Consider the following 57,375-nt stretch of genomic DNA (forward strand, 5'->3'; position numbering starts at 1 on the left):
TACAAGGACGACGAGGCCGTCTCCCAGGCGGACGTCCAGAAGACGGTGGACGGCTTCCACAGCACCGGCACCGACTACATCAACACCGTCCCGAGGCCCTGACCCCCCGCTGCACGGTCGTCCCCCTCGACGTGCAGCCACGACCCCCGGAGCGCGACTTGACCCAGTCAAAGTGCGCTCCGGTCAGTCAAGTGCGCTGGTCCCCGAATGGTCCCCAAAAACGATCGAGGGGCCGTTTCAGATTGCTCTGAAACGGCCCCTCGATATACGACTCTTTCGAGTCGGGACGACAGGATTTGAACCTGCGACCCCTTGACCCCCAGGAGTGAGCGTCAACGGTATTTTCTGGATATAGCGGACTTAGTCCGGGCGCAGGCTGTGCGTGCGAAGGTCCGCCGTGCACCGTCGCGCACACCGTGTGGTCCCCAAGTGGTCCCCAAATTGCAGTCACCAGTTGGAGGTGGGCCCGCCCCTAGCGCGGTGCAGGCCCTCACCGTCAAGACCATTTCAGTCGAGGTCCGATCGCGGTCGGAGAGCCAGAACCTAGCGCTGCCCGTCGCCGGAGCGCGGCCCAGCTGCTTTGCCGGTGACCGGTCCGAGAAAGGTGCTGCCCCGGAAGTCAATGTGGTCGCCGCCGTAGCTGGCTTCAGTCATGTGGCTTCGAGAAGGTCCCCTCTCAGGGTTGGAACTGCCTCCGCGGGGCTGCTGTTTACGCAGGATGGCCGCCGCCACCCCGGCTGCCTGCTCGGCGGCCCGCTGCTGGGATCCCGAGGCATCCGCCTCATGCTTGTCAGGGTTGGCACGGTCGCTGATGCCCCGGATCACGAGGGCGTCCTGGCCGTTGAGATGGGCGGCGTGGGCTGCGCCGGCGCCTTCCATCTCGATGGCGCAGGCATCGTTGTAATTCGCTCGGATGTACTCGGCGAACGCGGACTTGTCGTCAGCCAGGACAACGTCACCGCATGCGATCGGCTTGAAGTGGCCGCGGACGTCCTCCATGTCCCGCAGCGCCGCACGGGCCGTCTGCACCAGCCGGTGCGAACCATTCCACGCTTCGGGCCGGGCGAGGAATCCTTGCGGGGTCTGCTTGCCACCGTGGACGGCATACACCTTCGTCCCGATCACAACGTCACCGATCGCAACGTCATCCTTGAGGCCGCCCGCGACCCCGACGAACAGGAGCACCTGCGGGCGAAGCCAGCCGACAATCTGCGTGGTGAGTGCGGCGGCGTTGATGGCTCCCACACCCAGCTCGGCGATCACCACGCTCCAGAGCGCGCCCTCGAGCCGGCCTTGTTCTACCCGGGTCCCGTCATCGTGTACGACCTCCTTGGCATCCCTCAGGTGTTCTCGTACGGCGTCGTACTCCACCGGAAGCGCGGTAAGGATCACTGCGGTGGGCTGGGTGTCATGCACCGAACTATGATATTGCCGCAGCATCGCCATACGCGCGACGTTGGACAGGGAGGGTGGGGGTCTGTGTCGGATCCGGGAGTGGGCGTCAGTGTTGCGCAGCTGCTGCTCGTTGAGTACCAGAGCGTCAAGGACGAGCAGAAGGCGCGTATCGGGTTTCGCGACAACCTGCTCTACGTGACGCTCGCCGTCGCCGCCGCGATCATTGCGGCGGCTGCACAGGCCAAGCAGACAGCAATGCTGCTTGCCTTGGCGCCTGTGTGCATCGTTCTGGGATGGACGTATCTGGTCAACGACCAGAAGATCTCGGCGATCGGACGCTACGTCCACAAAGAGCTAGGCCCCCGGCTGACGCAACTATCAGGTTCTCACGGCGATTTTTCCGCCTTCGGGTGGGAGGAAGCCCATCGCGGCGATGCGCGCCGCCGTTCCCGCAAGACGTTCCAGTGCTTGGTGGACCTGACGGCGTTCTGCGTGCTGCCGCTGGCAGGGCTGCTCGTGTTCTGGACTGGCCGGCCGGGCGGCTTGCTGGTCATCGCCCTATCGGCGCTAGAGGCAATAGCGGTGGTCGGTCTCGGCGTGCAGATCGTGTTGTACGCCAGGGCAGCGCGCCGCTCGGCGTGAACCCCTACCGTTGACCTACGGCTCCAAGCGGACGGTTGTGCGGGAGAGAGAAGCGGTAGATGAATGAGGCGTTGCCGCCGGCGTTGCTGGCGGCTCTGGCCGACGGCGCCGCCGGGGAGGCCGGACGCCTGCTGGTGGACGAACTAGCGCGGGCGCTGGCACAGGACCCGTGTGCCAGCGCAGGTGTGCTGGCTGAGGCAGCAGCCCAGCCCGACCGGCAGGAGGCAGTGCGTGCCTGGGGCGGCCGTGTGGCAGACCTACTTGTCGCCGATCCGCATCTCCCGCACGCCGTCGGGGAGGCCATGCAGCGGCATTCGCCGGGCAGCGTGGGGACCTGGTATCGAGGGGATCACATCGATTTCCGGGGCTCTGTCTTTCTAGGCGATGTGGTCGGCACGCAGGTCGTGATCCAGCAGAACGGGAACGCTGGGCCGGGCCCCTGGATGAAGCCCGCCGACTACCTCCGCCAGGTGAACAAGGGCTCGGTCTACACCCACCGCTGGCGACTCGTCGGACGTACGCAGACGATAGAGAGCCTTGTACCGTTCGCCAGGAACGGGCAAGGAGACATCGCGCTCCTCGTCGGCCGGGGCGGGGTCGGGAAGACGAAAATCGTGACGGCCCTGTGCGAATCGCTGCGCGACGCAGAGCCCGCCCTCGAAGTACGAGTGCTCGGCACCGACTCCGACATCAGCTCCGGCGTGTTCAGGGAACTGCCGAGCGAGGGCAGTCTGCTGGTGATCGTCGACGACGCACACAACGACGCCCTTCCTTTGGAAAGGATCGTCTCCGGAGTCCGGAACGCCAACCGCTCGGCCAACGTGCTGCTCTGCCTACGGCCTTACGGTATGGCTCATGTCCGCCGCGCACTGGGCCGTGCTGGCACGCACGTGAGCGACGCCACCCTGGTTGAGATCGGGGACCTGGAGTTCGACGACGCCGTCTCCCTAGCTGGCGAGATTCTGAACGAAGAGGTAAGACTCCACGCTCCCAGACTTGCTGCATCGGCACGGGATTGCCCGCTGTTGATCGTCACGGGCGCGGCGCTGATCAACAGCGGAGAGCTGGATCCCCGAAGATTCGAAGGTGACGAGCAACTCCACCTGGAACTTACCGACCGGCTCGCCGAAGCGCTGACGACCAATCCGGCAGCCGGTCAGGTGCCCCGTGAACTGCTTCCCGCCCTCGCCGCGTTCCAGCCTGTCCGGCTCGCGGAACCAGAGGTCCAAAGCTCACTGGCGGCCCTGACCGGGTTGCCGTTCGACATCTCAGCCCAGCACTTGGAGACCCTGGAGCAGGCCGGGGTGATCCTGAGGCACGGCACCACCGTGCGTCTGGTCCCCGACCTGCTGGGTGACGCCCTGCTGGTCAAGGCAGCGCGTCACAGCAGCACAGGGCTTCCCACGGGCTACCTCGCCAAAGCCATGGAAGCCGGCCAAGGCAGCGCACTGGCCAACCTGGTGGTGAACACCGGCCGTGTGGAGTGGCAGCATCGACAGGACATCGACTCTGGCGGACTGATCGAGCCCCTGTGGGAGGGGATCACTGCAGCGTTCCGCTCTGCGGACGCACGAGGTCGGGTGAGCCTGCTGGAGATCGTAGCGAAGGTTGCCTTCTTCCAACCGCGGCGGGCTATCGACCTGACTACTTGGGCGGTGGACAACCCCTGTGGCCCCGCAACCGCGGACGTCGGATTCGGATTGACCCACACCTGGACCAACACAGATGTGCGCTACGCCCTCGTTGCTGTCCTCCAAGCCGCTGCCCGTTCGCTAGAGGCCCTGCCACAGGCGGCCTCGCTTCTTTGGCGCCTGGGACGCGACGACCAACGCCCCCTGCATCAAAACCCCTCGCACCCGTTGCGGGTTCTGGAGGAACTGGCCAGCTATACCCGCTGGGGCCCCACCAAGTACCAGCAGGTCCTCGTCAGCCAGGTCGAGCGCTGGCTGACCCGATCACCCGATACTCCGTACGTTCATCAGCCGCTGAGCGTCCTGACCCCCTTGCTGGCCGCTGAAGGCCACGACGAGTTGTGGGCACCGGCCACCTGGGCCCTGACCTTTCGCCCCTACGTGATGGCCCCCACCAGCGAGGTCCTGGACATGCGCGGCTTGGTGCTGGACCTGGCGTTCGAGGAGCTGCGACATCCGCAGCTCGAACGCGCCTCGGCAGCCCACTCCCTTATCGGCAACGCCTTCAGGCTGCCACATGGCAGTTTCGGATTGTCGGTGACGGACGCCATGCGTCAGCCATGGATCCTGCACCTCGCCAGCACCGTCGAACGTCTGCACCGGTTCATCCTTGAGCGCACCCTGCCACCAGCCATCCTGGTCGCTGTGCGCACCGAGTTGCGCTGGCTCGCGCGGCACGGCCCAGACGGCCTTCGGCGCCCCGCCATGGACCTCCTGAGCTCCATCCCCACCTCACCGGACAACGAACTCGCCCGAGCTCTGCATGGCGGACCGGCTGACCCGTCCGTCATTTCCGAGGTCTCGGACTGGCGCGCGGCGCAAGAGTCTCTGTTCCGAGATGTAATGGTCGCTCTGGCTGACTGGACAGACTATGAGATCGCCACGCGCATCGATGCTTTGCTGAGCGAGAACGAGAAGGTGTTCGGCCCGGATACCGGCCGGTCCCGGCCATTCATCTGGACTCTAGTCACCGATCGCCCGTCCGTCGGTGAAGCCATCTGTGAGCAGGCAATGGCTGCGCCCGAACGTCTGCCCGCATCGCTGGTGGCGGTTGCTCTCGCTGCTATGGGGCGCGCCGCTGGCGACCGCGCGGTCCACTGGGGTCGGACACTCATGAACTCAATGAACACCGAACTCACCCGGGAAGTGGCGCAGGCTTTTGGTAACCAGCGCGGTCGTGGCGATCTGCTAGGTGGCGAGGGTGAGCTGCTGCGGGCACTCGCCGCTCACGAGGACACCATCGTGCGCAGGGCCGCTCTCGGCGCCGTACACGCCATCGCCGCACAGCACAAGGACCTGGCCATCGAACTACTCACCACATCGCCTGCCGTCGAGACAGCGGACCTCGACACGTTCGCCATGGCCATTGCGGGCCCCCCGTTCAGCGCGCTGTCCTGGTCGGATCTCTCCCAGGACCAGCAGAAGGCATTCCTCACAGCCCTGGCCACGGCATCGGCCGTCGACAGCTACGAAATCGGACGCTTCCTTGCAGAACTCGTCAGCACCGAGCCCCTCACCGTCATCGAACTGCTCGAAGCCAGAGTCGAGTCCTCACCACGCCAAGCGACAGGCATGTACTCCCCTCTGCCCTTCCACTGGGATGTGACACCGCCGTTCCGCGAGCACGACGACTTCCCTGCCCTACTGCGGCAAATCCGCGACTGGATCGCCGCCGAACCGGAATCCACGCACCGGCGCTTCTGGGGAGCCAACCTCTTCGAGCTTGTCGCAGGGCCCTATGACGCCCGAGTCACCGAGGTAATCGACGAGTACTTCCACGACAGTGACCCCGTGAAGATCAGCATTGCCGCGGACATACTGTCCAAGGCCCACAGGACGATTGTCTGGGACGTTGACTTCGTACGTAGCTCCCTGCGTGCTGCGGACCGTCACGGAGACGCCAGCCTGGAGAGAGTGAGGGACGCTTTGCACGCCGCCACCATCAGCGGAATGCGCTCCGGGACACCTGGCCAGCCCTACCCCGAGGACGTCGAGCAGCACGCGAAGGCCACGGAGCTGGCCGACAAATGCGCCAGAGGCAGCGTCGAGGAACAGTTCTACCGCGGCCTCGCGGCCTCCGCCCAGCACCGTGTACAGCAGAAGACAGACGAGCTTCCTCCGGACGGCCGCGCCTGGTGAAGGCTAGGGAGTGCCTTTCCGATCATTGGACGCAACGGCTTCACCAAACCCGCCCGCGGCTTCGCCCAAAGAGAGGACGGCCTTCGTGATGCCGGTGACCAGGTAGGTAGCGGTAGACGGTCGCGATGCCGATTTGGCAGCCGGCAGCATGCTCGACGCAGGTGTAGCCAATCGGCCGTCGGCCACCAACTGACGCGGCAAGATGGCGGCGTGGGCAGGGCCGCCCCCGATGGCAGAATGAAGATCAGGACGCCACGAAGGTACGGGGGGTGGAGGGTGTCGGCACGGGCTGACCTGTACACGGAATTGCGGGGACTCCGGGAGCGAGCGGAGCATGCTCGGCGCGGTCACGGCGAACTGGTCGGCCTCGACTCTGTGGCCATCGAGGCCCTGGCCCGCGGACTCCCCGGGGCTCGGGACCTCAAGGCACACCGCATACAGGACTGGGCGCCTCCCCGGTATTCCGAGTGCCGCGTTCCCCCACGAACCCGCACGCGCGAAGCGCTCGCCGTGGTCACCATATGGAAGGAATGGGCGGGCGAGGAGCTGAACGAGGCGGAGTGGCTGAAGCTCCTGGACCAAGCTCAGAGCGAGAGCGCCGAAGAGGACGCCGCGATCAGGGCGACATCTCCGGTCGCCCCGCCGCCGGTATCCGAACGCAGCGTAGTCGCTCCCCCGCCCCCGTGGGCACCCAGGTACGCGGCAGCCCCGCCGCCGCGGGTGTCCGGGCGCCGCGTCGGGGGTCCTCCGCCCAGCCCGTCACCGGAACCAGGCGACCAGTTCGGGCCTTGGTTGGCACGGCAGTTGCGACGGTCCGGCATGACCCAATCGGATCTGGCCGAGCGGCTGGGCGTGACCAGGGCCGCAGTCAGCGCATGGATCACGGGCCGTGCGGTCCCACGGCAGGAGACCCTCCAGCACATCGTCCAGGTACTTGAAGGGGCGGCCCCTCGGGACCCGGCACTGGCAGTCGAGGAGGGTCGTACGGCTCCGGCGGGCCTGCGGCAATTCGACCCTCTGGAACGGTGGAGCACCGGTGCCGCGGTGCTGATCGGCGTTTCCGACTACACGCACCTGCCCTCCGTGCCCTCCATCAAGAACAATCTGTCGGCGCTCACCGAGGTGGCACTGACGGGGCTCGGGATCCCGCCCGACAACGTGCACACTCTGGAGAATCCCACGTCGGCGGCACAGGTACACGAGAGGATCGACCTCGCCATGGACGCCGCCGATCCTCTCTCCGGCGGTCTGTTCATCTACTACGCCGGGCATGGATGGACCGACCCCCGGAACGGACGCCTCTTGCTCGGTCTGGTCGACTCGAACCAGCACAAAGCATGGACCGCTATGGAGTTCGACCGGATCCGCGAGCAAGTGGCGGACTCCCCGGTCGGCTCGCGACTGCTGGTTCTCGACAGCTGCTACAGCGGGGCGGCGCTCGACACCCTTTCCGCGGGCCTGAGCAGCGCCTCACAGATCGAGGGCACGTACGTGATGACGTCCTCCGACGCCACCAACGCGTCACGCGCTCCACGCGGCGACCACTTCACGAGCTTCTCCGGAGAGATCATCCGCTCACTGACCGACGGAATCCAGGGCGGTCCGCCGGTGATCAACGCGGACGCCCTTTTCCGCCATGTGCGGGCCAGTTGCCAGGAGCGGGGCTGGCCCGTGCCGTCGCGACAAATCGGGCGGGACGGAGACCACATGGAACTCATGGTCAACAGATGGGGGCAGTCATGACCGACGTCCAACTCCGCATCGCCACGGAGGCCGGCGCGAAGGTTCCGGACGGGCTCCGGACCTTCCTCGCCCGGGACGCCGAACTGCGCGGCGTCGGTCGGGCCCGATGGACTTCGGAGGCACCCAAGGAAGACACGCTCGGGGACGCCCTCGACGTTCTGACGCTGGTGGTGACCAGCACGCTTGCCCTGCCGTCGGCGATCGAGGCGGTCAGACGATGGTGCGGAACCCGTGGCACTACGGAAGGTGTCGACATTCGCCTGGGATCCCAGAGGATCACCGTCACCGGGACGGAGGACCCCGCGGAAATCCGGCGCCTGGCTGATCTGCTAAAAGCGGCGTACCCCGAGAGCACACCCGGGGACGGTAGTAGGTAGCCCGCCTTGTGAACAGCGTGGCTGGATCCGGCTGAACAACCGAATCGGGCCGAGGGCCAGGTCGATTGACCTGACCCTCGGGCCGTTGGTGGCACTATCGGACTGAGCGCGACCGGGTGGGAACACCCCACCACCCGCTTCTCCCCTGGTCCTGCACTGGCCGCCGTCGCCGGAACGTCAAATCTGGACCGCGGACGAGGCCGCTCGTTCCCTGGCACAATGCCACCAGGCCGACGGCCTGCACCGGGACGACGTCCACCTCGACGAGGGCGTCCTCTACCTGGGTTCCACACCTCTACCGTCGACAACACCACACGCAAAGCCCGGTCGCGCATAAGCCCGGTCGCCATCTCGCCCCACGCCGCCGCGCTCCTCCGGCATCGGGGGCGATCCGCGCCATCTCCCCGTCGCGACCGCCACGATCCGTTTACCGGGCTCGCTTTCTGCCGACTTGAGGGCCGCCGCTCGGACCACACCTGGCACGCGCGCTCACATTCGCCGAACAGGCGTGGAAGCTGACCCACGCGCTAAAGAGGAGTCAGCTCCCACCCGTAGACCTGCCAGGTTTCGCCGGCGGAGAGTTTCACCCCGGCATCGATCCGCCTCCGATCCGGCAAGGGCCGCGCGCGAGCTGCGAACGCGGTGAAATCTCGGAGACGGGCCGGTCACCCATTAGGAAACCTGTCGCCGCCTGGGCTCTCTCAACACTTCCAGTCCTGAATCTACAGCTAACCGAATCGACGCTTCAGAGACGACAACCGTGCCATCAATCGCCACGTTCATCGCGGACTGAAATCGACCTAGCTCTAGATATCTAGTCGATCACAAACAATCCGAACGGCATCGCGCGCCGATTGAGGAAATCCAGGAACGCCCATGATGGAGAATTGAGCGCACCACAGGACTCCCTGAAGCCGAAGGAACCCACTTTTTGCGACCATTTGGAACGATTTTGCTGGATGGCTCCCGTGCGCCTTTTCCATCCGCTCGACAGCTACAACAACATCCTCGACACCACCGACAAACCCATCACCGTGATTTGCAATTCGCATCCTTCCCACATCAGCCGAAAAGACAGCTGCGCCCGCTTCAGGGTACCCAGCAAATCCAGGATGGAACCAACCCATATGGCAGTCAGATTTCAGTTCCGCCTTCCAAACATTCTCCACCCCTACCCAAATATCCCCTTCGGGCCACTTATTCACACTCGCGAGGCCAGCGATGCAGAGTTCCGGAATGGTATCGATCAGCGAGAACTCCGCTGCTGCCACAAGCAGCTGACTGGCCGACTGGTCGACTGACCTCTCCCCAGTCTTTACTGGCCTCGAAAATTCCTCCTCGCAGAACTGGTCAATTTCTTCACACGCCGCCGAATCAAATCGGAATCTGGTGAAGCTATCGAGCGCATATCGAACTTCCGATTCTGCGACGCCATCCATTTCTCCCAGCCCTACTTCCTGGCCAGCATGTCGGAAACGACACAGGCAAGCCCATATGTGAGAGACAAGAGGGAGGTGTTCAAAATGAACCCCGCGACCAGTTCAGCCCGACTTCCCACAACACCAGACGAGGTGACGATGAAGAGGATGATACCTACCACCATGCTCACACCAAGGGAGACCAGGCCGACTTTCATCGAAAGCGAAGGCTCTTCGGTTCTGAGCGACGTGAAGATTAGGCCGATCAATACGCCAACGACAGTAACGATGAAGCGAGCGCCGCCTGCCACGGTCTCGGGCGTGCCCTCGCTGCGCGGTGCCCCATCTGTTCGACCGGCAAGATAGATCCTGTGCCAACCGATGTATGCACCGTAATAAGCAAGGACGATCACGGCGAAGCATCCCGTAGCCCAGCGCAAGGAAGAAGCGAAATGGTTAGACATGATCATGCCGAACGCGATCCACGAAGCGCCGATCCAGATCGCCCAGAAGAGGTGCTGCAGAAACCCGAGCTTTTGATCCAGAAGGAGTTGGTCAACCGAGGTGCCCATAGCTCCGCTCGCATCAGGCGTCGGCTCGCTGGTCACGGTGGCCCCTCTCGACACTCGGCTCCCTCTCAGAAGCGTGTACCGGCAAAGGCCCGGCCGCGACCGATCCAAAGCGTCTGGGTGAAACACCACCCTTACCCGCTCCCACGCCCGCAGTCCCTCCCACAGGGACCGCAGCCCTGGCGCACAGACAAGGCAAATTCGCTGGTCACGACCTCTCTGACGGGCGTGGTGGTCACGTGTGGTCGCACGCTGAGGATGTCAGGACCTTCTCCGCCTCGTGGAGGCGATCACCATGCGTGCCAGCGTCGGCCGCGGCCGTGTCTACCGTCGCTGTGGTTGTAGGGACACCCACCGTCACCAGATAGGTGCCCGCTGTCCACACCTGGCCACCGACATCACTCACGGGACCTGGGGTTTCGCCGTCGACATCCCTGCCTCGGACCGTCACCGGACGACGGTGCGCCGGGGCGGCTTCACCAGCCAGGACTCGGCCGAAGAGGCATTGCGCCGGTTCCTCGAGGGTGAGGCCGGCGGATTCAACGCAGACCCGAACCAGACCGTCGCCGCCTACCTGAACGCATGGCTGGCGGCGAAGGCGCTCGTACTGAAGCCGACGACGATGGCCCGGTACCGCGACTACGTCCGCAACGACCTCGTCCCCGCGTTCGGCACCCTCAAGCTCGACCAGCTCGCCCACCGGCACATCTCGGCCTTCGTCACCGAACAGCTCACCGCCGGCCGCGGCCGCACCACCCTCTACCGGTGCCTGGCCACCCTTTCCAGCGCGCTCGGCGACGCCGTCCGCCAGCACCGCCTCCCCCACAACCCCGCCTCTCCCTCGGTCCTGCGCCGGCCGCCGTCGCCGGAACGGCGGATCTGGACGGCGCAGGAGGCGGCCCGCTTCCTCGGCCACTGCCACCAGGCCGACCCGGAGATGGCCGACCTGTTCGAGGTCCTCATCGGCACCGGCATGCGCAAGGGCGAGGCCCTCGGACTGCACTGGGACGACGTACACCTCGATGAGGGTGTGCTCTACGTGCGCTGCACGCTCTCCGCCATCGACAACAACCCCCTGGTCATCACGACACCGAAGACCCGGTCGAGCAGGGGCTGGGTCGCCATCTCACCCCGCGTCGCCACCGCACTCCGGCGCCGGGCGCGATCAGCGCCCCGAACCCGCGGCGACCCCAACGATCCCTTCGCGGGACTGGTCTTCTGCCGACCCGACGGCAGCCCGCTCGGACCGCACCTGGTACTCGACCGACTCCACCGACTGTCCGAGGAGGCCGGCGTCCCCCGGGTCACGGTCCACGACCTACGGCATCTCGCCGCCACCATCACCATCTCCGCCGGCGTCCCGCTCACCGTGGTCTCCAAGACACTGCGGCACTCCACCCTGTCGACCACCGCGAACCTCTACAGCCACCTCACCCAACAAGCCGCGCACCAAGCCGTCGACACCATCGACCACGTCCTCAGCGGCGCCCAGCAGACGGCGGTCCGTACGGACCGGCCCGTGTGGCTGCGACCACCGCGCGACCACCTCCATCGCCTCCGCGAAGCCCTCGGCCGGCTCCGCGCCCCCGCAGCACCCGCCACCAGCACCCTGGCGAACCAGCCCCGGCTCGGGCATGCGACCACACTGCGACCACCACGGCCCGGGACGCACGAAAGGCCGCCCTCTCATGGATGAGAGAACGGCCTCCGACCTGCGTTTCCGCGTGGTCGGGACGACAGGATTTGAACCTGCGACCCCTTGACCCCCAATCCCCAACTGGTCCCCACGAGACCTCTTCCCATCGTTCAGCCGACATCCCGTACGGGCGCCTCCAGCCGCCCCAAGACCGCAAGCCCTCCCGACGGCCTACGGAGGCATCAGACTTGCCCCGAGCCTCGGTCGTCTTGGAGGAGACCGCCGCCCGCTGCGCCAAGTCCTCGGCTGCCGTTCCCACACCAAGGGGCCTAGAGGACGCTCGGCCAGGCGGCAGTCCACGCCAAGCCGCGAGCTCGGCTCCTGCTTCGGCACGCACCCCGGCGCGCACGTGAGCCGGTGGCTCGACCCAGGCATTGCCCTGGACGAGCCCGCGGGACGTCCGCCAAGGACCGGAGCACCGTGCACTCCCACCTGGAGCGGGCGCCGAGGCTGGCGCGCAGTGGATTGGCGGCTGGACCTGACCGCCATCAACGCGTGGATACGCGTCACGATGTCGTCTCTCAGGACTCAGTGATACCGATAGGCGGTCGTGTCCACATCTCGCCGCTCGCGGCCGTCACGGAAGGGTGCACTGTCAGTGGCGGCTGGTACCGATAGTTCCATGGGATTGAAGGCTGAGGTTCCTGCCGCCGTCTACGCAATGCACCATGCCGAACTCGGCGCCGTTCAGATCGGTGCATGCATGCAGCCACAGGAGCGGCGAATCCGATCACACGAGCGCAAGGACTGGGTGCTGTTGCTGGCGCTGCCAGTACCAACGGGCAGGGACGCGGAAGCGATCGAGCGGATGGTTCTGGACAAACTGAAGACCAGGGCATGGGTGCCCGCAGGGATGGGGGCACGCAACCTGGCCGGGCTCCCGGGGCACGGCACCATCGCGGGGTGCCAGGCATGCGGAACGCCTCCCGCTACAGCCGTCCTGCGTGAGAGCTGGGTCCCGTTCCTGTCCAAAGCCCAGATGCCGCAGGGCGGATGGACGGAGACGTTCGACGCCCGGCTGGTCTCCCCCGAACGCGCCGGCCTGGCGCTGCACTTCGCCGAGAAAGGGTACCGGGCGCGGTACTACCCAGAAGCTGGGGAGGGTGTTGACGCATTCGCCCAGCGGCGAGCGGCAATCGAGCAGCGGGTCCGAGACGAGCGGTGGAGCCGCCCCGTCTACTAGCACGTATACACATCTCGTCTTGCGAGGAGAAGGACACATGCTCGTTGCCTTAGCCCCGGATGGCCACCGCACCGAAGCCCACCGCGATCTTATCCCCGACCCCAGCGGATACTGCTGCCCCTACTGCCGTCACCCTGTGCACCTCAAGCGCGGACGCGTCAAGGTCGCACACTTCGCTCACGCTGCCGGCGCCGACTGCCCGGCCGCGTCCGAGCCGGAATCGCCGGAGCACCTGGCCGCCAAGGCACTCCTGGCCGCAGAGTTCCGTGCTCTCGGCTACGACGTCATCCTCGAACGCCCCCACCCACAGCACCGTCGCCGAGTCGACGTCGCCGTCCGCGTCCCTGGCCGTGCGGGGTCCGTCCAAGTAGCTGTCGAAGTCCAGGCGTCAGCGATCAGCACCAAGGAGATCATCCGGCGCGAGCGTGCCGACCGTGCCGCCGGATACCTGTCGACCCTGTGGTGCTTCACCCACTCTCGAGCCCCTGAACTGCTGACCCTCCGCCCCGACGTCGAGGTCCGCGTCCCCGAGGAGATCAGGTTCATACATCGCACGCACACCACCGACGTCGCACTGCTAGATGTCAGCGCCCATGTACTTTGGCTCGCGCATTTCGCCGGGACATGGCGCGACGGCAACAGTTGGTTCGACGGCTCCGGCAATGAGCAGTCCAGCCGCGGGAGAAGGCCACGCACAATCCGCACCGTGGAACGGACACCAGCGACGTTCGGCCTTCGCCCCGTGTGGGTTTCCCCGCCAAAGCAGAGCCCGCGATGGGTCGCAACGTTTACGCCAGACACCGCTACCGATCGGACACCTGATGTTGCGTAGCTGGTGCTGCATCCCGACCAGGGACATCCGTGACGACTGCTCGGGGCGCGGGCCTCGCGAGGAAGGCATGGCGGCCGGCGCGATGCCGGGAAGGCCGTCGATTCCGTCGTAGGTGCAAGAGCCAAGAGCCGCGGGGCGTTCCACCGTGAGGTCAGCCCGTTCAAACACGGCTGCCGCACGGTCAAGGGCCCGCGGCCCGCAAACCTTGGTCGAGAAAGCAGCGCCGCTCGATCACCCTGGTGAACATGCAGGAAGCGATGTAACCCCCAGCTCCGTCAGGAGCCGGGGGTTACACCCTTGCCGCAGGGTGCCGTACGCGTCTGCTACCGACGCCGCAGGTCCACGATAGCTCCGGAGCCGTAAACGAGGAGTAGCACGCCCACTGCTGTGGCGGAGATGACGTAACCCTCGATCGCCTGAGGCAAGTCGAGCGATGCCGTGAAGAACACACCGCCGACGGTCAGCACTACCGCGAGCACATCTCTGAGCCGATCGCGAATCAGTGACCGTACCGGCTCGACCTCGGACAGGTCGTCGTCGAGCAGCGCGCCGACGCGCCCCTCCGCGTAGCGCTCGGCGATGGTCAGCCATTTGTCGGCCAACTCCACGAGCGTGGGGTCGGGGTCGCTGTAGAGCCCATGCTCCAGTTCGTGGATTCGCGCGACGACCTTGCGGGCGTGCTTCTGCAGATAGCCCCAGCGCATGGTGTGGAGTGGCACGATGCCACGCATGTAGTAGGCCCGGCGGATGCTCCTGAGCGCCGGGCTCGCCTTCGCGGGGATGTCGCCCGTCTTGTAGATCTTCTGCTCTCCGGTGGCTGTGGCCGCTTCGGCACAGCGCTTGATCACCTCGACGATCTGATAGATCGGGGTGTACACCTGGACGGGTGCACGGTCCCCCTTGGGCTCCATCTGGCGGTGAGCCAGAGGGCTGCCAGTGAACAGCTTTGGAGCACCGATCATCGCCGGGATCATGACGAATACGCTGCTCACGACGGAGAGCACCATCACCCCACCGGTGACGTATAGCCAGAAGACGACCGGCTCCGTGTGCCCGTAGAGGCCAGTGAGCTTCGCGATCACCATGTCTGCCTTGTCCGGCCCCTTGGTGATCAGCTTTTGCACGGCAACCGTCGCCATCCCAAGAATCCAGGAAGCCCAGAACCACACCCAGAGAATCCCCACGGAACCGCGCACCAAGAACCAGAAGCCGGTGTGCCGGTTGTAGCGACGCAGTGCGGTGTCGACGCCGGCGGAGATGGGGCGGTCGATGCCGAGGTCGTCCAAGGCTGAGCGCAGTTCGGCTATCACCTTGTCGTCCGATGCTTGCAGGCGTTGGCGCCACCACCTCCAGGGGCGGGCGAGGCGTGACTGCAGCAAGGTCGGCAAGGCCGTGTCCGTTGTGGGCCCGGGTGCAGGACTGTTGCCCGTTCCCGGCTCGGTAATGGTGGGTGCGGTCACGTGGTTCTCCTCATGCTGCGGGGCCGCGTGCGCATACCGTACGCAGCACCGCTGACATCCCTGGCGGTGTTACGAAAGGTCGGGGCGGGCCAGCGCTCCCGATGGTCCAGGCCGTAGCGCGACAGCCATCACAGGACGGCTTGCAGATCGACTTGGGCCCATGTGCGGCGGGCACGGATGAGGACGTCTGTGCGGCGGCCCTCCCAACAGTCGGCGTGGGATCGGTCCAGTGCGAGTGCAAGCCCAGGGCCCCGGGGAGAGTCCCGTTCGCCCGGCTTGATCACGCGTCGTCGGTGTGGCCGGGTCAGGCTCGGTTCAGGATCAGAGTTCAGCTGGTGGCAGGCCGAGATGGTCGTGCAGTGCCCGGCTGCCGGCGGGTGTCACGAGGAGGGCGCGGCTGGTGCCGATGCGCGTCATCCACCCGGTGGCGAGTGCGTGGGCGGACAGGGCGGCGCCCACAGCGCCGGCCAGGTGGGGACGGCGCTCGGTCCAGTCGAGGCATGCGCGCACCGGTGGCCGGCGTGAGCCGGCGGGCACCGTGATGCCGACCTCGGCAAGCCAGAGGGCGCCCTTGCCGGTCAGGCCCGGCTCGGATCCCCACTCCAGGAGTCCGCGTTCGACCATCGCGTCGGTGATGGCCAGAGCGGTGGTTCCGGCCAAATGGTCGTAGCACAGCCGGGCGCGGGCCAGTGCCTGCTGCCGGCCGGAGGCCGACAGCGAGCGTGGTGGGGCGCTGTGCTTCGGGGCCAGCGCGGCAAGGCTCTCGATTAGTTCGACCACTCTGCGGTCGGCCACCCGTACGTAGCGGTGGCGTCCGTGGCGCTCCTCGACGAGGAGTCCGCCGTTTACGAGCAGGTTCAGGTGCGAGGTCGCGGTGGACGGTGCGACTCCGGCGTAGCGTGCGAGCTCGTTCGCCGTCCATGCCCGGCCGTCGAGCAGCGCGAGGCAGAAGGCGGCCCGGGTGCCGTCGGCCAGCAGTTTGGCCACGCCCGCCAGGTCCACACCCACATCCTGGCCTGCACGCTGAATGTCCACAGTGCCCAGTGTCGCCGACGTCCCTTCGACGTCCGTCGAAGCGTCCCCGTCCTAGCGTCGGCCCGTGCGCCGGGCTCACCGGCCCCGCACCCGCATCCGCTCATGTACTGGAGCAATCATGACTGCGCCCGACACTGCCGTCACCGTTTCCCGCCAGCCCGACCCCCAGACGGACTTCGTGCTCACCGACGCCCCCAACCCGGAGGACGTTGCGGCAATCTCCGACGCGCTGGACCGCTTCAACATCGAACACACGGGAATCGCCGACCGCAGACCTCTGGCCGTCCTGGTCGGTGATCCCGAGACGCGCCAGGTGGTCGGCGGACTGACCGGGCGTACCTCGCTCGGGCTGTTCTTCCTCGACCTCTTCTACCTGCCGCCCCGGCTGCGTGGCAGCGGGCTGGGAACGGAGATCCTCCGGCAGGCCGAGGATGAGGCCCGTGCCCGTGGCTGCCGCACGGCCGTGCTCTACACGATCACCTTCCAGGCCCCCGGCTTCTACCAGAAACACGGGTGGAAGCGGCTGGGAGAGGTGCCCTGCGATCCGCCGGGCACCAGCCGCGTCTTCATGACCAAGGAACTCACCGCACCGGCCGGTGAACCAGTTCGGTCCCGGTAAGGGCGCCGTGCTCGTTTCACCATCATCTGTTCCGTCCGCTCTGCACCTGCCACAGGTCGGGGCCGGGGCGTCACGGTCCGAGGCGGTGGTGCCGTCCGGGCTGCTCGACGCACTGTCCCTGGTGCCCGATCCGAGGAATCCGCGCGGGGTGCGGTTCCAGCTGGCAACGCTGCTCGCGGTCGGCGTGTGTGCCCTCACCAGCGCCGGGCACAACTCCCTGACCGCCATTGCCGAGTGGGTACGCCGCTGCGACCAGGATGTCCTGGCCCGGCTGGGCTGCCCCTTCGATCCCTTTACCGGCCGGTTCAAGGCTCCGGGCGAGCGCACCCTGCGCGATGTATTCGCCCGCGTCGACCCCGCGCTACTCACCGCCGCCGGTTTCACCAGGCTCACCACACTCCAGGCCCGCCCGGTAACCGCGATTGGCCCGGACGGGACCGTCGAGCGCGAACAGCGCCGCGCCCACCGCACCGCCCAGCACGAGACGGACCAGCCGCAACCGCGTCGTGCGGCCTTCGCCGTGGACGGCAAATGCCTGCGCGGAGCGGTCCGGGCGGACGGCAGCCGCGTCTTCGTCCTGTCCGCAGTGCGCCACCACGATGCGTTGACTGCCGCTCTGCGCGAGATCGGTGCGAAGACGAACGAGATACCCGAGTTCGCTCCGCTGCTGGACACCCTCGATGATCAAGACCTGACCGGCTCCGTCGTCACCGTCGACGCCCTGCACGCCCAGGCGAGCCACGCTCGCTACCTTGTCGAGGACCGCCAGGCCCACTACCTGCTGTCGGTGAAGAACAACCAGCCCACCCTGGCCCGCCAGTTGACCAAACTGCCCTGGAAGCAGGTACCGGTCCTCGATCAGTCCCGCGACCGCGGACACGGCCGTGAGGAGGTCCGCGAGGTGAAGGTGGTGAGCGTGAACGGTCTGATGTTCCCCCATGCCCGCCAGGTTGTTCGCATCCATCGCAAACGCTGCCGAATCGGTACATCGAAGTGGCAGACCGAGACTGTCTACGCCGTCACCGATCTCGCGGCCCACCAGGCGTCTCCCGCTGAGATCGCCGCCTGGGCGCGCGGCCACTGGATCATCGAGAACACCGTCCACTGGACGAAAGACGTGACATTCGCCGAAGACGCCAGTCAAATCTGCCGGCATCGCACCCCCGCCGTCATGAGCGCCCTGCGCGACCTTGCCTGCGCCACCCTCCACCGCTCCGGATGGGCCAACATCGCCAGCGGCCGACGAGCCCACACGCACCCCGCAGCCACGCTCACCCTCCACGGGATTCCATGATCAAACCGGGCGAACGCGACTCTCCCCGGGGCCCTGAGTGCAAGCCAGCCAGTTCATTCTTCGGTACCGGAACGGACCGTTGCGGTTCGAAGTCAGAGGGTGATCTACTGCCTTCTCCGGATCGTCATGGGGGGAACCATGCGAATAGAACGTCTCACCCTTCCGGTGACGGGCATCGCCTGGCAGCGCGAATGGAGCGCCGGTGACTCTGGTCCCTGCTGACGGCGGTCGACGCAGTCGACGTGGCTTCCTCTACCAGGACGCTGTCACGTTGCTGGACTGCCTGGACATGTTGGACGGCCACTGGACGGCGGTCTCCTGGGAGGACCTGGAAGACATCCTTTGTCACCGCGAGGCCGTGCCGGTCTACCGGCAGGTCAAGACGGTCGAAGGGGCTGGGAAGCGACACAGCATCGCAGATGTCTGCAGACCGGATATGGCCAAGAAGCTCGAGAACAGAACCCCTGAGACGAGCTATCTCGGCAAGCTCTTCCTCGGAAAGCCGCTCCCCGAGGGAACGCGCTTCACTCTGATCGTGAACGAGACGCCGGCTCAGGATCTTTACGAGTTCGCCTGCGAGCGCAGTGGCACGCGGGAACCCGTAAGCGACAAGGCGCGAGTTGCGATCATCGAAAAGCTGAATGGCCTGCTCCTGCCCGAAGGCCGTGATGTGGGTTGGTGCGTTGACCGCCTGGATGTACTCATCACGGCACGCACCAGCGATCAGGTCGAAGACGAAGCCCGAAGGCGTCTGGCTCCTATGGTCAGGGCCTACCTGGGGGAGGATCCCCTGGTAACCGAGGTCGACGAGGTGCTCAAGTGGCTCGTCTCGGTACACATCGGGCGCTCTGCCACCGAGCTCAGTCCGCGGCGCCATACCGCGGAGGACTTCCGGGGCGCCTTCGAGGAGTCCATCCTGAGGGCCACTGGTCAGCGTCGCGACGGCGGTATGGAGCGGCTCTTGACCCTGCAAGAGAAGCTGCGACCGGCCGGCGTGCTTGAGGCCGAGGCGGAACGTCAACACGAGACCATGCTCGCCTTCCGCCGAACTCGCCGTGCGAGTCTGGGCACCGCACGGCAAAGGTACGACGCGTTGGCCGACAAGATCTACGCCATCTGTCAGCTCACAGCTGCGAGGAGACGCGCCGGCCGAATCGCCGCGGGCGCGCCTGCCTACTTGGCCACGCTCGACGCCGTTTGCGAGCTGCCCGAGGTCGTCGCCGGTGACGTACCGATCAACGAGGCGTTGGCTGTACTCAGCGACATCACCGCTCGCTGCCAGAACAGGTATGAAGATGCCTCATAAAATCGGCAGCCGGGTCGTACCGCCCGTCCACAGGGCATGGGACCCCGACGACTCGGTTGACTTCCATGCCGCTCGCCTCCTGCTGCTCATCGACCTGTGCGGCGCCAGCCCCGGCCCCTACATCGAGGGACGCACGAAGTTCGCAAAGCTCGACTTCTTCCTGCGCTATCCGGGCTTCCTTGAGCGAGCCCATGCGGCGCTCTCTCAGACAAGCGGACTGGCGGACACCTTCGTCGCACGCCACGCAGGCGAGATCGAAGCTCCGATGATCCGTTATCGGTACGGTCCCTGGGATCACCGATACCGCCAGTTCCTGTCCTTCCTCACCGCTCGAAAACTCGTAACCGTCACCGTCAGCCACACCCCCGAGCGCGTCAAGTTGACATCAGCCGGCAAGGCCACAGCATCCCGACTCGCTGGCATGGAGCAGTTCGAGCCCCTGGTTCGCCGCTGCGAAGCCATGCAAGGGAACCTGGCGACGATGTCGGGCACAGACCTTAAGAACCTCATCTACGACCTCTTTCCTGATGAGGTCACCAACACACCTTTCCACCAGGAGATCCGCCCATGACCCAGCCCACTTTGGCCTCAGATCGTGGTATCCGCATCTCCAAGGTCAGGCTGGTGCACCAGAGCGGCGAGTTCGACGAGTACAGCTTCGCGTCCGGAATGCTCAACATCCTCTACGGAGTGCGCAACAGCTCGAAGTCGACGACATTGCGTGTCATCGACTATTGCCTAGGCGACAGGGACAACCCCGTCGGCGCCCTGGGGGCGGCGATCGCCGACGAGTACGTCGAGGTCGCCACGGAGCTTCGAATCGACGGTCGCCCTTACACCCTGTCCCGCGCCCTGACCCATGGCCGGATGAGCAAAGTGAACTTGAACGGCGTGGAGATCCCCGCCAGCAGCTTCTCTGACTGGGTCCTGGGGGAGTTGGGATGGCCCAACCTGCACATTCCGCTCGGACTCAACCCAGCGACGGCCGCTCAGTTGACGCCGCTGTCCTTCCGCAGCGCCCTCCGACACGTCCATCGCAACGAAGATTCGTGGATCAGCTTCGCCAACAAGGAGCAGGAGTTCACTCGGCGCGCGGTCGTCAGCCAACTCCTGGGGTTCGCCCGCACGCGAACCTCCGATGCGAAGAGAGAGTTCGATCTGGCCCAGGCGAAGCGCCGCTTGGACGAGGCGCAGGCTGTGGACCGCGAGGTGCAGGAGAGCACGGTACAGGCCGTCGCCGCCATCTCCGAGAGCCTGCAGTTGCCCCTAGCCCGCACTTCCGCGCAGGTAGCAGCCGCACGCCAAGAAGTCCGGGCAGAGCTCGACGCGGTCCGCCGGCAGCGTCAGCAGTTGACCACAGAGATCCAGGGCATCTCCGACGGTGGAGTCGCTGGAGCCGAGAGCCCCGCAGGGTACGACTCCACTCTGACGGCCTACTACAGCGAGGTCACCGGTCGTGTGAACCATGCCACTGATGAGGTGGCGGCTCTGGCGCAGGTTCTCGAAGAACATCGCCGCTCCGCTCGCACGGTGGCCGCCGAGATAGGTCGCATGGAACGCCTCATCAGCTCCATCGGGGTCTTCGACGCCCTGCCCGTCCGGCAATGCCCGGCCTGCGAGCAAGAAGTCGACCCTCACCGCCACCACGCCGAGACCTCCTGCTACCTCTGCGACCAGCCTGTCGACGACGACAAGCGCCAGCGGCGAGCACAGATTGAGATCAGGTCGCTGAAGTCGGAGCTCGAGGACCTCGACGAGGTCGTCTCCCGCACGGCTGCTGACCTCGACAGTGCCCGCGCCCGCCAGATGGAGCTACAGAGCCAGCACGCCGAGCTTGCTCAGCGCCTCAACGAGGAGCGTGCTGCGCAGCTCGCACCGTTCGTCGCCGCTCTGGAGCAGCTTTCGGCCCAGATCGCCAGGCTCGAACACAAGTTGACAGCATTCCCTGCCATCGAGTCGATCCTCCAGCGCCGCGACGAAGCGAGCCATGCCCTCGTGTCCGCGCAGAGGGTCGTGAACGAACTGACCAATCGGCCTGTGTCCACTCACACGGCCGGCCGGTCCGCCGTGGACAGGTGCTCTGTGTTCGCCGACCGGATGAACAGCTTCCTGACCGAGTTCCAAGGCGACGTCTGGATGCGGAGCGACGTGTCGATCAGAGACTCCGACCTCACCTTCTACGTCGGAACTCGACCCTGGGACCAAGCCCTAGGAGCCGAAGCGAAGGTCCTGTTCTTCCTGGCCTACAGCTACGCGACCCTCTTCCTCGACCAAGATCTAGATCGGGAGTGCACCTTCCCGGGACTTCTCCTCCTCGACAACCCGTATCAGCAAGGCATCGACCAGAACGTCGTACGGCGCGTCCTGTTGAAACTCGCCGATGCGGCCCAGGAGACTGGTACCCAGGTGATCAGCACACAGGCTGTGGAGCCGCCCAAGAACCCGCGAACGATCAGGCAGATCCCTATGCCGACGGTGTACGCAGCACCGTAAGACGCCCTGCTGAGCAACCCGTCGGGTTGGCGAGAATGAGGGGCCGCGATCACGAGCCGCTCGTGTAGTGACCTCCGGTGGACGCCGAAGCCCAACGATCACGGGGTTTCCATACTCCAGAACCCCAGGCCGGACGTCTGGAGATCACGGAGACGTGCCACCAGTGCGACCGAGGCAGCGGGCTGGGCTGTCGTCCCCTCCAATGCGGCGTTGTCCGCACCAGCGCCTCGATGCTCGCTCTTCCGACCGAAAGGCCGAACACGGCTGGCGGATGATCCGGTCGCTGAACCACTGGGCCTGGCTTACCTGTAGCGAGGAGGCACCACACCCACCTCGTCTCCGGTTGGGCCCATCACACATGGACACGGCAGCCCGTCGCCGATCACCACGCGCACGGACACGTGTACCGGTCACTGGTCCCCAAGTTTGGTCCCCAGACCTTCGGCTAGGAACGGCAAGTCATCTCTTCCACCTGAGCCAGGTACACGCGTGTTCTGAGCAAGGCCCACTGTGTGACGAGATGCGACCGCTTGAAGCTGTTCGGCCGCTGTCGGGATGCCGTTGATCATGAGGGCGTGCACCGCGCTCACTTCGCGTGCGTCTTCCCAGATGTCGACCGTCGGTGTAACGAAGGGCACGACTGCCATTCCCGGGACTGCAAACGGCGTGACGTCCAGATATCGCATGCCGCCACTCCCGCACAGGTATCCACGTGCGCCGGTGGCAGCAGCCAGGTCGGCCAGGCGCTGCGACCGCTCAGTCCGAGCGGGGAGCCGACTGCTGTGCAGGATTCGACCCTTCCACCCCATGAGGCGGAGCAGGATCCGTGTGGACTCTTCGGCTACATCGGCCGTCCGGCCGGTCCGCCTGAACTGGAGCAGTACGGACTCCAGCTCGTGGCGGAAGAGCGGCCAGTCAGTGCAGTCCCCATAGTGCTGGGCGAGCATGAGCATGACCCGTCGGCGAGACCGTTCCGGGTCGACCAGCACCGCCTCCCCCACCAAGGTCGATCGGCCGCGAGGAAGGTGAGTAGGGATCGAGAGCCACTGGCGCTGTGCGGGGTTGGTCGTGCTGCCCAGGCGGGCTCGGTGCTGGTAGTCGCGGCGGGCGAACTGGACGTCGTCCAGGACGATCCAGTAGTCCGCCGCGAAGATTTTGGCGAGGGTGCTCAGCCGGGGGAAGAAGTTGGGCTGGTGAATGGCACACAGGCCGCCCGGCGGGGGCTCGTCAGGCGCCGATGAGTCGGCTGGTGAAGCCGGCGTGGACGAGGGACTCGTACGCGGCATGTACGTCCTCCGGGACATGCTGCTCGATCGCGAAACCGAGCGTCGGGTACTCGATGATGCGCTGGAGGTCGCCGACGAGCATGTCGATGACGAGCTTCTCGTCGCCGATGCTCTTGAGGTAGTCGTCGAATTCCATGGGCTCCGAGGCGCAGGTCACCTCGACCTCGGGCCAGAGCTTGCGGGCCGTGGCGTAGGAGCGGCGCTCCATGTACGGCTTGGAGACGAGGAGCACGGACTTCGGGTGGATGCCAGCGGAGGCGAGCATCGTCCGGGAGAAGTCGATGTTCTGGCCGGTGTTGCCGGCGTTCGGCTCCACCAGAATCGCGTTGTCCGGGACACCGAGCGTCAGGGCGTGCTCGCGGAAGTGGACGGCTTCTCCGCGGGGGAAGACCTTGGCGGTGGTGGGGCTGTTGCCGCCGGTGAACACCACGGTGGGGAAGAGGCCGGCGCGGTAGAGCTCAGCTGTGAAGGCGGCGACGCCGAGGTCGTGGCTCCCGAGGCCGATCGCGACGTCGACGGGGCGAACGTCGTGTCGCATCTGGTGGAAGTCCCAGACCAGTTTGGCGTTGTGGATCTGCTCTTCGTTGATGGCCGGCTGGTTGTCGGTCACGCGCTCGTCTCCCTGATCACCGTCGTGTGGGGCTGGGTGCCCCGTCGGCCGTCCTCCGGATGTCCGTGATGCTGCGTAGCTGGTGGGTGAGCCCGTACTGGGCCGCCCGCTTGGCGGCGTCATCGAGGACGTGTAACCCATCATCCAGGGTGGCCGGGTCGGAGAGCAGGATGTGGCCGTACGCGGTGTCCAGACGTACCCGCTGCATGGGGGATTCCGTCACGCCCGTGCTGCGGGCGACGTCGATGAGGCGGAGCGCGGCGTCGAGGTTGCCTGCCCCACGGTGGGCGAGTGCGAGCTTCTGCTGGGCGACCGACCAGTCCTCCTGCTCGGAGAGGTCTTCGAACTCGCGGATCGCCGCATCCATGACGCGGGCCGCGTAGTCGTGGTGCCCGTCCTTGCTCAGCGCCGTGCCCACCCACAGACGGGCACGGGCCCGGTCACGAGGAGCGAGGCGTTCGTCGCCGGCGAGGTCCTCGTACTGACGGGCCGCAGGCTCCAGGCCGCCGGCCATCTCAGTGACCACGGCGAGCGAGAGGTCGAGCTGTGCTACCCGGCGCGGAATCTGCAGCTGTGTGTAGAGCGAGCGGGCGCCGGCATACGAGCGCTGGGCCGAGAGCGGTCCGACGACGGCGCCTTGGTCCCGTTTCAGGTCGCCCTGGAGAGCTGCGGCCCGGGCCAGGAGGTACAAGCCGCGTTCATCCAGGTCTGACGTGCTGTAGCGAGACGTCCACCGGTTAAGCAGGTCCGTGGCGAAGGCGAAGTTCTGGTGTGACAGAGCGACGACGGTGCGCTCGATGTCCTCGGACCACGACTCGTACTCCCATGCCCGCGGGCGGGGAATGGTGACTCGCGCGACGCTCGCGGCGGGGACGCCTCCCTCGCCGAGATTCGCGAGCTCCGTCTCGAATCGGACATGAGTCGCGGCATCCGCCTGGGCGAGCGCGGTATCGAGGATGGCCTGGCTCTCCGTGTTGGGGCGGCGCGTCGCCCGGTGCTTCTCCCAGTTGCTGATCGTGTTGACCGCAACGCCCAGATGCTCGGCGTAGCCGCGCACGCTCAGCCGGAGGGCCTTGCGGAGGGCAAGTGCCTCCAGTCCGGTCCACTCGTGAACGGTCGCCACACGTCTCTCCCTTCCGTTGTCATCGAAGCACGCGGTCCGCAGCTGGAGGGGCAGTTGTGGGACAGAAGTGGGACGGGCGTGGATTCCCCGATCGCCGCGTCACGGCCAGGCTCGGAGTGTCACTTCACCCGAGCCCGATGGGCGGTCATGATCATGGAACTCCTCACGGAGCAGCGGAACGTCACGGGGCCGCTCGTGTTCGGATTCCTCCGGCTCGTGGGAGTATCCGCCCGCCGGCAGAAGGCACTGGCCGCGACGATCAGCGACTACTGCCGTCGGCACGAACTGACCCTGGCCGCCGTGTACATGGAACGTTGTTCTTCGACGTCCTCGGCCTTCGTCGGATTGCTCGACGCCCTCTTGGTCACGCGACCGTACGGCATCGTGATCCCCGCACCGTCCCACCTGGGGCCCCGGGACATAGCGGCTGACCGTCGGAGTCGACTCGCCGCCGCGGGAGCACAGATCCTCCTCGTCCGGGGCGGTCAGTCCACGGCGACGAGCGGTTCCGCTTCGGCACCAGCCGCCGGGGGTGCCGTGTCGTGAACGCCTCCCAGAACCAGCTCGTGCCGGCACCGACCGCGATGAAGACCTGGCTGGTCGGAGCAAGCGTCCGACCAGGCTCCGGTGCTTCGTCAGCGTTCGCCGGCGTCCCGCCAGTAGTCCGTCAACATCTCGCCGGGCCACGAAGGCTGCGTGACGGGGCCGCGCGGGAGGAACTCCTTGAAGACCGCCACCAGGTCGATCACGAGCGTGCCCTCGTCCGCGTCCAGATCGGTGACGTGCAGGTCTCGTCCGTCCACGCGGAGCAGCCGCGGGAACGAGACGCCGAGCCTTGCCGGGCGCCGGTGATTGTGATGCACGAAGGTGCCGGTCGCCGGCCACGCCGGATTGTCGCGTGGGCTGCGCGCGTGCAGTGCGACGTCCTCGGGCGAGCCCAGGTTGAAGAACCAGGTGACCTGGAGATGCGAGAACTCCTCGATCCCCTGCAGCGTCTCCACCGGGAAATCCGGGCGGAGTCGGATGATCGACTCCACTCCGCCCTTGAAGTCGTCGAGTTTCCCGGTGTGACCTCCGACCACATCGGCGATCACCGGAACCTCGATGGACCCTGTGGACACGGACTCCCTCTTCTCGGCTCGCAGCAGGGCGATTCGGGCACTCGTACGATGCCTCGGTTCGCCGCGATGACGCCGTCAGGCTACTCGTTCGAGTACGGCCTTGGCGCGCTCGTCGATCTCTGTCACGGCGCTGATTCCGCGGTGACGGAAGGGGGAGAGCACCCGGCGCATGTTCACGACGGCGTCGCGGGCCCGACCCGACTGAACCCCTTCCATGACGTCCAGGGCCTGAGCCCACGTGGTGCAGGCGGCTTCGACATTGCCCTTTCGGGCCTGCACCGTTCCCATGTAGCCCAGCGTCACAGCGTGGGTGCGGCTGAAGGTGTCCGCCTTCCTGGTCAGGACGCTGTTGTCGAACTCTCTGAGCGCCCCTTCGAGGTCGCCCAGCGTCCACAGAGTGCGGGCGGTCTCGTGGGACAAGGAAGCTCGCTCGAAGAACCAGACCCGATGTGGGTCTCCGTCACCGGGTGCCGCAGCAGCGAGGTCGTCCTCAGCCCGGAGGAGCGCGGCGATCGCTTCCTGCCTCTGCCCGTTCGCAGCCAGGCTTCGCGCCTGCACTACGCAGAGCAGAGCCCGCTCGCGGGGCGTCGCCAGGGTGTACCGCTTGCGCTCCACGGAAGCGGTGGCGAGGTCCACGGCCTCTCGCGGGTGTCCGAGGTCGGTCGCCTGGTGCGCCATCGCTCTCAGGATGTGTCCCGCCAGTGGGGCGTCGTCAGCTTCGGCCGCCAGTTTGAGCGCCAGGCTGAAGTAGCGGCGGGCGGCCTCGTGGTGGGAGGCGTCGAAGCTCATCCAGCCGGCGACGTACACCGCCTCGGAGGCGGCGGCGAGGAGGTCGCGACGCGTCTCCTCGCTGGTGAAGGCCCCGCCGACGTACCTCGCGACGTCGTCCACGAGGTACTGGTGAAGCGCCGTACGGCCGTCCATCCCTCCGTGTCGCTGGTCTCGCCGGGAGAAGAACTCCGTCATCTCACGGACGTTGCCGACCTCGGCGAGCCCGACTCTGCGACCCGTAGCGCTGTGGCGAGACCTGGCCTGCTGAGGGGCCTCGTCCCACCATTGCTGCCCGGGCAGGGCCAGCCCGCCTACGGAGTAGGCAGCGCCTGCGAGCAGTTGGCGGCGTTCCAGGTCCACGTCGCTCCTCCCAAGGTCCACCAGCGAGCTCAGCGTATCCACGTGCCATTCGGATGCCTGTGCCGTGCTCTCGCCGGGCGTCGAAAGTCCGATCTCGGCTGGCGTGACGGGGCGTTGAAGTCGCCGGGACAGCGTCTCGCACAAGATAGCGGGCGCTCTGCCCGAAGGGTGCGTCCCTGCCACCCACATGGCGATGTGCGAACGGCTCGTTCCGAGGAGTTCCTGCGCTCCGACCTCGGCCGCCACCCTCACGAACGCGGCCGCGACCTTGGGCTGCGACCAGCCCGTTTCCGCGATCGCGTCGGCCAGCTTCACGTTCCGCTCGCGCGCCATCGTCTACCTCGGTTCACCAAAACGATCTTTGACGGGTTTGACGGCCTCCGACACCGCCCGGAGATACCGCCTCCACGGGATTCACGGTTCGCTCGTGGTCAACGAAACCACCAACTGCCGCTGCCCGAGAGGAAACCGGTGATTCCCAGCCACTCGACGCGTGTCGATGCCCGGACGGCTCCGGGCAGCCTCGGCTACCGCTGCTCCGCATCCGAGGAAACGAGCGCCTGCCACCTTCCTGCGGCTGCCGTGCTCGTCGAGACCTTCCGCCATTTCGACACCTCCGACACCACCGCCGGTCGAGTCCTTCGCGGACTTCAGCACGAGCTGTGAGAAGGCGAGCATGGAGCCCATCGAGAGCCTCGGAAGCGTCATCAACGCCCCCGAGCATCAGCAGAGTTTGACCCTGGTCGCCAACGACCGGGCACCGGGCAGGGCCCGATCGTTCACCCGCCAGACGCTGACGGCGTGGGGTGTCGAGGACCTCATGGACGACGCCGTGCTGATCGTCAGCGAACTCACCACCAACGCCGAGCGCCACGGTCGAGCTCCGGCAGAGAACGCCGAAGTTCGACCGGGCGTGGAGGGTGAGCGGGCCGATGAGATCACGCTGACTCTTGCCGTCCAGGCCGGCGTCGTGGGGATCGAGGTGGAGGACAACTCCCCGGAGTCCCCGGTCCCGAGGCTTGCCTCCCTCTACGCGACCAGTGGCCGCGGCCTGTGCCTGGTTGCCGCGACGGCCGCCGCCTGGACCGCCTGTCCCAAGGAAGACGGCAGCGGTAAGCGGGTGATCGCCTTCGTGCGGCGCCACGAGGCCACCGTCTCTCACTGACCCACTCCCCTGGAGATCTTCGTCATGCCATCACGGCCTACGCCCCCGACCTCACGCCACGCCAGCAGGAGGTGGTCGAACCCCGGCTCCGAAGCACCGCGCGTGCTGCTGCTCGACCTGGACGGTGTGCTTGTCGACACGCGCCCCGTCATGGAGAGCGCCTGGCGCAGTGTCCAGGAAGCTCACGGCCTCGACGTGCCCTTCGAGGCGTACGAGCGCCACCTGGGCCGGCCCTTCGGCGACATCATGGAGCAGCTCGGACTCGCGGACGCCGAGCTGATTCACCGGACGTACGCAGAGGCGTCCACGGCCGCCTCTCACCTCGCCCGGCAGTTCGAGGGCGTCGCGGAGGTCCTCCACGCCTTCGCCGCCGCGGGCTGGCTGCTCGGGATCGTCACTTCCAAGCCCTTGAACCGAGCGGCCCCGCTCCTGGCACAGCTCGGCGTCCCGTTCGCCACCGTGCGGACGCCGAACGGGGTCGGGCGCGGCAAGCCGGCGCCGGACCCGATCCTGCTCGCTCTGATCGACCTCGGTGCCGACCCGGCCGCCGCGATGTACGTGGGCGACATGGCGGTCGACCAAGAAGCGGCCCACCGCGCCGGCGTCGCTTTCGTGCACGCGGGCTGGGGCTACGGCCGCCCGAGCGACGCCCCCACCCCCGAGGTCGCCGCATCCCCGGAGGGCCTGCTTCGGTTCCTCGAATCCGCCGACCTCAGGGCTCCGTTCCTCGAAGGGAGCCTGCTGTGAAAACTCCTGGCGGCAGCGCTCTCGGCATCGTCCGCACCGAGTTCCGTGGCCGGCCGCTGTGGGCGCTGGTCGGCGAAGGTGCCCTCAAAAGCATGCGTGCCGATGGAATCACCACGGGTGATCTGGAGTCCCTGCCGCTCGACGGGCACCGCGTGGAGACGCTGGTCGACCACGTGATGAGGGAGCTCGAGGCGTACGGCGCCGACCTCGCAAGTACACCGGGCGGTGCCGGGTGGCTGTACACGCAGCACGTGCCGACGCGGCGCCTGGTGACACAGCTCGTACGCAAGCTGCTGGCTCTCAGCACCTGGAAGCCCTTCGCGAAGGCTCCGGGACCGCTGGGGCTGGCACCGTACGAGGGTTTCGTCGGATTGCGGTCGAGCAGCTCCCGGGAGTACCGGGCCTACACCGTCACGTGGTCCGGCGTCGCGTACGTACTGGGAGCCGCGGCGCCGTACAACCCGCTGCGTTCAGCTCAGTTACGCGGCCTTCCCCCTGTTCCCTTGGCCACCGCGGCGCCGAGTCCACCTCCTTCGGAACTTCCGCAGAGCGACGTCGTCGCGTTGTCGTGGTCCTCCCGTCATGCGGGCACCCTGCTCCCCGTCCTCGACGAGCTGGCACGCACCGGCCAGACGAGTCTCGTGATCGACCTGGCCACCGATCCGGCGGAACGATGCCCGGCGCCCGAAGCCGAGGGCGTGAGCATCTGCTCGCCCCCGGCCGCACTCCTCAACGTCTCCGGCAACGTAGACCGCCTTCGCCTGCCGGACGACGATCACGTCGTCCAGGTGGAGGAGCACAGCCTTCACCTGGCGCGACTGGTGCGGCTCGTGTCGGTGGTCCTGGAGACGAGCGGGGGATGTGCCCAGCCGTCATGGCGGTCGGTCATCCGAACGGAGACGTGGCTGGACGGAGTCCTCTCCGCGGTCCGGCCACACACGGTGCTGGTCAGCAACGACACCAGCCCCCTGGGCGCAGTCGCGGTGCACACCGCAGACCGCCACGGCATCAACACCGTCCACGTCCAGCACGGCGCGTGGACGGCGCGGTCGGTCGCGTGGCCGGCACTGCACAGCCGCGACATCGTCGTCATGGGCGAGCGTGACGTCCCCCTCGCAAAAGCCTGGGCGCGTCATCCGCATGCCGAGGTCCACGTCCTGGGCCAGCCCCGCTTCGATGCGCTCGCCGGGCTCGACCGCGAGGCTCAACGGCGCTATCTGGAGGACCTGCTGGCTCCTGGCACGCGCAAGGGCCCCACCCGCATCGCGGTGTGGGCCTGCCAACCCTTCGGACCCGATCGGCTCGCGGCCCAGGCCGACCTTCTCCTGGACGGACTGTGGAGGGCGGAAGGCGATTGGGGGCTCGTCATCGCCCCACATCCCGCGCAGAGCATCGACGTCTTCGGCGCTCTGCTCCAGCGGGACGGGAAGCCTCTCGTGGCCGTGGCCGATCCAAGGGTCGGCGCACGGGGCTGTCTCGCCGGCGCCGATGCGGTGGTGAGCGCCTATTCGACGTGTGGCATCGAGGCGGCCCTGCTCGATGTGCCAGTCCTCGAAATCGGCTCGCCCGGAGAACACACGCTCAGACTCGCGAAGCACGCTCTCGCGCGGCGCTGCAGCAGTGCCGACGACGTCGCCGACTCAGTCTCCGAGCTCCTGGAACCGCACCATCCGGCCGCTCAGACGGCGAAGGACGGTGTGTGCCGGTGGCGCGGCGACAGCGCCGCGCAGGTCGCGCAGCTCGTCCTGCGCCGCGCCGGCCACGCCATGAGCCACGCCCCCGTACACGACGAGGCCCACGGCACCGATTCCGGTGTGCCGCAGGGCGAAGGAGTTCCTGCCTGATGACACACCTGACCGCCGACAGCGTCGCCGAGCTCTTCGTCGGTGCCGTCGCCCTAGCCAAGTCCGGCGAGCGAATCAGCCCGCGGGGCATGGCGACCCGCGAGGTGCTCGACGTCCACATGCTCCTGACGCAGCCGCGAGCCCGCCTGCTGTACGCGCCGCCGGCGCGCGTCATCAACCCCGCGTTCGCGGTGGCGGAGACCGTGTGGCACCTCTCCGGCTCGGACGCCCCGTGGATCTTCGACTACAACACGCGCCTGCGGCAGTACGCCGACGACGGTGTCCTGCGCGGCGCGTACGGCCCGCGGATGCGGAAGTGGGCGGGCACGGTGGACCAGCTGCGCCGCGTCGTCGAGATCCTCAAGGAGGACCCCGACTCCCGCCGGGCCCTGATCCAGCTCTACGACCCGGCCCAGGACGCCGCCGGCCACAAGGACGTGCCCTGCACGCTCGGCTTCCGCTTCTACCTGCGCGCCGGCCGCCTGCACATGTCGACCACGATGCGCGGCCAGGACGTGTGGATCGGCATGCCGTACGACCTGTTCTTCTACACCACGCTGCACGAGCTGGTGGCGGGCTGGCTCGGCGCCGAGCTGGGCGAGTTCCACCACCACGTCGGCTCCCTGCACATCTACGAGAACCACCTCGACCAGGCCGACGCGCTGGCCTCGGTCACCGCGAGCGCGACGATGCCGGACCTCACCACGCCGTGGAACGGCTTCGACGACCTCCTCGACCAGGTCCAGGCCCGGGACGTGACCGGCCACCCGGGCTGGGACACGATGGCCGAGACGCTGCGCAGTTACCGGCTGTGGAAGGACGGCCGACGTGACGACGCGGAACGGTTGGCCGACAAGATCGACGGACCCCTCGGTCAGGCGCTGGCCGCTTGGTACGGCGAGCTGAATACCCGGACCAGGACCTCCCCCAAGCCCGAGCAGGCGGGGACGAGGTGATGGCCGCCGTCAACCGCGCACCCTCCGTCATCCTCGGGCTGTGCGCCTACACGCACGACTCCTCCGCCTCCCTGCTGGTGGACGGGAAGCTGATCGGCTTCGTCGAGGAGGAGCGGCTCTCCCAGCAGAAGCACACCAAGGAGTACCCGCGCCACGCCGTCGAATGGCTGCTCAGCGAGGCCGGGCTCTCCGCCGCCGACGTGGACGCCATCGCGTACAACTTCCAGCCCGCCCGCTACCTCGTCGAGTCCCCGGCCGCCCTGCGCCTGGCGCTGTCACCGACGACGCGCGACCGTGCGCTTCCGCGGGCTCGCGGCTTCGCCAAGGTGGCGCTGCGCACCCACCTGCGGACGCGCGCCCTCGGACGGCGGTTCCCCACCGCCCGCGTCTCGCCCGTCCTGCATCACCGGGCCCACCAGCTGGCGGCCTTTGCTGCGTCCGGGTGGGATGAGTCCGCCGTGCTCGTCGTGGACAGCCTCGGCGAGCGGCAGACCACGACCATCGCGCGCGGGCTCGACGCGCTCTGCCCTTCCACTCGCACCCTGGAAGCGATCAACGATCCCGCCTCACTGGGGTACGTGTACGGCGCGGTCACCGAGCATCTGGGGTGGCGCCGCGGCGACGAGGAAGGCACCGTCATGGCGCTCGCTGCCCTCGGCGATCCCGAGCGATTCCGGCACCTCTTCGCGTCGGCCGTCCGCACCACGCCGACCGGCTTCCTCTTGGACCCGGCCTACTTCCCCCCACGAGTGCTGACGTCCGGCTACCCGAGGACGTCTCGCCGTTTCGTGGACGAGACCTGCCCCGAACGCCACCCGAACGAGCCGCTCCTGGACGTCCACCGGGACCTGTCCGCGGCCCTCCAGGAGCGCACCGAGCAGGTGATGCTGCACCTGGCCCGCCGGGCACGGATGATCACCGGATCGCGCCGTCTGTGCGTCGGCGGCGGAGTCGCCACGAATTGCGTGAGCATCGGCCGGATCATCGAAGCCGGCATCTTCGACGAGGTCTTCGTCCCGCCGGCCCCCGGCGACGCCGGGACCGCGATCGGGGCCGCCATCGCCGTACATACCGACAGCCGGAGCCGGCGGCCGGTGTCCGGTGTCGCCCGGGCCGGCTACCTCGGCCCGTCGTACCAGTACCAGGCCCTCGACCTCACGCCGTGGCCTGGGCTCCAGCAGAAGACGCTGGGCGTCGAGACCGCCGAGTTCCTCGCCGACCAGCTCGCCCACGGCATGATCGTCGGGCTCTTCCAGGGCCGAATCGAGGCCGGACCCCGCGCTCTGGGGAACCGGTCGATCCTCGCTTCTCCGCTGGAGCCCGGGGTCGTCGAGCGGCTGAACGCCACCGTGAAGTTCCGGGAGCCGTTCCGCCCCTTCGCCCCCATGGTCCTGGCCGAACGTGCCGCCGAGTTCTTCACCCTGGGCCAGGAGGGGCCGTACATGTCGATGGCGTCCGGCGTGACCGACAAGGCGCGTGAGCGCGTGCCAGCCATCGTCCACGCCAACGGCACCTCGCGCCTCCAGACCGTCACCCGGTCTCAGAACCCTTTCATGCACGAGGTGCTGAGCGCCTTCGCCCGCCGCACCGGGGTGCCCGTGCTGATCAACACCTCGCTCAACGTCAAGGGCAAGCCGATCTGCGGGACGCCGGCCATGGCCCTGGACTGCCTGGCCAACTCCGGGCTGGACGCCCTCCTGCTCGAAGGGCGGTGGATCACCAAGTGAAGATCGGATACAGCTTCTGGGGCTTCCTCGGCAACGGGATCACCGACACACCGGACGGGGGCCGCAGCCACCGCCGCCCTCTGATCGACGCCCTCCTCGACCGCGGGCACGAGATCGTCTTCCTGCAGGCCAACCGCGACCTGCTCGAAGCCGGCGACGACCTCGGCGGCGCCTACGCCTTCGACAGCGCCCGGCCGGACATCGACGTCCTGTTCCTGGAGTGGCGCTGGGCCGTCGACGGCCGCAACACCACCGCGTGCGACGCCGAGGACCACACCTGCGACCTGCATCGCCAGGCCGAGCTCATCATGCGGTACACCGTGCGTCGCGGGACTCCGACCGTGATCTGGGACAAGGACCGCAAGCTCCGACCCGAAAGCATGTGGCGCCGTTCCCCGCGTACCGCGGTGTGCGAGGCGGCCCTCGAACCGACGCCGGGCGCACACCGTCTGCTCTTCCCGGTCGAGGACCGCCTCCTTGAGCAGGCGGATCCGGCCGCACTGGCCGCGAAGCGCCGGGACATCGTGCTCGGGTACGTGGGCAACCAGTACGACCGGGACCAGCACTTTGACCGCTTCTTCTCCCCCGCCGCCGCGTGCTTCGATCACCTGGTCGCCGGCAAATGGCCGAGGACGAGCCGCTGGCCGCACGTCCGCTTCCTCGGCAGGATCCCCTTCGAGGCAGCTCACGGCGTCTACGGCAGATCCTTGGCCACGGTGCTCATGCTGCCCGAGCGATACGCCGCGGTCGGGCAGATGACGCAGCGCATCTTCGAGGCGGTGCTCGCCGGCTGCCTCCCGCTCGCCCCCGCCGACATCCTGCACGTCGACCGGTTCGTGCCCGCGGAGCTGATCGTCAGGTCGGGCCGTGAGGCGATCGAGCGTCTGTCCTACCTCCAGCGCATCGCTGGCACCCAGGAGCACGCGGACCTGATCGCCGCATGCCTGAACCGCTTGGACCTGTTCCGGCTGAGCAGGCAGGTCGATGCTCTGGAGGCCGTCCTGGAGACAGCCGTCGGCCCCGTCGCGGTGGAGCGGGGAGCGGCCTGATGCAGCTGACCACCCAGGCCGTCGTGCCTGGATCATCCGGACGTGTCCCGCCGGGCGGTCCGGCCGGGCATCCGATCGACTCTACGCTGGAGCACCATGAAGAAGGTCGCCATCGTCGGCTGCGGAGGCAGCGGCAAGTCGTTCCTGGCGCGCGAGCTGGGCGGGATTCTCGACGCCCCGGTGACGCACCTGGACGCCGCGTTCTACGACGACGAGTGGAACGCGCTGCCCTTGGACAAGTTCGCCGACCTGCAGCGGGAGCTGGTCGCGCAGCCGCGGTGGGTGATCGACGGGAACTACAACTCGACTCTGCAGATCCGGCTCGACGCGTGCGACACCGTGGTCCTGATGGACGTGTCGACCGTGGCGGCGCTGTACGGGATCTTCTCCCGGCAGATCCGGCACGGGGCCGGGCACAAGGGCAACGGGGTGCACAACCGCATCAACTGGGGCGTGATCAAGTACGTGGCGACGTACCGCAGCAAGATGCGCCCTCGCGTCCTGTCCAAGATCGAGGAGTTCGCTACCGGCCGGGCCGAAGTAGTGCTGCTGTCCAGTCGACGTCAGACGCGGCGCTGGCTGCGGAAGGTTGCCGCCGAGCACCTCTGAGCACTCCGCGCCCCCGAGGGGAGGGTGCGGCGTGAGCATCACCAACCCCTTCCTGGACCCCAGCCGTCAGGCGGAGCTGTACGGTCACGCCTCCCGGCTGGCCGGGCGATCCAACGCCCTACTGCGTGCCAAGACCGCCGGTCGGCCTGTACCAGACGCGATCGTCCAGTTGGTGCGAGCGCACCACCATCGGCCGGATCGTCTGGGTCTGGTGCTGGACGTCGGCTGTGGTCGCGGCACGAGCAGCATGGCCCTCGCCGAGCAGCTCCGGCCGCGGCACGTCATCGGGCTCGACGCCGCCCCCGCCCTGATCGAACAGGCTCGCCGGCGCGCCCGTCACGTGGCCGGCCTCCACCTGAGCTTCCTCAGGGGTGACTTTCACCAGGTCCCCCTGCCGACCAGCTCGTGCGATCTCGTCGTCGCCGCGTTCTGTCTGTACCACTCGACGCACCCGCAGACGGTGATCGCGGAGCTCGACCGAGTTCTCCTCCCCGAGGGCCTGGCCGTGCTCGTCACGAAGGACCTCGACAGCTACCAGGAGATGGACGAGCTGGTTGCCGCCGCCGGTCTCGATCTGCGGGCCACCGGGCACGAGAGCCTGTACGTCTCGGCGCACGGCGGCAACCTCGCCGCCCTGGCCTCTCCGTCGCTCGACGTGCTGCACACAGAAGACGAGGAGCACAGCTTCACCTTCGACGGCCACGACCACGTGGCCGAGTACCTGGCCACCAACCCGAAGTACCACCTGCCTCCCGGTCTGTACGGGGACCCGGGTGCAGTGGCAGCAGCTCTGCGCGGCGTCCTGCCCGATCGGCCGCTGACCACACAGTCCGTTGTCACGTTCGTCGTGGCTCGGTCCAGGGGAGGCCGATCATGACGGCCGAGCGCTTCACCAAGTACTACGAGACTCCCGCACGGGTCACCGCCGCCGTCCGCCACCACATCTGGATCGCCGAGCACGCAACTCCTCTCCAGCAGCCTTCCGTGACAGGTGTCGGGCCGACCAGCGTGACATTCGAACGCGTCGAGGGCCGTGCGGCCCGGCCGGAAGACCTGACGATGCTGGCGGAGCTGCTGGGCAATGCACATGGTGCTGCCTGGACCAGCGACCTCAGGTCGGCCCCACTGACGACGCCACACCGCTTCCAGGACGGCGCCGCGTTCGGCGACTACCTGGGTCCCCGGCAAGCGGCCCTGCGGCGGCGGCTGGCACAGGGGTTTCTGCCGGACAAGTTCGCCCTGGACACGATGCTCACCCTGCTGGAGAAGACCGGCGAGGGGCCCACCGCCTTCTACAAGGACTGCAACCCCCGGAACTTCCTCATCACGGAGACCGGTGCCGTCTACACGGTCGACACCGACGACCTCACGCTCGCCCCACTGGCGTACGACCTGGCCAAGCTGATCGTGACGTTGATCGCGACGTACGGTCCGCAGCCGGAGGGTGCCGTCTCCGCGGCCCTGGCGGCTTACAACCGAGCCGCCGCATCTCATGACGTCCGACTCGGCGCGACGGGCCGTGAACGGCTCGACGACTTCGTCGCACTGCACGCCGTCCTCACGGCCCCGTACGCCGGGCGCAACGGCTACTGCCACGGCTGGCTGCCCGGCCATCACCGACCCCGAGGTTCCGCATGATCACGACCGAACTCGTCTTCGTTCGCCACGGCGAGGCGCAGTGCAACATCGACGGCGTGGTCGGAGGGCCGCGCACGTGCACCGGACTGACCAACCTCGGCTATGCACAGGCCGAGCGTGTCGCGTTACGGCTCGTCACCGAGCACCGTGAGAAGCCCTTCGACGCGCTCTACGCCGGCCCGCGCATCCGCCTGCGCCAGACCGCCGAGATCATCAGTCAGGCCCTCCAGATCCCGATGCTCGTGGACGAGCGCCTCGACGGTCCGGTGCACGGCGCCGCCGACGGCCTGCCTTGGACGGACGTGAAGAACGCTGCCGACGGCGGGCCTCATGCCCACCCCGATACACCGTGGGCCAAGGGATCCGACACCTGGAACGGCTATCTGGAACGCGCCGGCGGCTTCCTCCAGCAACTCCTCGAACGACATGAGGGCGACCGTGTCCTGTTCGCGGCCCACGGTGAGACGGTGATCGCCGCGAACACCCTGCTCCTGGGAGTTCCGATCGGTTCGCCGGCGGGGTTCGCCGTGTCCCACGGCTCCATCACGCGGTGGCAGCACCATCTCAACCGGCTGGGACAGACGCGGTGGATGCTCGACCGGCACAACGACACCGAGCACCTGACGACTCTGACCGCAGCGGAGACCGGCTCGTGATCGCGGCCTTCGACGACCCGCGCATCGAACTGGCCCGCGACACGGTCGGCGCCGTCCGGGTACTCGCCGACCCGAAGCTCCCGCCCCGCCTCCTACGCCTGGCGGACAGCCGCGGACGAGAGTTCTTCGCCAAGCACCACAGCGAGCGGGAGCGCTACGTGCGGGAGGTCCACTCCTACGGCGAGTGGGTGACCTACCTGAACGGCCATGCTCCCAGGATGGTTGCTCGCCGGGACGCGACGTGCACGCTCTTGCTCACGAGCTTCCCCGGTGCGAGCGCGGACACGCTGGCCCCGGGATCGCCCGAGGAAGAGCAGGCCCACTACGAAGCCGGCCGAGTGCTGGGGACTCTCCATCACATCACCGTGCAGCCGCGTACCGGTGCCATCGGTGCGGAGCTGGCACAGCGTCTGGGTTCGTGGATCACCCGGGCAGACCGGGCCGACCTCATCTCCACGGCCGAACAAAACCTCCTGCGTCACAGTGCGGACGTCCTGGCAAACACCCTCATGGACAGTGCGGTGTGCCACCTCGATTACCAGCCCCGGAACTGGCTCGTCGGTCCCTCCTTCGGGCTGTGCGACTTCGAGCACATGCGTCGTGACGCCCGGATCCGCGACTTCGCGCGGCTCGAGTTCCGCCGATGGCAAGCAGCGCCCCAGCTCCGGAAGGCGTTCTTCGCCGGCTACGGCACGACGCTGACCGATACCGAGCAGCGCCTGCTGGAGTCCTTCGGCGCCATCGAGGCGGTCACCTCCCTGGTACGCGGACACGAGCAGGACGACCTCGCCCTCAGCACCCACGGCCGCACCGTCCTGGCCCGGCTGACCTGACATCCCCTCCCTTCACTCTGGAGACCTCTGTGTCACAGCACCTGCCCCACGTCACCACCGCCTTCCCACGGCGAGCGGTGGTGACCGGCGCCGCCGGCTTCATCGGCTCCCACCTCGCCCACACCCTGGCCCAGGCCGGGACCGTCGTCATCGGCGTCGACCGCCGGAACCCGGCCGTCGACCACACGGCCGCGGCCAACCTCGCCCCGCTGCACGGGCTCCCCGGATACGTCCACATCACCGCCGACCTGCTGAACTGCGCCATCGACCCGCTCCTGATCGACGCGGACGTCGTCTTCCATCTGGCCGGAGTACCCGGCGTACGTCCGTCATGGGGACCGCAGTTCGGCGAGTACGTCGCCTCCAACATCCTGGCCACCCAGCGCGTGATGGAGGCCGCCACCCGGATCGGCGTGCCACGACTGGTGGTCGCCTCATCCTCCAGCGTCTACGGCCCCACCAGCGGCGGTGCGAGCGTGGAGACGGATCAGCCGCGACCCGCGTCTCCCTATGCGGTCACCAAGCTCGCCGAAGAGCAGCTCTGCCTGGCGCACGCCACGCAGGCCCACTGCTCCACCAGCGTCGTCGCCCTGCGGTACTTCACCGTCTATGGTCCCCGGCAGCGCCCCGACATGTTCACACACCGCGTCCTGCGGGCCGCTCTCACCGGCCAACCGCTGCGCCTGTACGGAGACGGACACCAGCGGCGGGACTTCACGTACATCGACGACGCGGTCTCCGCCACGATCGCGGCGGCCACGACGCCGAACGCGAGGGACGTCATCAACGTGGGCGGCGGCTCCAGCGCCTCACTGCTCGAAGTGATCGGCATCGCGCGGAGCCTCGTCGGCCGCGAGATCGAGGTGCACCAGGAGAACCCTCGGAGCGGCGACGTCCTCACGACCCGCGCCAACCCCGGACGCGCCCACGAGGTCCTGGGATGGCAGCCACAAGTCGACCTCCACAGTGGCATGCGCTCCCACATGCAGGCCCTCACCGCCGAGCCGGCCGTATACGGCCGGGCGGCATAACCAGGGAGAACGCCGTGGCCGCCACCACAGCGCAGCAGACCGCAGCACGCCACCGCATCGCCATCATCCCTTGCCGCTGGGGCTCTTCCCGTTTTCCGGGTAAGCCCCTGGCACAACTCGAAGGCAAGCCCCTCTTCTGGCACGTCCACCAGCGCTGCCTGGAGGCGGAACGCCTCGACGGTGTGGTGGTCGCCACGGACGACGAGCGCATCGAGGAGGTCTGCGACCAACTGGGCATCGAGTGCGTACGCACGGGAGAGCACCTCACCGGCACCGACCGTGTCGCGGAGTGCGCCGAACACCTCGCGGCCGACGCGTACATCAACGTCCAGGGCGACGAGCCGTTCATCGCCCCGGCCGCGATCGACGCAGTCTCCCGGGCGCTGGACGACCTGCCCCCTGGCGCACTCGCGGTGAACGCGTACACGGAGCTGGACAGCGCCGGCGCCGTGCTCGACCACAACGTCGTCAAGGTCGTCGTCGGGACCGGCGGGAAGGCCCTGATGTTCTCCCGGAACGCGATCCCGTACCCGCGAGCGGGCCGCCCGACGTACCTCCGTCAGCTGGGGCTCTACGGCTTCACGCGCGAGGCTCTCAGCCTCTTCCGCCAGCTCCCGCAAGGGCCGCTGGAACGAACTGAAGGCGTGGAAATGCTGCGCTTCGTCGAGCACGGCCACGGCGTCCAGATGCTCGCCGTCGTGGACGACGGCGTGGCGGTCGACACGCCGGAGGACCTCGTGAGGGCCGGCGCCATCCTCCAGTCCCGAACGGGCCGATCTGCCCACGCGGAGCCGTCCATGCTGCGATGACGCCCCTTGGCCGCGGGCAAGCCCGCCCCTACGCATATGAGGAACCTTGATGAGCAACGACCCGTGGAACACGATCCGCACGCTTGCCGCGCTCTTCACCCAGCTCGACGCCGGGCGCGGCATGACTCCGGAGGAGCAGTGGACCCTGCAGGTCCTGAAGATCTCCGAGGAGGTCGGCGAAGCCGCCCAGGCCGTCATCGGCGCCCGGGCGACGAACCCCAGGAAGGGACAGAGCCACACCTGGGACGACGTGCAGGAGGAGGTCACCGACTGCGTGATCACCGGCATGGTCGCCCTGGCACGGATGCGTCCTGACGACGCCCCGGACTACTTCGCCGCCGTACTCGCGAAGAAGGCGGCGAAGTTTCTGCCCGCCTCGGCCGGGGCTACTGAAGGCGCATAGCCGCGTCGGCTTTCGTCCGCCGGCTTCCGGCTCGGTGCGCTGCACTCAACGCGCCGAGCCGGAAGGCTCCGTCATAGCTCGTCGGTCGGATCCCACACGTACGGCAGGGTGTTGTCGGCTTCCCACAGGTCCCGGCGAATGGCCTCAAGCAGCTGGATACGCTGCTTCAACTGCGGTACCAGTTGCTGAATCCGGTCGACCGCTTCCTTCGGCTCGGCAGGGAGGACGGTGCGGGTCAGCAGCATCATCTCCTTCCTGGCGTCCTTGTTGATGGCTGCTTGCGGCACACGCACGATGACGGTGTACGCGTCGACCTCGGAGATCCCCCACTGCCCGTCGGCGTCCCGGACGGCCCAGATCACGGAGTGGGTCGACGGAGAGAGGGTGAGCCGGGTGTCGGGGCCGATCATGCCGCTCAGCACGGGAAGATCGACTCCGTCGTCACCTGCGAGAGCGGCTGCCTCTTCCGTCGTGACCACCGACGGCCTCTTGGTCAGCGAGTTGGCGATCCGACGCCTGGAGGCGTCGTCAAGGGACTCCGCCGACGTCGAGGTGGGCATCTCAGGATTCGCGTTCTCGACCCAAGCGTTGCGCGCCCCGCCAAGCGGGTCCGTCTCGGTGTCTCCTTCGTCGCTCCACCACGTGATCACAACGAGTCGGCAGTCGGGCAGACTCGCCGGGTAGAGGACGTGGGAGACAACGTCGACGGTCTCCCAGCCGAGCGCGGGCAGGGACATCTTGAACACGTGCCCGTCCCGGTTGACGGAGTGGCCGGCGTCCCCCTCCCATATGCGCGCCACGTCAGCGTCCTTACAGACGTCGCCGATCAGCCCGAGCAGCTCCGGGTCGTCGCCGTGCCCGGCGAGCGCGTACTTGAGCATGCGTACATAGGCAGCGACGTGCTGGTGCCAGTCGTGGTACTGAACACGGGCCTCCTGGCTGGTCAGAGCCCAGCGCATGAGGTTCGCACCCGGCTCCATGACCCAGGGCCACCACTCAGCCATGGCTTGGTTGTAGGCGAGGATGTTCCACTTCGCGTCGCACAGGTAGGTGGGGTCAGGCATCTGCTTGTCCACCAACAGGCGCAGAGCGCTGCGTACCCGGGAGTCGCCGCCGGCGTCCGGGTCAGCGGTGTTGAGCTGGTTGTACAGGAGCAAGGCGTGATGCTCATCGCGGTCGAGCTGCAGCAGGTCAGCCAGGTTGTCGCACTGCTCGCGGTCCAAGCGGCGGGCGGTGGCCCCTCGCTCCAGGTCGCGGTACCAGCGCTCCGACTTGAGGATCGCCCGGGCGACCTCTTCCTGAGTGACGACTCGCCCTCGCCGTCGGCCGGCGGCCTTGCGCCAGGCGCGGAGCTGGCCACCGAATCCCATCACCTGGCCGGCGGTCGGTGTTCCCTGCGCGGCGCCGAGGGGGGTCTCCTGGCTCTCGCCTCCGTCACCGACGGACCGGCTCCCCTTCGTGCTCATCTGAGCTGTCCCCTCTCCATTTACACGTGTACTTGTCCGAGAAGGCGACATTGCCTAGATCGAGGCGCACCAAAAAGGGGCCGCCGCAATATGCGCCGACCCCGCCCTCAATCTCCCTACTCCAGAGTACGTGATCATTTCCGGACCGCTTGACCAAGATCGAACCTCTGTGGCGGACGCCACTTCCACAATCGAGGTTGTTTACAGATAAACCACAACGAGTGCGCCTTCGCGGCGAATCGGGCATTCGACCGGCAACTAATTTCCGGTTTCAAAACCGGAAAAAGATTGCCGCTTTTTCGCATGGGACGCACCTGCCCCCTCCCTACCGATTCCTGCCGCCCATCGCCACATCAAACGGGCCATCACATCACCAGCAGAGTCAGCAGAGTTGGGCACGCGAAGGAAAGCGACGGCTCCTCACTTCGCCCGTTCTACGCGCGTCACACCCTTGGGTCCGGCTCGTTGACGGAGGCGCTACGGGAGGGCTTAAATCCTTCTGAACAGCTAGTTCAACAGCTTGTTCGTGACACGTGACACAGAGGTCGGATGAAAATGTGGCACCGGCCACGTGGCTGCCGTTCCATCACTGGCGCAAGCCCACGTCGCGTTGCAGGCCATATATCCCGGCAGGCGCGTTGCGAATAGTAGAGAGTTCTTGAGCCAAGTCTGGATCTTGACGAGGCCCCTGCGTATGTTCGTCGTCCCCGCGGCCACGACACCGGGAGTAATGAGCACGAGGAGCAGCGTGAGAAGCAACCGGACCGTATAGGTCCTCAAACAGCGGCGGCGTCCAGGAGCTGGAACTCCCGGACGCCGGACGCCTCACTGCGCAAACCCGCCCCGGCAAGGGCGGAGATTGCCCGCCATCACCGCGCTGGTCCCTTCCGACGGGGCGCGCCAGCGCGGCAACACTGCAAAGGAGATTCTGGCATGCCCTCTTCCCTGCGCGAAAGGCCCGAGAGACCGGCCCGCGCGGCCGCCTCCTTCCCGCCGGGCTTCATACGGCCTGGATCTCACCGACGCCCGGCCGGCCTGCCGGCATGTTCCCGCCCGTCGCACGGGAGCAGCCGATGAGCGGGGAAGCACGTGAGTGGGTGTGGGAGAGCAGCGAGAGCAAGGGCACCGCGCGTCTGGTCCTCCTCTCGATCAGCGACCGGGTCGCCGACGAGCAATGCGTCGCCTTCGCCTCCGTGGCCAGCCTCGTGAAGCGTACGAACGCCTCGCGGACTGCGGTGCGGGAGGCTCTGGACCGGCTCCTGGCCGGGGACGAGCTGGAGGAGCTCGTCGGCCTCGAAGGCCCGCAGCGGAGCACCGTCTACCGTCTGCCTCTCGCGGCCAAGGCCCTGTCTCAGGGCGAACCCATGGCCGCCTTGCCTGCGGACGAGGCGCACCCGGAGCGGCCCCTCCACCTCTCGACCCTCCGACGGTACGGAATCCGACCCAGGAACGGGACCGATTCCGACCCCTCACCCCGGATCCCGGCACGTACGGATTCCGACCCCTCCCGCCGGAATCCGACCCCCCGACGGGCCGGATTCCGGCCCTCGGAAGGAACGGATTCCGACCCCCAGAACCGTAGTGAACCGAAGGTAAACCGTAGGAACAGCAGTTCCGCTGCCCCCACCACAGCCGGCGAGTGGCAAATCGACCCCGCATCGCACACCTGGGCTCTCCAGGAGGGCCACCTCGCCCGACTCGGCGAGCACGGCCTGCAGGCGGCCGACGAGAAGTGGCGCGCGCACCGAGCCACCTGGTCACGCCGTTCGGCGGATGCCTGGGCCGCCGACTGGCGGGCCTGGATCGCCCGGGAGCGTTCGGGTCGCCCGAACCTCTATGCGCTGCCAGGCAGCGGTGCCGGGCCCGCTCCAGCAGGCCGGATGACGCGAGCGGAGGCCCACACCGCCGCCCTCCTCGCAGCCCTCGAAGAGCCGACCGGAACGGAGTAGCACCCCGTGGACCGACGAGAAGTCGCCGCAGTCCTGGCCTACATCGGCCGACTCGACCCCCGCACCATCCGCACCGAGACCGGCGAGGCCCGCGATCAGATCGCACAGTGGCACGAACTGCTCGCGGACGTGCCCCTGGCCACAGAGCACGGGTGGGACGCCCGCGCCGCGATCAGGGCGCACATCCTCGACTCTCCGTATCCGATCCTCCCAGTCGACGTCGCCCGCAAGTGGCGCTCTCACCGGCGCGACCGCCTCGGCCGGCACACCGACCCGACGCCGGCCACGGATCCGGACAACGTCTCCGCCTGGCGGGCTGAACTCGCAAGCCGCCGACATGCCGTTGCCATCGGCACCGCCGCGCCCTCAACCCACCAGCAGATCACCAGCGGCCGAGTCCAGCCCGACCTGGAGACCCGGCTTCGCGCAATCGGCTCGTGTATCCCACCGGCCGTCCGTACGGAACTGGCCCCTTACCGGCCCGCCCGCGCAGCACGCGAGGCAGCCATCGCCCAAGGCCACCCGGACTACCTCAGTGTCCGGTGCAGCTGGTGCCAGGCCCAGGCGGGCGAGCTCTGCCGGAGTCGGCGAGTCGGCCCCGACGGTGGCGCACGCGGCAACGCCCCGCGCGCCACGCCGCACCCCAGCCGAATCGACCTCGCAACCACGAAGGCCCAGCAGCCGGCCATGGCGGCCTAGCCGCCCGTCGGCAGCACCCTAGGCGCCGAACCAGGTGCCGTACGACGCCCCCGGCGAGGCGATGCCCGCTGCCCCAACCTCCACCCGACCCGGTCGGATCCGGCCTCTCCCTGCGCCGTAGCCGCCCTCTTTACCGCGTCCGGCCACCCTCGGCCCCGCCTCCCGCCGGCCGACGCGAGTGACCTCGGAGACTCACCTTGCGCACCATCACCTCTCACGAAGCACCCACGACCTCCTTGCGCGGTATCGCCGACACCAGCTGGCACCCGCGCGGCGTGTGCCACGGCATGGACCCCTACGACGCCGACGCCACCTTCTTCCCGCTGCCCCGGGACCGCGAGGCCATCGACGAGGCCAAGGCCCTGTGCGCCCAGTGCCCAGTGGTGCGCGACTGCTTCAACTACGCCCTCGAAAACAGCCTCAAGGAAGGCATCTGGGGCGGCCTGACCGAGTCGGAGCGCCGCCCCTGGCACGACGGCCTGCATCAGCGGATCGACTACAGCCGTGTGATCGCCGTCTTCCACGGCCGCGACGTTCACCTCACTGCGGCCGAGCGCCACGTCGTCGTCAATCACGCCTACGCCCGAGGCTGGCGCGCAGACCGCCTTGCCGTGGCCCTGCAGGTCAGCCACCAGCATGCCCGCGACCTACTGACTCAGGCCGCCAACGCCGTTGCCGACCGCGACCGGTACGACGGAGTGCCGAAGTCACGGAAGAAGCGAACGACGCGCAAGCCCGAGAGCAGCTCACCCGCGACGGTCCAGCCAGTGCCCCGGCCGGTCCGCACAGCCTCCCTCACCACCTCGCTCGGAAAGGCCGCATGAGCCCCGACCTGTCCTTCGGCGCCATCCCCGACCTGCCCCTCTTCCTCGCGATCGGCATTCCCGGTGCCGCTGCCCTCGCTCTGGCAGGCTGGGGGATGCGGCGCCGGGGCTCCATGCGCCGGGTCCGACGGTCCGGCAGTCCAGCGGTGAAGGTCGCGGCTGTCGCGGCCCTCGGCTGCACCGCCTACAGCGCGGACACGAGCTGGCGGTTCGCCGCCGACTACCTCGACATGGCCGGGACCGCCGAACGCGCGGGCATGTTCGCCGCCGCCGAACTCGCCCTGTTCGCAACCGCCCTGATGGCCAGGCAGAATCTGGCCACACAGGGAGCGCCCGGCCTGCCGGGCACCCTGGTCTGGGTCATCACCGGAGTCCAGGTGATTCCGGCGTACGCCGAGAGCGGGCCGGTGGGTGGAACCGTCCGGGCCTTCGTCGGCCCGATTATGGCCGCAATGCTCTGGCACCTCGCCATGGGTATCGAGCTGCGCCTACGCACTCCCGGCGCCGCTTCCCACAGTCTCGTCGCCAGCCTGGGACGAGAGGTGCGCGAGCGTCTGCTGTCCCGCCTCGGCATCGCGGCGCGAGACCGCGACGCCGCGAAGATCACCCGTGACCGAGCCACGGCCCGCGCAGTCACCCTCGCCACCCGCCTCGCCGAGCTCACCCCCCAGCGGCAGCAGGGCTGGCAGGGTCGGCGCATCGCACGGCGTCTGTCGAAGGCGATCGGTCGCTCCGCAGTCGGCACCGATCCAGCACAGCGGGCCGAACTCCTCGATCAGCTCGCCGCGCGCCGGCACGCACTCACCCTCGCTACGGTCCCCCTCCCCTCCCCCTGGTCCCCGCCACACCACGGCCAGGGCGCCGGCGTCGAACGGATCGGGGACCGGGAACTGTCCGACACGGAAGCGGGGACCGACCCCCATGGGGACCGGGGACTGACGGACACCGAGCCGGGGACCAACAACCACCGGGACCGGGGACCGACCGACTCCGAGCCGGGGACCGACACGAACGAAGACCGGGGACCGGCCCATACCGGGCCGAGGATGGGCGCCCCCGCGGACCAGGAAGCGACCGACCCCGAGTCGGGGACCGGCCCCGGGGACCGGGGACACGAGATCCCCCGTCGGCGAAAGCCGACCACCAGGGCCAAGTCCTCCGGCAGCGGCGCTGGCCGGACCCGCAGCCGCCCGACCCAGCGCCCGTCACGCGAGCTGGAGGCGGTTGTCGAACAGCTCGTGAAGCAGGTTCAGCCTCACGTCCCCGCCCTGCTGGCACGGGACGGCAACGAGACCCTCACCCGAGTCCAGCTGCGCGAGATCCTCCGCCGCGAGGGCCTCCAGGGCGGCCGGAACGAACGACTCAGCCTCGTCCTCCAGCAACTGCGGAGTGCGGAGAGCAGCGCTACGACAAGGAGCACCAACCGATGAAGACCTGCCACCGCTTCGACGTCATCCGCAGGGGGTACGAGCGGGAGATCGGCTTCCTGAGCGCCCACTCCCAGCGGTACGCCGGCAGGCCATCTGCCAAGTCCAGTGCGCATCACGCACTCTCCGCGAAAACCCGCATGGCCAGAGCCCTGAGCGGCCACGTCGAGCGTTGCCTCGAATGCGGTTGACCCAGCGAAACCGCAGCTCGCAGCCCCATCCCGATCCGGTGGCCCGGCGCCGCGCCGGGCCACCGGCCCACTCCAGAATCACCCATCGACGCACCCCACAGCCGCTCTTCCGCTGCGACGACCGCTGAGGCAAGCGCCTGGGCGGACGTGCTCGTCCGCCGGCAACCTCTGCGCGCCGCAATCCAGGCCCCGACCGGCCAGTGGCTCGTCCAGCACGAGCCCGACGGTCCCGTCCTTGTCCTCGCGGGACCCGCCGACGTAGTCGAGCTGGCCGGCGCGATTAAGCACCGTATCCGCTCCACGAGGCACCGAATCCGATGACGCACCCGTACGAGAACGACCACACCCCGGATCCCGGCCCGCACCACAACTCGGTCTCGAGGCGAGCAAGTTATCCCCTTGGATACTCCGCCTTGAGCGGAGTATCCAAGGGTTCCCCCACCCCTCCGGGGCAGGGGAACGTCCGGCGCCGGGGGTCGCCTGACGAAGAGGCAGCGACCGAGGGCGGATCGCGGCCAGGAGGACAGGAACGGGGCGCAGAGCGTGCCGAGCCCGATCTCGTCCCGCCGACGAAACCCCGTACCCGTCGCCGCAAATACCAGCGCCGCCAGCGTCCCCACGTACGCAACACGCGATTCAGTGACGACGAGCTCGCTCGTGTGACCGCCGGCGCTGCCGCCGCCGGTCTGACCGTCGCCGGCTTCCTCGCCCGTGCCGCCCTCAGCGCCGCTCGCGACCTCGACCGAACTGCCAGCGTGGTCGCCGGAGAGCGAGAGGTCATCGCCGAGGTCTTCGCCGCACGCCGCCACCTCGGCCACGTCGGCAACAACCTGAACCAGCTCACCCGCGCGATCAACGCCGGAGCGCACCCGCCCTCGCTCGACGCGGTCCTCATGGCCACCGAACGGGCCGTCCAGCGGGTCCAGCACGCCACCGACCGGCTCCTCGCCCAGAACTAGGAACACACGACAGGCATGATCCCCAGGATCCAGAAGCGCGGGCAGCGCACCCTCGGCCTCCTGTACTACCTGTACGGGCCGGGCAAGTACGAGGAGCACACCGACCCGCACCTGGTCGCGTCCTGGGACGACAACGCCCCCGACCCTGGGCGCCGCGAGACCGCCACCCTCAAGCAACTCCAGCAGCTACTGGACCAGCCCTTGGAGAACATCGATGCCTCCGAGCGACCGACGAAGCATGTGTGGCATCTGTCCGTCCGCAACGCGGCCGAGGACCGGCTCCTCTCGGACGAGGAGTGGGGTGCCATCGCCCGCCGCATGGTCGCCGTCGCAGGAATCGACGACCCCGAACAGGGCGAGGCGGGATGCCGTTGGGCAGCGGTACGACACGCCGACGACCACATCCACATCGTCGCCACCCTCGTCCGAGAGGACGGCTACAAGCCCGACCTCAACAACGACGCGTCCCGCGTCCAGGCCGCTGCCCGGGCCCTAGAGGTAGAGCTGGGGCTTCGCCGCCTCAACAAGGGCGACGGCACCGCCGCGCAGCTGCCCACCAGCGCCGAACGCCACAAGGCGGAGCGCCAGGGGCGCGATCGCACCGCGCGGGAGGAACTGCGCGAGACCGTGCGCCGAGCGATCGCCGGCGCGACGAGCGAGGCCGAGTTCTTCGACCGGCTGGCTTCCGCCGGCCTGCTGATCCGCAAGCGGGTCGCCCCGTCCGGGGACCTGCTCGGGTATAAAGTCGCGCTCCCCGACGACCGCAACGCCCAAGACGAGCCGGTGTTCTACCCCGGTGCTCGGCTCGCTCCGGACCTGTCCCTTCCCCGCGTCCGCGAGCGCTGGGCCGCCGGTCCTCTCGACCCCGAGCCCGCGAACGCGGAGCCGTCGACGCGTCCGGTGGCAAGCAGTCCGGCGTCGGCGCGCCGGCAAACAGCCTCGGCCGCCTGGCAGGCAGTGCTCATCGTTGAGAGCGGAGACGACAGGGTCGTCGCCGCCCACATCGCGGCGGCCGGCGAGGTACTCGATGCGCTCGCCAAGACCTCCGCCGCACACACCCGCAGCGAACTGCGTGAAGCGGCCTTCGTGTTCGAGCGCGCCTCCCGCTCGCACGTCCGGGCCGAACGCGGGCGCGACCGCGCCCTGCGGCAGGCCGCCCGCGAGCTCGTCCACAGCGGCCCTGCCCTCGGTCGCGGGGAAGACGGTGCGACCACGGCGATGGCCATCGACATGCTGTTCTTCCTGATCACCGCCGCCGCTCACTGGCACGCGAGGAAGAACCACGCCCAACAGGCCGCCGCCGCACATCAGGCCGCCGTGCACCTGCGAGCCGCGTACGAGGCGGCCGCCACCCAGCCCCTCGGCGCGCTCTACAAACGCGGTCGGCATCTCGCCCGTACCGTGCAACAGCGGCAGACGGCGTTGCTGCGCGAGGCGCTGCCACAACTGGCCGAGCAGATCCTCGCCGAGCCCGGCTGGTACGCGCTCGCGGCCACGCTCAGCGACGCCGAGGCCGCGGGCCACGACCCCGCCTCCTTGCTCGCCGAGGCCGCCGGGCGGCGGGAGCTGACGAGCGCGGATTCGGTCAGCGACGTGCTCGTGTGGCGGCTTCGCCGCTCCGCGGACCTGCCCGCCGACACCACCGACCAGGTGCCCGCCGGTCGTGCTGAGGGGACGTTGACGCACCGTACGAAGGGATCGGAGCGCGGCCTGTCGGGAGCTCCGCGCCGCAAGAAATGACTATCGGCTCTGTGAATAGAACCTGGTCAGGGGCTTGTGGCACGGTCATGATGCATGCACGACGAGACGAGGGAGAACCACGGGTGTTTCACCGGATACGCCGGCGCCGCACGGACCAGGTGATCATTGCGATACAGCAGCAGGCGGGAATCACGGCGTGGCTGGCCGTCCAGGTGCCGCCCGTCGACTCCTGCCAGCCGACTGCAGCCGACATGGGGCCGGCCACCGGCCCGACGGCCACGGCGGACGACTTTCTGCCACCAGATCTCCGAGTGCCCAGCCACGACCAGCTCGAGGGCCGCATGATGCCCCGGCCTCAACCCCTCGTCATCGAGGATGAGGTCGTCGTCTGCGCAGAGTGCGGGGAGTACCGGGACTGGCTCATCCTCTCCACTCGCGCCGAGATCTGGCTGCGCTGCCGTGCCGGACACCAGCAAGTCGAGCCTCGCCTCGACACCGCCTGGTACAACCGCGCCGCCGGCCCTGCGGACGCGACGCACGCTTCGTTCGAGGACTGCCTGCGGCACCTCGGCCACTGACCCCTCCCCCTGCGACCCCATCGGGCCCACTGGCCCGCACTGTCCGACCTGTCACCGACAACACCGGGGTCCCCATGCGCGTTCGCGCCGTCTCCATCCTCGGCCTCACGGCCGTCACGGCCCTCTCCGTACCCGCCTGCTCCACCCCCTCCCACAGCTCCACGGGGCCCACCCCACCCTCTGCTCCACGGCGTCTCCCTCCGCACCCGTCGCTCCCACCAGTGCGCGGGCCGACAACGAGACACTTCTGTCCTCGGCGGCGCTGGAGCCGCTCCTGCTCGACGAAGACGACCTCGGCAGCGACTACACCCGCAAGAACGAACGGCCCAGCCGCTACGACGACGTCACCGTCCTGGGCTGCCCGGCCCTCGACGAACTCGGCGGCATGGCTGCCACCGGCGGCTCGCTCGCCCTCCCCCACAAGGCGAAGGCGTCCTTCACCTACGCCGGCGGCGGTTCGGAAGTGTTCGAGGAGCTGTACAGCGACTCTGCCGACAAGCTGTCGGACCGCATCGGCCGGATCTTCGACGCCATGACCGGCTGCCCCGAGTACCAGCTCCTCACCGGCAGCACCGCCATCGACATCACGACGCAAAAAACAGCAGCCCCCCAGCTCGGCGACGAGCAGTGGAGCCAGCTCCTGACCTTCTCCGTCGGCGGACGGACCACGGTCGTCAAGCAGACCGCGGTCCGCACCGGGGCCGTGCTGCTGATCATCTCCGGCTCGCCAGCCCTCGTCGACCGGCACCTCGGGAAGGCGCACGCCAAGATGAGCGCGCCGCGCTGACTTCTGTTTTTCGTTCATCAGTGCCCCGGCAAGACGTGCTGCGGGTACCGATGAGCCCGCTATTGGACGGCGTCCTGACTCAAGGGGCGGGCGCGTGAATGGGATTGAGTATGGTCGCAGCCCCGACTCGTCTGCTGTGAGGTCTGCTCTGCATGGATGCCACTGACGGCTACCCCAGTTACCCAGTCACCGTCCGGATGAACGGAACAGTCCTCTCAGGCCACACTAACGTTCCAATTCCCGAGGACCGCTGCTGCTTCGCCTCGTATCTTGGCTTCTCATCGGAGGAGTCCGTGGAGAGTACGGCGATACACGAGGCGGGGCATGCGGTCGCCGGGTTCCTCGTGGGAGTGCCGGCTGTGCCCGTCGAGGTCGTCGTCGACCCCCCGTGTCCCGAGTGTGGTGCCTTCCGTGCACACGGCCGCAACGCGAGCGTTCCCCTGAACATAGCGTCAGCCTCGGACACGCTGATGGTTCTGGCTGCCGGGGTACAAGCAGAACTCCTCTGGAACACGTCGAAGGGAGAACTAACTCCAGAGAGACGTTGGGCAATCGAAGTAGGCGGGTTCGGCGACCAGGAGCTTGCCCAGCAGGTGGCCGAGGCCACCGCGACCGTGCCAGGCAGCGGATGGAGTGCACTCGACTACGGACCGCCCGGCCCAGGGTTGCCGCCGTGGAACTGGGCGTACCAACAGCAGCGGGCACTGGTCGCGCTGACCGTTGCCTGGCCCCGCGTCTCGGCGATAGCCGAGCACCTGACACGCGAGAACCTGATGACGGCGGAGGCCGTCACCGACCTGTTGACCTCGCAATGACTCCCAACGGGCTTGGACGGCGCGAGGCCCGGCGCACCACGAAGCCCGGCATCTGAATCAGGGGCCGTGCTTCGTGGAACGCGTACGGGTAGCTCGCCTCCCCATCGAGAGCTGAGGGGCAGGCATCGGTGTTCAGCTGGCAGGGGCGCGAAGGAGCCTGTCCTGGGTGCTTGCGGGCAGCACTCCACGTAGGACCGGGGCACTGGAGCTGAGCGAGGCGGCGAAGCGCGCGACGAGGTCGTGCGGCACGCTGGCGCTGAAGGAGGCGGCCCACAGGTAGGACTCCCCTGGAGCGGGTTCCGCCCACGCCTGCCATCCGACCGGACCCACGACGTCGGCCCCAGCAGTGAGAGCGCGCGGGTCGGCATCCTGAATGAGGGGCGGAACCTCGCCGAGGCTGAGGTGCGAGGTGAAGGTGGGGTCCGTCGCCCCTGCGTCGGGCTGGTCGATGTCGCGGAGCCAGCCATGCGCCGTGGCGGCGTCGAGGACCGAGTCGGGCCCGGCGAAGGCGGTGGCGGTCTCCTCACGGGCGTCGAGCGCGACGAGGAAGTCTGTCAGGACTTCACCCGGGACGTCGGTCGTGAAGTAGGCCGACCACTGCGCGAGCGGACTGTCGGTGTCCACGCGGGCGGACACCTGCCAGGCGACCGGAAGCTCGCCCAGGTGGAACGGCTCGTCCGTCAGGGCCCATTGCGCCCATCGGAGAGTGTCGGGGCTGATGTGAAGGACGGTGCTGCGCAGGACCTGCCGGTCTTCCGGTGTCTCGTCCGGCTCCTGGCGTCCGCGGACGATCGCGAGACTCGTCCAGGCGAGGCCGGCGAGCGTGTCCGCGACGGCGTCGTAGAGACGTCCGTCGTCACCGGCCAGGTGGCGGGGGCCGACCCAGTAATGGGACTGGTCGCTGCTCGGGGTGGATGGTTCGAGCGGGGAGTTGTGGTTCAGGTGCGCCTCCAAGAGCTGTGCACGGGGCTACTGCCCGCCGATCGGGCAAGCAGATCGGCGGGGGCGGCGCGGGGGCGCCAGCACGGGCGCCTGCCACGTGAGGGCGACGGCCGCCTTGGGCGGAAGAGGACCAAGCTGGCTGTCCTCGTCCCACCCCTCAGCCAGGTAGACGACGGGCTTCTGCTTCTCGTCCAGGGCTTCGACGATCTGCGCTGCCCGGTGGGCCATGGGGAAGAACGGGTTCATCGCCAACCGCAAAGGCGTGCTGCGATCACACGCGGAGAGGCGATCGATGAGGTCGCCGACGGTCATCTCCGGTCGCTCCAATTGGGGGAAGCCTCCTTGAGTTCACGGGTGTCTTTGGGCAGGTGGACTCTCGAACCGCCTGATGTACAGGGGACTCGAGGCTCGCCCTCACAGGGGCCGGGAGGTCTCCAGCACACGGGCCACGGCGGCGGCCACAACGGCGGCCGGCGTCTGAGTGTCGAAGGCAATGTTGTAGCCGGGCACCGTCGCGGTACCGGTGACGGCGATCTTCCAACCCTCACCGTCGGTACCGGGGCGACCGAGCGGATACCAGCCGAGGTAGAAGCGTCCGTCCTTGGAGCTGACGTGCACATCGGCCCGGTCGTCCACAACCACGTGAAAGTCATTGGCGGAGAATTGGTCCATCACGAGCGTGGGCTGGCCCGGACCAAGCTGCCATTCGCGCAGTCGCAGGGCCTGGATAGTGGTGGAGAATCCGGGGCTCACAGGAGCCGCGGTCATGGGCCTTCACCTCACTGACCTGTGGGTTTCGGGGAAGGTCGTCTACGTTGACATGCCCCAAACCCGTTGGCCAGTCTTCCGTGGATCTTTCCTGTCTGCCTCAGGCGAACTGTGTCCTTTGTCATCCTGTAGGGTCTCAAATTTTGCGGAACAATCTCAGCCCCGATGGCACATCGGTGGCACTTATGCCGTCATTGTGAGACTCCTTGGTGTCTTGTCGCATTGAAGCTGTCGGATTCTCACTCGTTCTCATTCGCGGTGTCGTATTCTCGCTGCGGCACTGCTGAACGGCGGCATCCGGACGCATCGTGTCTACGCTTGGGTTGTGGACAACCGCGTACCGATCTGGGTCTGGCACTACTTCTCCTTGGACCACGCCCGCGCCGCGAGCTCTTTCTCCCGCAAGTGCGGCGAACTGGAAGCCCTGGCACCGAGCTCCGGTGACGAAGACACCGCGCCCATCGGTACCAGGTCGGACCACCGCTCCTACGCGACATCTTCCGTGCTCGCGTCCGGAGCCTTCATCGAGGCATGCATCAACGAGTTCATCCTCACGGCCTCAAGAGACGACCTCGCGCACGTCGAAGGCGCCGAAGCCCGGACAGGACTGGAGCTGAACGAACGGCAGCAGATCACGGCCGCTGGCAGGGACCTCTCGAAGGAGTCCAAAACGCTTGAGCGATACCAGAAGGTGCTGCAGTTGCTCGGGCGGGAGCAATTCGACCGTGGCGCCCGTCCCTTCAGCGAAGCAGCTCTGCTCATGAGGCTGCGCAACGAGCTGGTTCACTACAAACCTCAGTGGCGCCCCGAGCACAGCGATGAGCGGCGAAGTACTGACCAGCACAACTTGGTGGTTGGGCTCATGGAGCGGAAGTTCACGCCGAACCCCTTCTACGCCGACTCCATGAACCCCTACTTCCCGGAAAAGTGCCTCGGCCACGGCTGCACCAGCTGGGCATGGAACAGCGCTCTGAAGTTCGCCGACTGCTTCTTCAGCCGCGCAGGAACCACCTGGATGTACGAGAACGCCCGATACACTCTGCAGCCCTGAGTGCCCGATTCTGCGAAAGCCAGGTCGACTGAGAACACCGCCCCCCCCCAGCAATTGCAAACGACCTGACACCCCAGCAGGTCAAGGGCTCGCCATCTGACAGACGCGACGTGACAGGACACCTGGTCGGAGCTGCGCCCCTTCGGGTGATGACGGACCGGGGCCCGGTGGGGGGTCAGCGTTTAATGCGTCCTCGTACGGCAAGGACGGCAAGGGCCAGGAGAGTGGGTTCCAAGAGGCGGGAGGTCATCTCGATGTAGGTGCCGGCAGTGGTGAGGTTCTGCCCCGTGGATCGGAACACCACCGAATTGACGGCGACGCGGGCCGCCTTCTCTGCGCGCTTCCAGGTCATGCGTTGATGCCAGTCGCCGGTCAGGGCAGGGTCGGGGGCTTTGGTTTTGAGGGCGATCTTGCCGTGAGTGAGAGTTCCGGTGGTGGCGGGATCGGGATCGTGAGTGGGCAGACCGAAGCCCATGAGGAGCAGCACGGTCAGGGACATGGCGGCAAGCAGCCAGGCGAAGGCGCGGGACGAGCGCAAACCGTAGCCGGAGAGCAGCCAGTAGCCCCACAGCAGGCTGCGTTCGCCGCGCGGGGTGCCGGTGCGGTCGTGGCGGCGCATCTCCATTTCGCCGTAGTAGAAGTCCGCGGCGCCCGGCTCGTTTTTGCCGTCCTCGAACGCCTTGCGCAATTGCCGGTAGACCGCAGCCACGTCTTCCGGGTCGGGGGTGAGGTCGGGGTCGGGGTGGTGTGGCCCGGTACGCCATAGACGGGGTGAAGGCGTGTGGTCCGGGGCCAGGGCGGGCTGGCCAGCGGTCTGGGCTCGCCAGTGGTGTTCCTCGGCCAGGGTGCGCCGGCGGGTCCACCTGTATGGCCACATGCGGCGGCGGTGGGGGCCGGTTGGGGTGGGGGCGAAGGCGCAGCGGCCTTCCAGCCGGAGCTGGTCGAGGTGGAAGGCACCGGAGAACAGACAGTCGGTCAGGTCCGTATCGGTGAGAACGAGGTGCGCGGCGTCCACGCCTTGCAGCGAGGCTATTCGTACCCGGGACAAGAGGCCATCCAGCAGGCACTCACCCGGCGCGCCTCCGTCGGCGAAGGGAGCAGGGTGTGCGGTGACGGCCACGGGAGAGGACAGGACCGCGTGGCTGAGGTCCACTGTGGCGTAGCGCAGGCGCAGGATCGCCGTCGATTCCCACCGGGTCCGCTGACACTCCAGGCGGCGCGCGGCGATCTCCAGGGTCACCGGGCTGCTGAACACTGCCCCGGACAGCACTACCGTCCCGTCGCATACCAGCGGCCCAAGGTTGGCCGCTCGCTCGAAAGCCGCCTGCTCGAACGAGACGTCGCTCTTGAAGGTCGCCGAGCCGAACCACGTGTTGGCCGCGAAGGTCGCGTCCATGAATAGGGCGTCGCCCTCGAAGGTGGTCGAGCCGAAATTGACGTTGTCCTTGAAGGTCGCCATGAGGAACCCGGCGTCGCCCTCGAAGGTCGCCGACTGGAACCCGGCGTGGCCCTCGAAGGTCGTCAGGCCGAACTCGGCGCGGCCTTTGAAGGTCGCCGACTCGAAGTCCGCTGAGCCGAACCCGGCGCTGCCCACCTCGAAGGTCGCCTGGCCGAACGTGGCGATGTCCTCGAAGGTCGTCAGACCGAACTCGGCGCGGCCCTTGAAGGTCGCCGACTCGAAGTTGGCGTCGCCCTTGAAAGTCGCGCGGTCGAACAGGCAATGGTCACCCTTGAAAGTCGCCGAACCGAACGCAGCGCTGCCCTCGAAAAACGTCGAGCCGAACAAGGCACAGTCCTCGAAGGTCGCCGACTCGAACTGGGCATGGCCGAGGCGGGGGTGTCCGGTGCCAGGGTCGCGGAGGGCGTTGAGGAGGGCATTGAGAAGGGGTTCGGTGAAGGGGGTGCCGCGGTGGTCGATGGCGGCGCCGGGGTTCAGGCTGACCAGGTAGGCTGCACGGTCGGTGTCGGCGATGTGGGCGAAGCACGCGGTGAAGCCGGGGACGAGTCTGCCGCGGCAACCGACGGGGTTGGAGGGTTGCTCACCGCAGTGCGGCCAGGACGGCGCCCCGGGCATGGAGGGTGGGGGTGTGCTCATGCGTGTCGGCTCCGTGGTGTTTCTGGCGGCAGGGGGCAACGGCGGGGGTGTGCGGCTGTTCTCGAGTCAGGGCCTGCCGCTGCGGAAAGGGGGTGCACGCCATGTAGGGATCCTCGTCCGATTCCCCGCAGCAGCAGTTCGTCCTAGTAGGCGGTCCAGGCATCTGCGCACTGCCGGCTGGACGGGGACGGCCTCTTGGCGCGGGCGCAGAACTCGGCGAAGATCGTATCCGGTTCGGCCAAGCGTCGGCGCTGTTCCGCCCGCGGATCGTTGCGGGCACGTACCCGCTCGAAGTCTTCGATGCTGCGAGCGCGGGCGAGTTCACTGATGTCGTAGGCGATGTGACGCAGCATGGCCGCCACCCGCGCAGACCAACCACCACTGGGCGCCGAGCACTCTGAGGGAGTGCCACCTTCGTGAGATTGAACCGGGTGCCATCGCTGTGAGACAGCTTGAAGGCAGCTGGTCAGAAGCCTGGCCTGTGCCACGAAGC

General features: G+C 67.8%; 55 protein-coding genes and 1 tRNA gene (1 of these 56 cut by a window edge). 39 read left to right on the forward strand and 17 right to left on the reverse strand.

Annotation, left to right across the window (positions count from 1 at the left end; translation table 11 throughout):
• Nucleotides 1–102, forward strand: the end of a protein-coding gene (locus OG357_RS05295) for a glycoside hydrolase family 16 protein (protein ID WP_329620020.1). Its footprint begins 849 nt before the window's first position; the window shows 102 of its 951 coding nt (coding positions 850–951); the start codon falls outside the window, past its left edge; it ends in the stop codon at nucleotides 100–102.
• A 441-nt stretch (nucleotides 103–543) separates the two neighbouring features.
• Here OG357_RS05295 and OG357_RS05300 read toward each other — a convergent pair whose 3' ends face one another.
• Nucleotides 544–1,416 (reverse strand): 5'-methylthioadenosine/S-adenosylhomocysteine nucleosidase family protein, encoded by an 873-nt coding sequence (locus tag OG357_RS05300; protein ID WP_329620021.1) that lies wholly within the window; start codon nucleotides 1,414–1,416, stop codon nucleotides 544–546.
• A gap of 63 nt (nucleotides 1,417–1,479) precedes the next feature.
• On the opposite strand from OG357_RS05300, the gene OG357_RS05305 reads away from it, so the two are divergent.
• The 4 genes from OG357_RS05305 (at nucleotide 1,480) to OG357_RS05325 (ending at nucleotide 7,987) form a co-directional block, all read left to right on the forward strand.
• Complete coding sequence (locus tag OG357_RS05305; protein ID WP_329620022.1) at nucleotides 1,480–2,037, forward strand: hypothetical protein; 558 nt, start codon at nucleotides 1,480–1,482, stop codon at nucleotides 2,035–2,037.
• 59 nt (nucleotides 2,038–2,096) lie between these two features.
• Nucleotides 2,097–5,867: an ATP-binding protein gene (locus OG357_RS05310; protein ID WP_329620023.1), complete on the forward strand. Its 3,771-nt coding sequence runs from the start codon at nucleotides 2,097–2,099 to the stop codon at nucleotides 5,865–5,867.
• Nucleotides 5,868–6,659: 792 nt separating this feature from the next.
• Nucleotides 6,660–7,610, forward strand: coding sequence for a caspase, EACC1-associated type (locus tag OG357_RS05320; RefSeq protein WP_443066630.1), 951 nt, complete (start codon nucleotides 6,660–6,662; stop codon nucleotides 7,608–7,610).
• Nucleotides 7,607–7,987: an effector-associated constant component EACC1 gene (locus OG357_RS05325; RefSeq protein ID WP_329620024.1), complete on the forward strand. Its 381-nt coding sequence runs from the start codon at nucleotides 7,607–7,609 to the stop codon at nucleotides 7,985–7,987. The genes OG357_RS05320 and OG357_RS05325 overlap by 4 nt, the downstream gene beginning before the upstream one ends.
• 806 nt (nucleotides 7,988–8,793) lie before the next feature.
• On the opposite strand, the gene OG357_RS05330 is transcribed toward OG357_RS05325, so the two are convergent.
• A complete protein-coding gene (locus tag OG357_RS05330; RefSeq protein ID WP_329620025.1) occupies nucleotides 8,794–9,426 on the reverse strand; it encodes a hypothetical protein in 633 nt (210 codons plus the stop codon).
• Between the two features lie 11 nt (nucleotides 9,427–9,437).
• Entirely contained in the window at nucleotides 9,438–10,013 is a 576-nt protein-coding gene (locus OG357_RS05335) for a hypothetical protein (protein WP_329620026.1), read from the reverse strand.
• A gap of 256 nt (nucleotides 10,014–10,269) precedes the next feature.
• Between OG357_RS05335 and OG357_RS05340 the strand changes: the two genes are divergently transcribed.
• A complete protein-coding gene (locus OG357_RS05340; RefSeq protein ID WP_329620027.1) occupies nucleotides 10,270–11,670 on the forward strand; it encodes a tyrosine-type recombinase/integrase in 1,401 nt (466 codons plus the stop codon).
• Between the two features lie 29 nt (nucleotides 11,671–11,699).
• Here OG357_RS05340 and OG357_RS05345 read toward each other — a convergent pair.
• Nucleotides 11,700–11,795, reverse strand: a tRNA-OTHER gene (locus OG357_RS05345).
• A 497-nt stretch (nucleotides 11,796–12,292) separates the two neighbouring features.
• Between OG357_RS05345 and OG357_RS05350 the strand changes: the two genes are divergently transcribed.
• Both OG357_RS05350 and OG357_RS05355 read left to right on the forward strand, forming a co-directional pair.
• On the forward strand, nucleotides 12,293–12,853 hold the full coding sequence (locus OG357_RS05350) for a hypothetical protein (protein ID WP_329620028.1): 561 nt from the start codon (nucleotides 12,293–12,295) through the stop codon (nucleotides 12,851–12,853).
• 37 nt (nucleotides 12,854–12,890) lie between these two features.
• A complete protein-coding gene (locus OG357_RS05355) occupies nucleotides 12,891–13,685 on the forward strand; it encodes a competence protein CoiA family protein (protein ID WP_329620029.1) in 795 nt (264 codons plus the stop codon).
• 323 nt (nucleotides 13,686–14,008) lie between these two features.
• Here OG357_RS05355 and OG357_RS05360 read toward each other — a convergent pair whose 3' ends face one another.
• Nucleotides 14,009–15,145 carry a hypothetical protein gene (locus OG357_RS05360; RefSeq protein WP_329620030.1) on the reverse strand — a complete coding sequence of 379 codons (1,137 nt, stop codon included), beginning with the start codon at nucleotides 15,143–15,145 and terminating at the stop codon, nucleotides 14,009–14,011.
• Nucleotides 15,146–15,466: 321 nt separating this feature from the next.
• Nucleotides 15,467–16,174 carry an ArsR/SmtB family transcription factor gene (locus OG357_RS05365; protein WP_443066796.1) on the reverse strand — a complete coding sequence of 236 codons (708 nt, stop codon included), beginning with the start codon at nucleotides 16,172–16,174 and terminating at the stop codon, nucleotides 15,467–15,469.
• 124 nt (nucleotides 16,175–16,298) lie between these two features.
• Between OG357_RS05365 and OG357_RS05370 the strand changes: the two genes are divergently transcribed.
• The 5 genes from OG357_RS05370 (at nucleotide 16,299) to OG357_RS05390 (ending at nucleotide 21,892) form a co-directional block, all read left to right on the forward strand.
• A complete protein-coding gene (locus OG357_RS05370; RefSeq protein WP_329620031.1) occupies nucleotides 16,299–16,799 on the forward strand; it encodes a GNAT family N-acetyltransferase in 501 nt (166 codons plus the stop codon).
• Nucleotides 16,800–16,806: 7 nt separating this feature from the next.
• A complete protein-coding gene (locus OG357_RS05375) occupies nucleotides 16,807–18,093 on the forward strand; it encodes an ISAs1 family transposase (RefSeq protein ID WP_443066797.1) in 1,287 nt (428 codons plus the stop codon).
• Between the two features lie 202 nt (nucleotides 18,094–18,295).
• Nucleotides 18,296–19,399 carry a dsDNA nuclease domain-containing protein gene (locus OG357_RS05380; RefSeq protein ID WP_329620033.1) on the forward strand — a complete coding sequence of 368 codons (1,104 nt, stop codon included), beginning with the start codon at nucleotides 18,296–18,298 and terminating at the stop codon, nucleotides 19,397–19,399.
• Entirely contained in the window at nucleotides 19,389–19,970 is a 582-nt protein-coding gene (locus tag OG357_RS05385; RefSeq protein ID WP_329620034.1) for a hypothetical protein, read from the forward strand. The genes OG357_RS05380 and OG357_RS05385 overlap by 11 nt, the downstream gene beginning before the upstream one ends.
• Nucleotides 19,967–21,892: a hypothetical protein gene (locus OG357_RS05390; RefSeq protein ID WP_329620035.1), complete on the forward strand. Its 1,926-nt coding sequence runs from the start codon at nucleotides 19,967–19,969 to the stop codon at nucleotides 21,890–21,892. Before OG357_RS05385 ends, OG357_RS05390 begins: the two co-directional genes overlap by 4 nt.
• Nucleotides 21,893–22,302: 410 nt before the next feature.
• Here the strand turns inward: OG357_RS05390 and OG357_RS05395 are convergent, their stop codons facing one another.
• Genes OG357_RS05395 through OG357_RS05405 form a run of 3 tightly spaced genes read right to left on the reverse strand, consistent with a single transcriptional unit; the run spans nucleotide 22,303 to nucleotide 24,911 of the window.
• Entirely contained in the window at nucleotides 22,303–23,196 is an 894-nt protein-coding gene (locus tag OG357_RS05395) for a WbqC family protein (protein ID WP_329620036.1), read from the reverse strand.
• Nucleotides 23,120–23,788, reverse strand: a complete 669-nt coding sequence (locus tag OG357_RS05400) for a YdcF family protein (RefSeq protein WP_329620037.1) — start codon at nucleotides 23,786–23,788, stop codon at nucleotides 23,120–23,122. The genes OG357_RS05395 and OG357_RS05400 overlap by 77 nt, the downstream gene beginning before the upstream one ends.
• A 16-nt stretch (nucleotides 23,789–23,804) precedes the next feature.
• Nucleotides 23,805–24,911, reverse strand: a complete 1,107-nt coding sequence (locus OG357_RS05405) for a helix-turn-helix domain-containing protein (RefSeq protein ID WP_329620038.1) — start codon at nucleotides 24,909–24,911, stop codon at nucleotides 23,805–23,807.
• Between the two features lie 147 nt (nucleotides 24,912–25,058).
• Between OG357_RS05405 and OG357_RS05410 the strand changes: the two genes are divergently transcribed.
• Entirely contained in the window at nucleotides 25,059–25,457 is a 399-nt protein-coding gene (locus OG357_RS05410) for a hypothetical protein (protein ID WP_329620039.1), read from the forward strand.
• Between the two features lie 89 nt (nucleotides 25,458–25,546).
• Here the strand turns inward: OG357_RS05410 and OG357_RS05415 are convergent, their stop codons facing one another.
• Entirely contained in the window at nucleotides 25,547–26,032 is a 486-nt protein-coding gene (locus OG357_RS05415) for a TrmO family methyltransferase domain-containing protein (protein WP_329620040.1), read from the reverse strand.
• A 75-nt stretch (nucleotides 26,033–26,107) separates the two neighbouring features.
• On the reverse strand, nucleotides 26,108–27,496 hold the full coding sequence (locus tag OG357_RS05420) for a Tat pathway signal protein (protein ID WP_329620041.1): 1,389 nt from the start codon (nucleotides 27,494–27,496) through the stop codon (nucleotides 26,108–26,110).
• 343 nt (nucleotides 27,497–27,839) lie between these two features.
• On the opposite strand from OG357_RS05420, the gene OG357_RS05425 reads away from it, so the two are divergent.
• From OG357_RS05425 to OG357_RS05490, 14 genes are all read left to right on the forward strand, one after another.
• On the forward strand, nucleotides 27,840–28,328 hold the full coding sequence (locus OG357_RS05425; RefSeq protein ID WP_329620042.1) for an ATP-binding protein: 489 nt from the start codon (nucleotides 27,840–27,842) through the stop codon (nucleotides 28,326–28,328).
• Nucleotides 28,329–28,430: 102 nt separating this feature from the next.
• On the forward strand, nucleotides 28,431–29,075 hold the full coding sequence (locus OG357_RS05430) for an HAD family hydrolase (protein ID WP_329620043.1): 645 nt from the start codon (nucleotides 28,431–28,433) through the stop codon (nucleotides 29,073–29,075).
• 152 nt (nucleotides 29,076–29,227) lie between these two features.
• The gene (locus tag OG357_RS05435; protein ID WP_329620044.1) at nucleotides 29,228–30,919 is read left to right on the forward strand and encodes a hypothetical protein; all 1,692 of its coding nucleotides are present in this window, start codon (nucleotides 29,228–29,230) and stop codon (nucleotides 30,917–30,919) included.
• On the forward strand, nucleotides 30,919–31,875 hold the full coding sequence (locus OG357_RS05440; RefSeq protein ID WP_329620045.1) for a thymidylate synthase: 957 nt from the start codon (nucleotides 30,919–30,921) through the stop codon (nucleotides 31,873–31,875). The genes OG357_RS05435 and OG357_RS05440 overlap by 1 nt, the downstream gene beginning before the upstream one ends.
• Nucleotides 31,875–33,602: a carbamoyltransferase family protein gene (locus OG357_RS05445; RefSeq protein WP_329620046.1), complete on the forward strand. Its 1,728-nt coding sequence runs from the start codon at nucleotides 31,875–31,877 to the stop codon at nucleotides 33,600–33,602. Before OG357_RS05440 ends, OG357_RS05445 begins: the two co-directional genes overlap by 1 nt.
• Nucleotides 33,599–34,651, forward strand: a complete 1,053-nt coding sequence (locus tag OG357_RS05450; protein ID WP_329620047.1) for a glycosyltransferase family protein — start codon at nucleotides 33,599–33,601, stop codon at nucleotides 34,649–34,651. The genes OG357_RS05445 and OG357_RS05450 overlap by 4 nt, the downstream gene beginning before the upstream one ends.
• Nucleotides 34,652–34,747: 96 nt before the next feature.
• On the forward strand, nucleotides 34,748–35,260 hold the full coding sequence (locus OG357_RS05455; RefSeq protein WP_329620048.1) for a topology modulation protein: 513 nt from the start codon (nucleotides 34,748–34,750) through the stop codon (nucleotides 35,258–35,260).
• Between the two features lie 31 nt (nucleotides 35,261–35,291).
• Nucleotides 35,292–36,137, forward strand: a complete 846-nt coding sequence (locus tag OG357_RS05460; protein WP_329620049.1) for a class I SAM-dependent methyltransferase — start codon at nucleotides 35,292–35,294, stop codon at nucleotides 36,135–36,137.
• Nucleotides 36,134–36,898, forward strand: a complete 765-nt coding sequence (locus OG357_RS05465) for a phosphotransferase (RefSeq protein WP_329620050.1) — start codon at nucleotides 36,134–36,136, stop codon at nucleotides 36,896–36,898. Before OG357_RS05460 ends, OG357_RS05465 begins: the two co-directional genes overlap by 4 nt.
• Entirely contained in the window at nucleotides 36,895–37,554 is a 660-nt protein-coding gene (locus tag OG357_RS05470; protein ID WP_329620051.1) for a histidine phosphatase family protein, read from the forward strand. The genes OG357_RS05465 and OG357_RS05470 overlap by 4 nt, the downstream gene beginning before the upstream one ends.
• Nucleotides 37,551–38,387, forward strand: coding sequence for a phosphotransferase (locus OG357_RS05475; protein WP_329620052.1), 837 nt, complete (start codon nucleotides 37,551–37,553; stop codon nucleotides 38,385–38,387). Before OG357_RS05470 ends, OG357_RS05475 begins: the two co-directional genes overlap by 4 nt.
• A 29-nt stretch (nucleotides 38,388–38,416) precedes the next feature.
• The gene (locus OG357_RS05480; RefSeq protein ID WP_329620053.1) at nucleotides 38,417–39,418 is read left to right on the forward strand and encodes an NAD-dependent epimerase/dehydratase family protein; all 1,002 of its coding nucleotides are present in this window, start codon (nucleotides 38,417–38,419) and stop codon (nucleotides 39,416–39,418) included.
• Between the two features lie 14 nt (nucleotides 39,419–39,432).
• Complete coding sequence (locus tag OG357_RS05485) at nucleotides 39,433–40,227, forward strand: 3-deoxy-manno-octulosonate cytidylyltransferase (protein WP_329620054.1); 795 nt, start codon at nucleotides 39,433–39,435, stop codon at nucleotides 40,225–40,227.
• A gap of 49 nt (nucleotides 40,228–40,276) precedes the next feature.
• Nucleotides 40,277–40,630, forward strand: a complete 354-nt coding sequence (locus OG357_RS05490; protein ID WP_329620055.1) for a MazG-like family protein — start codon at nucleotides 40,277–40,279, stop codon at nucleotides 40,628–40,630.
• A gap of 71 nt (nucleotides 40,631–40,701) precedes the next feature.
• Here the strand turns inward: OG357_RS05490 and OG357_RS05495 are convergent, their stop codons facing one another.
• Nucleotides 40,702–42,000, reverse strand: coding sequence for a helix-turn-helix transcriptional regulator (locus OG357_RS05495; RefSeq protein WP_329620056.1), 1,299 nt, complete (start codon nucleotides 41,998–42,000; stop codon nucleotides 40,702–40,704).
• Between the two features lie 1,169 nt (nucleotides 42,001–43,169).
• Between OG357_RS05495 and OG357_RS05500 the strand changes: the two genes are divergently transcribed.
• The 10 genes from OG357_RS05500 (at nucleotide 43,170) to OG357_RS05545 (ending at nucleotide 52,026) form a co-directional block, all read left to right on the forward strand.
• Entirely contained in the window at nucleotides 43,170–44,045 is an 876-nt protein-coding gene (locus OG357_RS05500) for a helix-turn-helix domain-containing protein (protein ID WP_329620057.1), read from the forward strand.
• 6 nt (nucleotides 44,046–44,051) lie between these two features.
• Entirely contained in the window at nucleotides 44,052–44,744 is a 693-nt protein-coding gene (locus OG357_RS05505) for a zinc finger domain-containing protein (protein WP_329620058.1), read from the forward strand.
• 197 nt (nucleotides 44,745–44,941) lie between these two features.
• Complete coding sequence (locus OG357_RS05510; protein WP_329620059.1) at nucleotides 44,942–45,568, forward strand: WhiB family transcriptional regulator; 627 nt, start codon at nucleotides 44,942–44,944, stop codon at nucleotides 45,566–45,568.
• A complete protein-coding gene (locus tag OG357_RS05515; protein ID WP_329620060.1) occupies nucleotides 45,565–46,998 on the forward strand; it encodes a hypothetical protein in 1,434 nt (477 codons plus the stop codon). The genes OG357_RS05510 and OG357_RS05515 overlap by 4 nt, the downstream gene beginning before the upstream one ends.
• Nucleotides 46,995–47,186 carry a hypothetical protein gene (locus OG357_RS05520; protein WP_329620061.1) on the forward strand — a complete coding sequence of 64 codons (192 nt, stop codon included), beginning with the start codon at nucleotides 46,995–46,997 and terminating at the stop codon, nucleotides 47,184–47,186. The genes OG357_RS05515 and OG357_RS05520 overlap by 4 nt, the downstream gene beginning before the upstream one ends.
• Before the next feature lie 317 nt (nucleotides 47,187–47,503).
• Nucleotides 47,504–48,145: a plasmid mobilization protein gene (locus tag OG357_RS38800; protein ID WP_435866975.1), complete on the forward strand. Its 642-nt coding sequence runs from the start codon at nucleotides 47,504–47,506 to the stop codon at nucleotides 48,143–48,145.
• A gap of 15 nt (nucleotides 48,146–48,160) precedes the next feature.
• Complete coding sequence (locus OG357_RS05530) at nucleotides 48,161–49,885, forward strand: relaxase/mobilization nuclease domain-containing protein (RefSeq protein WP_329620063.1); 1,725 nt, start codon at nucleotides 48,161–48,163, stop codon at nucleotides 49,883–49,885.
• Between the two features lie 83 nt (nucleotides 49,886–49,968).
• Entirely contained in the window at nucleotides 49,969–50,424 is a 456-nt protein-coding gene (locus OG357_RS05535; protein WP_443066631.1) for a hypothetical protein, read from the forward strand.
• A gap of 385 nt (nucleotides 50,425–50,809) precedes the next feature.
• Nucleotides 50,810–51,211: a hypothetical protein gene (locus tag OG357_RS05540; RefSeq protein WP_329620064.1), complete on the forward strand. Its 402-nt coding sequence runs from the start codon at nucleotides 50,810–50,812 to the stop codon at nucleotides 51,209–51,211.
• A 152-nt stretch (nucleotides 51,212–51,363) separates the two neighbouring features.
• Nucleotides 51,364–52,026: a hypothetical protein gene (locus tag OG357_RS05545; protein ID WP_329620065.1), complete on the forward strand. Its 663-nt coding sequence runs from the start codon at nucleotides 51,364–51,366 to the stop codon at nucleotides 52,024–52,026.
• A gap of 132 nt (nucleotides 52,027–52,158) precedes the next feature.
• Here OG357_RS05545 and OG357_RS05550 read toward each other — a convergent pair whose 3' ends face one another.
• The 3 genes from OG357_RS05550 to OG357_RS05560 all read right to left on the reverse strand — a co-directional run bounded on the left by OG357_RS05550 (nucleotide 52,159) and on the right by OG357_RS05560 (nucleotide 53,736).
• Nucleotides 52,159–52,980 (reverse strand): DUF317 domain-containing protein, encoded by an 822-nt coding sequence (locus OG357_RS05550; protein WP_329620066.1) that lies wholly within the window; start codon nucleotides 52,978–52,980, stop codon nucleotides 52,159–52,161.
• 15 nt (nucleotides 52,981–52,995) lie between these two features.
• Nucleotides 52,996–53,280: a hypothetical protein gene (locus OG357_RS05555; protein ID WP_443066632.1), complete on the reverse strand. Its 285-nt coding sequence runs from the start codon at nucleotides 53,278–53,280 to the stop codon at nucleotides 52,996–52,998.
• Between the two features lie 102 nt (nucleotides 53,281–53,382).
• Nucleotides 53,383–53,736 (reverse strand): DUF317 domain-containing protein, encoded by a 354-nt coding sequence (locus OG357_RS05560; protein ID WP_329620068.1) that lies wholly within the window; start codon nucleotides 53,734–53,736, stop codon nucleotides 53,383–53,385.
• A gap of 325 nt (nucleotides 53,737–54,061) precedes the next feature.
• Between OG357_RS05560 and OG357_RS05565 the strand changes: the two genes are divergently transcribed.
• Nucleotides 54,062–54,787, forward strand: coding sequence for a hypothetical protein (locus tag OG357_RS05565; RefSeq protein ID WP_329620069.1), 726 nt, complete (start codon nucleotides 54,062–54,064; stop codon nucleotides 54,785–54,787).
• A 175-nt stretch (nucleotides 54,788–54,962) separates the two neighbouring features.
• On the opposite strand, the gene OG357_RS05570 is transcribed toward OG357_RS05565, so the two are convergent.
• Entirely contained in the window at nucleotides 54,963–56,882 is a 1,920-nt protein-coding gene (locus OG357_RS05570) for a pentapeptide repeat-containing protein (protein ID WP_329620070.1), read from the reverse strand.
• Nucleotides 56,883–57,025: 143 nt separating this feature from the next.
• Nucleotides 57,026–57,235: a hypothetical protein gene (locus OG357_RS05575; RefSeq protein WP_329620071.1), complete on the reverse strand. Its 210-nt coding sequence runs from the start codon at nucleotides 57,233–57,235 to the stop codon at nucleotides 57,026–57,028.
• Between the last annotated feature and the right edge of the window lie 140 nt (nucleotides 57,236–57,375).

Origin of the sequence: Streptomyces sp. NBC_01255, assembly GCF_036226445.1 — a bacterium.
In the GTDB taxonomy this organism is placed as follows: domain Bacteria; phylum Actinomycetota; class Actinomycetes; order Streptomycetales; family Streptomycetaceae; genus Streptomyces.

What these genes read in the sequence shown, in the direction of transcription:
- OG357_RS05310 (WP_329620023.1), top strand. Translation starts at nt 2,097, where the DNA reads ATGAATGAGGCGTTGCCGCCGGCGTTGCTGGCGGCTCTGGCCGACGGC.
- OG357_RS05325 (WP_329620024.1), top strand. Translation starts at nt 7,607, where the DNA reads ATGACCGACGTCCAACTCCGCATCGCCACGGAGGCCGGCGCGAAGGTT.
- OG357_RS05330 (WP_329620025.1), bottom strand. Translation starts at nt 9,426, where the DNA reads ATGGATGGCGTCGCAGAATCGGAAGTTCGATATGCGCTCGATAGCTTC.
- OG357_RS05340 (WP_329620027.1), top strand. Translation starts at nt 10,270, where the DNA reads ATGCGTGCCAGCGTCGGCCGCGGCCGTGTCTACCGTCGCTGTGGTTGT.
- OG357_RS05350 (WP_329620028.1), top strand. Translation starts at nt 12,293, where the DNA reads ATGGGATTGAAGGCTGAGGTTCCTGCCGCCGTCTACGCAATGCACCAT.
- OG357_RS05355 (WP_329620029.1), top strand. Translation starts at nt 12,891, where the DNA reads ATGCTCGTTGCCTTAGCCCCGGATGGCCACCGCACCGAAGCCCACCGC.
- OG357_RS05370 (WP_329620031.1), top strand. Translation starts at nt 16,299, where the DNA reads ATGACTGCGCCCGACACTGCCGTCACCGTTTCCCGCCAGCCCGACCCC.
- OG357_RS05385 (WP_329620034.1), top strand. Translation starts at nt 19,389, where the DNA reads ATGCCTCATAAAATCGGCAGCCGGGTCGTACCGCCCGTCCACAGGGCA.
- OG357_RS05390 (WP_329620035.1), top strand. Translation starts at nt 19,967, where the DNA reads ATGACCCAGCCCACTTTGGCCTCAGATCGTGGTATCCGCATCTCCAAG.
- OG357_RS05395 (WP_329620036.1), bottom strand. Translation starts at nt 23,196, where the DNA reads ATGTCCCGGAGGACGTACATGCCGCGTACGAGTCCCTCGTCCACGCCG.
- OG357_RS05410 (WP_329620039.1), top strand. Translation starts at nt 25,059, where the DNA reads ATGATCATGGAACTCCTCACGGAGCAGCGGAACGTCACGGGGCCGCTC.
- OG357_RS05420 (WP_329620041.1), bottom strand. Translation starts at nt 27,496, where the DNA reads ATGGCGCGCGAGCGGAACGTGAAGCTGGCCGACGCGATCGCGGAAACG.
- OG357_RS05425 (WP_329620042.1), top strand. Translation starts at nt 27,840, where the DNA reads ATGGAGCCCATCGAGAGCCTCGGAAGCGTCATCAACGCCCCCGAGCAT.
- OG357_RS05440 (WP_329620045.1), top strand. Translation starts at nt 30,919, where the DNA reads ATGACACACCTGACCGCCGACAGCGTCGCCGAGCTCTTCGTCGGTGCC.
- OG357_RS05445 (WP_329620046.1), top strand. Translation starts at nt 31,875, where the DNA reads ATGGCCGCCGTCAACCGCGCACCCTCCGTCATCCTCGGGCTGTGCGCC.
- OG357_RS05455 (WP_329620048.1), top strand. Translation starts at nt 34,748, where the DNA reads ATGAAGAAGGTCGCCATCGTCGGCTGCGGAGGCAGCGGCAAGTCGTTC.
- OG357_RS05465 (WP_329620050.1), top strand. Translation starts at nt 36,134, where the DNA reads ATGACGGCCGAGCGCTTCACCAAGTACTACGAGACTCCCGCACGGGTC.
- OG357_RS05470 (WP_329620051.1), top strand. Translation starts at nt 36,895, where the DNA reads ATGATCACGACCGAACTCGTCTTCGTTCGCCACGGCGAGGCGCAGTGC.
- OG357_RS05490 (WP_329620055.1), top strand. Translation starts at nt 40,277, where the DNA reads ATGAGCAACGACCCGTGGAACACGATCCGCACGCTTGCCGCGCTCTTC.
- OG357_RS05495 (WP_329620056.1), bottom strand. Translation starts at nt 42,000, where the DNA reads ATGGGATTCGGTGGCCAGCTCCGCGCCTGGCGCAAGGCCGCCGGCCGA.
- OG357_RS05500 (WP_329620057.1), top strand. Translation starts at nt 43,170, where the DNA reads ATGAGCGGGGAAGCACGTGAGTGGGTGTGGGAGAGCAGCGAGAGCAAG.
- OG357_RS05515 (WP_329620060.1), top strand. Translation starts at nt 45,565, where the DNA reads ATGAGCCCCGACCTGTCCTTCGGCGCCATCCCCGACCTGCCCCTCTTC.
- OG357_RS05520 (WP_329620061.1), top strand. Translation starts at nt 46,995, where the DNA reads ATGAAGACCTGCCACCGCTTCGACGTCATCCGCAGGGGGTACGAGCGG.
- OG357_RS38800 (WP_435866975.1), top strand. Translation starts at nt 47,504, where the DNA reads ATGACGCACCCGTACGAGAACGACCACACCCCGGATCCCGGCCCGCAC.
- OG357_RS05530 (WP_329620063.1), top strand. Translation starts at nt 48,161, where the DNA reads ATGATCCCCAGGATCCAGAAGCGCGGGCAGCGCACCCTCGGCCTCCTG.
- OG357_RS05540 (WP_329620064.1), top strand. Translation starts at nt 50,810, where the DNA reads ATGGCTGCCACCGGCGGCTCGCTCGCCCTCCCCCACAAGGCGAAGGCG.
- OG357_RS05545 (WP_329620065.1), top strand. Translation starts at nt 51,364, where the DNA reads ATGGATGCCACTGACGGCTACCCCAGTTACCCAGTCACCGTCCGGATG.
- OG357_RS05555 (WP_443066632.1), bottom strand. Translation starts at nt 53,280, where the DNA reads ATGACCGTCGGCGACCTCATCGATCGCCTCTCCGCGTGTGATCGCAGC.
- OG357_RS05560 (WP_329620068.1), bottom strand. Translation starts at nt 53,736, where the DNA reads ATGACCGCGGCTCCTGTGAGCCCCGGATTCTCCACCACTATCCAGGCC.
- OG357_RS05570 (WP_329620070.1), bottom strand. Translation starts at nt 56,882, where the DNA reads ATGAGCACACCCCCACCCTCCATGCCCGGGGCGCCGTCCTGGCCGCAC.
- OG357_RS05575 (WP_329620071.1), bottom strand. Translation starts at nt 57,235, where the DNA reads ATGCTGCGTCACATCGCCTACGACATCAGTGAACTCGCCCGCGCTCGC.